Source organism: Mesorhizobium sp. P2_D5 (assembly GCF_056404355.1).
Genome location: NZ_JBFUEE010000001.1, coordinates 222,761 through 277,539, shown reverse-complemented (window position 1 = coordinate 277,539; position 54,779 = coordinate 222,761). Strand labels below are relative to the sequence as shown.

The following is a 54,779-nucleotide window of genomic DNA, read 5'->3' as shown; positions in this document are numbered from 1 at the left end:
CCGATCGTTCCCGTTCATCACCTGGTTCCGTTCGCGGCTGCTGGCTCGCTGGCATGACCGCCATGTGCAGCGCCTCGACCTTGCCGAGATCGACGATCATTTGCTGCGCGACCTCGGCCTGACGCCGGAAGACGTGAGCCGTGAATGCGCGAAATCCTTCTGGCAGGCATGACCCGCAAGGGAATTGCCTAGCACATCGACCCTGGGGATGCTTCGACCCCGCTCGAAATGTCGCCGCAAGAAGACTTCAACCCGCCAAGGAGACCACCATGACCATCACCTGCTTCATCCGCTATGAGATCGACCCGTTCGGCAAGGCGGCCTTCGAGGAATATGCCCGCAACTGGGGCCAGGTCATTCCGCGCTGCGGCGCAGACCTGATCGGCTATTTCGCGCCGCATGAGGGCTCGGCCACGACGGCCTACGCCGCCTACAACATCGACAGCCTGGCGGCCTACGAGGCCTACCGCGCCCGGCTTGCCGCCGACCCTGCCGGCAAGGCAAACTATGAGTTCGCCCGCCGTGAAAAGTTCATCCAGAGGGAGGATCGCATGTTCCTGAAACTGGCTTCCGGCCCACACGCGAAACTGGTGCTGCCGTGATCGCCGTCATCTTCGAGGTCGAACCGGCGACGGGCAGGCGCGATGCCTATCTCCGCATCGCTGCTGACCTGCGCCCTTTGCTCGACGGCATCGACGGGTTTGTCTCGATCGAGCGCTTCCAGAGTCTCTCCGACCCGAACCGCATCCTGTCCTTATCGTTCTGGCGCGACGAGGAGGCGGTCAAGGCCTGGCGCAACACCGAGGAGCACCGGCAGGCACAGAGGGCCGGCCGTGGCGGTATCTTTGCCGGCTACCGTCTGCGCATCGCTCATGTCGTGCGTGACTACGGGCTGACGGAAAGGGCAGAGGCGCCGGCGGATAGCCGGGCAGTGAATGGATGAGGGGTAGCGGGTAGGTGTCGGCGTTGCCCCTCATCCGCCTGCCGGCACCTTCTCCCCGTAAGGGACGGGGAGAAGGGAAGCGCTCCAACGCTGGAGACCCCCTCTCCCCGTTCTTCACGGGGAGAGGGTAAGGGTGAGGGGCGGCGCCGACCCTGTCGTCAAATTAAGCGTTCCCGATCAGCACGCCGGCCGCAAACACCAGCGCGCCGCCTAGCACCACCTGGAAGGCGGCGCGCAGAAAGGGCGTCTGCATGTAGCGGTTCTGGACGAAGGCGATCGCCCACAATTCGAAGAACACCACCACCGCGGCGACCGCCGTCGCCGTCCAGAATTGCGGGATGAGATAGGGCAGCGCGTGACCGAGCCCGCCGAGCGTCGTCATGATGCCGACGGTGAGGCCGCGCTTGATCGGGGAGCCGCGGCCCGACAGCTTGCCGTCGTCGGACGCAACCTCGGTGAAGCCCATCGAAATGCCGGCGCCAATCGAGGCGGCGAGGCCGACAAGGAGCGTCTGCCAGGTATCATGCGTGGCGAAAGCCGCGGCGAAGATCGGCGCCAGCGTCGACACCGACCCGTCCATCAGCCCGGCCAGCCCCGGCTGCACATAGGTGAGGATGAACTGGCGCTGTTCGGCAACGGCCTCTTCGTCCTTGACTTCGCCCGGCACGTGCTTCTGTTCCAGACGCTGCGCCAGCGTTTCGTGGCCCTGCTCGGCCACCGCCAAATCGTCGAGCAGTTTCCGGGTGGAAGCATCGGTGGTGCGCTTGGCCGCCTCGACGTAGAACAGATAGGCGCGCCGCTCCATCGCCTCGGCCTGGCTGCGCACATGCTCGATGCCGAGCGGTCTCACCAGCCAGTCAGGCTTGCGTTCGAAGTAGCCTTTTACATGTTCGCGCCGGATCAGCGGAATGCGATCGCCGAAACGCTTGCGGAAAAGCTCGATCAGCGAGTCGCGATGGCCATCCTCTTCCTCGGCCATCTCCTCGAACACCTTTGCCGATTGCGGAAAGCTTTCCGCCAGTCCGTCGGCGTAGGCCCGGTAGATGCGCCCGTCATCTTCTTCGGACGAAATGGCCAGTGCCAGGATCTCCTGTTCGGAGAGCGATTCGAAGGGACGGCGGCCGAAACCGAAAACACGGGAAAGCATGAGGAATTCACCCTAGTTTAGAATGGTTCTAAACTAGGGTTTGATGTGCCCCAGGTCAATGCGCGCCTGGGTCGCGGTCAACAATTGTTGAAGGCCGCGCGCGCCGCACCCCTTCATTATCAGCGAATGTTCACCTATATTCTGGTAAGCCAAGGAAAAGGATTCCGCAGATGACGGTAAAGCAGCCCCCACAACACTATGACCCCAGGCCCGTTCTCGATCTCATCGCCAGCATCGAGGCCGATCTGCAGCGCCTGAAAGGCTTGGTCGAGCAGCAGGTCGAGAAATTCGACCCCGCCAACCCGCACAACAAGGCCCCGGACGGCAAGTTGACCGAAGAGGGCGTGGAGTGCTGCTACCGCATGTTCGACGAAGGCAAGTCGCGCTATTCGGTTGCCCAGCAGATGAAAATCTCCTTCGCCGCCGCCACCCACCGCTTCAACAGCTGGCGCAAGCTGGGAGGCACCAGGCGGCAGCGGGCGTTGCTGGGATAAGTGGCGGTTGGACGCAAGGCACAAACGCCGGCAAGACTCCCCAACCTTGTAACCGTCACATTTTTTCGTTGGTGTCGCGCGGCCGTTTCCGTGCACCATGGCCGGACCATTTTTTTGTAGGATCCGCCATGACCACCCCTCCCGGCATAGAAGACATCCACCGCGCTGCAGCCCGGCTTTCCGGCCTGATCGTGGAAACGCCGTTGATCGAATCGCAAGAGTTGAACAAGCGCTTCGGTGCCCGTATCCTGTTCAAGCCGGAGACGCTGCAGCGCACCGGCTCGTTCAAGTTCCGCGGCGCCTACAACAAGCTCTCCTCACTCAGCGAAGAGGAGCGCAGCCGTGGCGTCGTCGCCTTCTCGTCGGGCAACCACGCACAGGGCGTCGCTGCGGCGTCGGCGATGTTCGGCGTCAAGGCGGTCATCGCCATGCCGGCCGACGCGCCGGTAATGAAGGTCGGCAATGTCCGCAAGATGGGGGCCGAGGTGGTGCCGTTCGACCGCTTTCGCGACGACCGCATGACCGTGGTGCGCCCCTACATCGAGAAAGGCATGGTGCTGGTGCCGCCCTTCGACGACCCGGCCATCATCGCCGGCCAGGGCACGATCGGCCTCGAATTGATGCGCCAGGCGAAAGCGCTTGGCATCAGTCTCGATGCGGTGGTCATTCCTTGCGGCGGCGGCGGCCTGTCGAGCGGCATTTCCGTCGCCGTCAAGGACGCCTCGCCCAGCACTTCGGTCTGGGCGGTGGAGCCCGAGCATTTCGACGACACCCGCCGTTCACTGGCCGCCGGCGCCAGGGTTTCGAACGAGCCGGGCCACAATTCGATCTGCGATGCGATCCTGACCGCCGAGCCCGGCGTGATCACCTTCGAGATCAACCGCAGGAACCTCGCCGGGGCCATCGCCGTCTCCGACAAGGCGACGGCACAGGCGATGCGCGATGCCATGGCCTATCTCAAGCTGGTGGTCGAACCCGGCGGCTGCGTGGCGCTGGCGGCACTGTCATCGGGCGAGATCGCGCTCTCCGGCAAATGCGTTGCCGTGGTGCTGTCCGGCGGTAATGTCGATTTCGGCACCTATGCGGAGATCATGGCGGCGGCGTAGGCGAAGAAACTTAGCACGCAGGGTGACAGCCGCAGCGATCCTTCCCACCCCCCTCTGCCCTACCGGGCATCTCCCCCGCAAGGGGGGAGATTGGGCGTTATCTCTGCTTTCGCCAATCGCCGCAATCGCAGGAGCAAGCGCAGCGCTGAAACTGCCGATGTCCCCCCTTGCGGGGGGAGATGTCCGGCAGGTTGGAGGGGGGTGCTGTCCCACCGACCTCAAAAGTCTCCGGGCAGTAGCGGCCTGACCCTAATCCAGCGTCCGCCTGAACCGGACCAGCGCGACGCCGGCAAACAGTGCCACGAACACCACCAGCCAGCCGATCTCCGTCGCCACGGCCGGCAGCTCTGCACCCTTCAGCATCACCGCACGGATGATGCGCAGAAAGTGCGTCAGCGGCAGGATCTCGCCGAACGCCTGCGCCCAGGTCGGCATGCCGCGATAGGGGAACATGAAGCCGGACAGCATGATCGACGGCAGGAAGAAGAAGAAGGTGAGCTGCAGCGCCTGCATCTGCGTGCGCGCGATGGTCGAGATCGTGTAGCCGAGCAGCACCAGCGCCAGCACGAAGATCAGCACGGCGGTCAAAAGCAGCGACATCGACCCGGTGAAGGGGATGGCGAACAAGAGCTTGGCCGCCGCCAGCACCACCACCACCTGCACGCCGCCGACTGCCAGATAGGGCAGCACCTTGCCCATCATGATCTCGAGGGGGCTGGACGGCATCGCCAGCAGGTTTTCCATGGTGCCGCGCTCGGTCTCGCGGGTCAGCGCGATCGAGGTCATCATCACCATCGTCATCTGCAGGATGACGCCGAGCAGACCGGGCACGATGTTGTATTGCGAAATGCCTTCCGGGTTGTAGCGCCGGTGCACCACCACTTCGAGCTGGCCAAGGGCTGCCTCGGCGGCCGCCTCCTGCATGCCGCGCGCCCTGAGCAGCGCCTGGCTGGCGACGGTGCCCAGCGTCGAGATGGCGCCGCTAGCGACAGCCGGGTCGGTGGCGTCGGCCTCGATCAGGATCTGCGGGCTGTCGCCGCGCTCGACCCGCCGGGCAAAATCGGCGGGGATGGTGACGACGAAGGCGACATCGCCGCGCGACATCAGGAACTCCGCGTCGGCCGCACTTTGCGAGACATGATCGAAACGGTAGTAGCCTGTCGTCTGCAGCGCCGAGACCATGGCGCGCGTGTAGGGGTCGCTGCTCGTCGCAACCAGCGCGGCCGGCAGGCTCTTCGGGTCGTTGTTGATGGCATAGCCGAACAACACGAGCTGCATCAGTGGCACGCCGAGCATCATGGCGAAGGTGATGCGGTCGCGCCGCATCTGGATGAACTCCTTGATCAGCAGCGCGCCAAGGCGGGCGAAGGAAAAGACACTGTTCATGCCATGTTGTCCTTCGAGCCGGACATGAACTGGATAAAGACGTCCTCGAGGCTGGTTTCGCCCGGCGCCACCTTCACGCCCTTGTGCTCTTTCTCGACATCGGCGAGCGCGGCTTCCAGCTTCTTCCGGTCGGAACCGACGACATGCAGCGTGGCACCGAACGGGGCCACCTGGTCGACGCTGGGCCGGCCCTGAAGCGCTTCCGCCACCTGGTCGAGCCGCGGGCCCTGCAGGACGAAAGTGGTCAGCCCGGCATTTTTCACCACCTCGGCGACGGTGCCGGTGGCCAGCATCTTCCCGTAGGAAATGTAGCTGATGCGATGGCAGCGCTCGGCCTCGTCCATATAGTGGGTGGAGACCAGCACGGTCAGCCCGCCGCTGGCGAGGCGATGGATCTCGTCCCAGAACTCGCGTCGCGCCTTTGGATCGACGCCGGCCGTCGGCTCGTCGAGCAACAGCAGCTTCGGCTTGTGCATGATACAGGCGGCCAGCGCCAGCCGCTGCTTCCAGCCGCCCGACAAGGTGCCGGCCAACTGGTTGCGGCGCGTCGTCAGGCCGAGCTCCTCCAGCGTACGCGCCACATGCTCCTCGACCGGCTTCAACCGGTAAAGCCGCGCGACGAATTCGAGATTCTCGCCAATCGTCAGATCCTCGTAGAACGAGAATTTTTGCGTCATGTAGCCGACTTCGCGCTTGATGCGCAGGCTGTCGGTGCGGATGTCGAAGCCGAGCACCGTGCCTTCGCCCTCGTCGGGCGTCAGCAGGCCGCACATGATGCGGATGGTGGTGGTCTTGCCCGAACCGTTGGGGCCAAGAAAGCCGACGATCTCGCCTTCGGCGACTGTCATCGTCACATGGTCGACGACGGTCTTGTCGCCAAACCGCTTGACCAGGCCATGGACGTCGATGGCGTTCATTTTCCGCCATCCGCGAGATCGACATCGACGATCTGGCCCGGCTGCAGCGGGCCGGCGTCGCCCTCTGGCCGCGCCTCGACCAGATAGACCAGCTTCTGCCGGTTCTCCAAGGAATAGATCACCGGCGGGGTGAATTCGGGATCCGGCGAGACGTAGCTGACCCGCGCCTTCACGTCCGGGCCGCAGCCGTCGCAATGGACGCCGAGCAAGGTGCCGACCTTGACCGAGGAAAAGGCGGCTTCCGGGATGTAGACGCTGAGTTTTACGGCGCCGTCGGGCAGGATCGAGATGACCGGTGAGGTCGGGCCGGCGGTGTCGCCCGGATTGCGGATGACATCGTTGACGCGGCCCGGCGATGGCGACGCCAGCACCCGCTTCGACAGCCGCCACCGCGCCTGCTCCAGGGTCGCCTGCGCCTGCTTGACCTGGTTGTCGGCGGCCTTGATCGTCTCGGGGCGCGCCGGCAGGCCGCCGACAGCGAGATTGGCATTGGCCTGGCCGACCTGCGCGTTGGCTGTCTCCAGTGTCGCCGAGGCGGTGTCGAAATCGGCCTGCGTGCCGGCGCCGCGCTTGAACAGATCGGCGGCGCGGTCGTATTTGCGCTTGGCGTCGGCGGCCTGCGCGCTGGCCATGTCGACCTCGGCCCTGAGCACCGCGATCTCTTCCGGGCGCTTGCCGATCTGCAGGTCGGCCAATTGCGCCTGGGCCTGGGCTAGGCCGGCCTCGGCCTGCGCGACCGCGATCTTGGCATCGGCGCTTTCCAGCGTCACCACGGTCGTGCCGGGTGTGACACGGTCGCCGCGCTTGACGGTGACGGTCTCGACCTGCGCCACCTCGATCGGCGCCAGCAGCACATAGTCGCCCTCGACATAGCCGACTGCGAGCGGCGCTGCCGGCGCGCAGGCGCTGAAAAGCTGCGCGGCGAGTGGCAGCGAACACAGAAAGCTCATGGTCTTTGCCCCTTCATCCCTGGCCCTTGCGGGCAGCCAATATGGCCTTGAGATTGCCCGCTGTGACCGCCACCACCTTGGCTGCCTCGGCGGCGCCAATGTCGTTCCAGCCCATGCGGCGCATCACCGCCTCGCGGCCGATGCGGAAATAGATGACCTGGCCGATCAGCGTGAACACGGTGAGCCTCGTGGCCTCGCTTTCGGCCGGCTCTCCCGTCGCGTGCTCCCAGAGCTGGCACAGCCGGCGGTGCGTCGGCTCGAACACCCCGTCATATATGCGGTCGAGCGCTGCCGTCGGATGCGAAAGCTCGCGCAGCACGAACTGCACGATCTCACCGGCCTGCGGGCTGGCAACGACGAAGCCGACCATCCGCTCCAGCGCCGCGAAGAGCAGCGCTTGCGCCGCCTCCGGATTGGCCGGTCCTGCCGCTGTCGCCGGCAAATTTCCGAGCGCCGGGCCGGCAACCGTCTGGATGGTCTCGACGATAAAGTCGGCGGCGGCGGCGCGAAGGCCCTCCTTGCCGCCGAAATGATAGGCGATCGAGCCGATATTGGCCTCCGCCTCGGCCGCGATCTGGCGCGTCGAGGTGCCGTCGAATCCCTGCCGTCCGAACAGTTTCAGCGCCGCCTGGACGAGGGCCGCGCGCGTCATCTCGGCGGGTGACGTCTCGCGACGGGGACTTCCGGTGTCGGGTAACTTGATCATGAGGCGCACTTTAATCAATCGATTGATTAAAGTCAATGGATGACTCAAACTTGCGTACGCAACCATCTTGCCACGGCCGGCTGTTAACGCTTTAGTGCGCGGCCATGGGCAAGGAAGTCGAACGCAAATTCCTGGTCTCCGGCACAGCATGGCGGGATCTGGTCGAGGCGGATATCCGCATTCGCCAGTTCTATCTTGCCGCGACCCCCGGTCGAACCCTGCGCATCCGCATCAGCGACGACGCTTCCGCCAAGTTGACACTCAAATTCGGCAGCAGGGCGCGCGTGCGCGACGAATTCGAATATACGATCCCGCTGGCGGACGCCAAGGAGATGCTGGCCTTCGCGCTTGGGCGTGTCATCGAGAAGACACGCCACCATGTTAGGCATCGCGGCCATCTCTATGAGGTGGATGTCTTTGGCGGTCCGCTTGCGGGACTTGTGGTCGCCGAACTTGAGACGCCGGAGGACGTGCCTGACGAAATGCTGCCTGACTGGCTCGGCCGCGAGGTCACTGGTGAGTCTGAATTTTACAACGCGTCGCTCGCCCTCGGGGGGATTCCGGAGATCGCCGCATGAGTTTTCGCATCGATCCGCGCCTGCCGCTGACCGGCGAGGTCAGGCGTATCCTTGCCGAGGAAATCGGCAAGGCAATGGCCCATCTTGACGCCGCGCGCAGCCGGCCGGAACAGGGGCTGCACAAATGCCGCAAGCGGCTGAAGAGCGCGCGCGCGTTGCTGAGGCTTGTTCGTTCCGGTGACGGAACATTCTGCGAGACCGAGAACCAATGCTACCGCAACGTGGCGGGTCTGCTTGCCGGGCCGCGCGAGGCGACGGCGCTGATCGAGACCGTCGACCGGCTGGCGGCAAGCTTTCCCAAGGAGAGCGCCGACGACGGGCTGGCTGCGGTGCGCGACAGGCTGATTGCCCGGCAGCATGAATTGCACGAAGGCGCCGGGCTCGACGCGGCAATCGCTGCCGCGACCGCCGCTTGCGAGGAAGGACTGCACCGGATCGAAACCCTCGCTCTGCCCGATCAGCCGGAACAGGCCGCCGACGTGCTTGCCGAAGGTGCCCGCGCCACCTTGCGCCGGGCCAGGAAAGCGCTCGACAGGGCTGGATCGCGCGGCGCGGCCAATGATTTCCACGATCTGCGCAAGGCGGCCAAGACCCACGGCATGCATCTGTCGCTGCTCGGCAGGCTGTGGCCGACGCCGATCAAGGCCAGGCGCAAGGCGGTCGACGCACTGGGTGAGCGGCTGGGCGACCTGCATGATCTGTTCGTCATGCGCGACCTGCTCGAGGCCGATGACCGTCCGCTCGGACCGCCCGAAGACACCAGGCTCCTGGGCAAGCTTCTGAAGCGGTCGGAAAAGCAGCTGAAGAAGGCCTGCCTGGCCGAGGCGGCCGAGCTGTTCGGCGACAGTCCCAAACGCTCGACACGCAAACTGGCCCGCAAGGCGCGCGGCGATCTGGCCGAGGCAGCCCAGGACGAGCTGATCGCAACCGCCGGCTGACGGGAGCTGTCCTCTCCCTTCTCCCCCTGTGTGGAGGGGAGCCAACGTCGGCGCAACCACCCTCCCGCTGGCACCCAGCGCCTACCCGTGCTAATCGGCATTTGGCATGACCGAGCTCAGAGACACGCTTCTGGATCGACTTGGCCGCCGGCTCGCCGGCGCGCTGCAGGAGGAGTCTTCCGGCTACGAACCTTATACCCCGTCCGATGCCGAGACGCTGCGCCGTGCGCTGGAGCCCGGCGACATCCTGTTGATCGAGGGCAACCAGAAGATCTCGGCGGTGATCAAGTACCTGACCCAGTCGACCTGGTCGCATGCGGCCCTTTATGTCGGCGATGCGTTGCCCGAGCCGCAAGACGGAACGGAGCGGCCGCGGCTGATCGAGGTCTCGATGGGCGAAGGCTGCGTTGCCGTGCCGCTGTCGCGCTATCGCACCTACAACACCCGCATCTGCCGGGCGAGCGGCCTGGCGCCGGAGGACCGCGACAGGGTCGTCGCCTTCATGATCGGTAAGCTCGGCCTGAAATACGATCTCAAGAACATCCTCGACATGCTGCGTTATTTCCTGCCGGCGCCGCCGGTGCCGGTGCGCTGGCGCCGCCGCATGCTGGCATTCGGCTCCGGCGACCCGACACGGGCCATCTGTTCCTCGCTGATCGCCGAGGCCTATGGCCGGATCCGCTATCCGATCCTGCCCGAAATCACCCGCGCGCCCGGCCGCGCTTCGGCGCAGTCCAACTATTCACGCAGGGAAATCCTGCATATCCGACACCACTCGCTCTACACGCCGCGTGATTTCGACCTGTCGCCCTATTTCCGCATCGTCAAGCCGACGCTGGAATATGGTTTCGACTACCGGGCGGTGACCTGGGACGACAAGGCAAGCTCAGACGCCGCAGCCGCAAAGGCTGGGGCAATCGCCTCAGACACGTGATGGACATGCCCCCTATGGCGCGGCCTACCGCCATCCAGCCGGGGTGCAGGCGTTTCACATGGCGGCCTACATCACGCCGAAACCGCACCCTGGTTTTCGGCTCTGTGTTCGATCCAGACATGGACCGGTTCGTCCCGGCCCCGGATGCTCACCGGTCCATGATCGCGCGCATTCAACTGTGTCGTGGGCGATTCCGCCTTCGCGGCGTCAATCAGTCGTGACCCAAAGCAAATATTCGCCTGGAGCTCCCGGCATAGTGATTGCAAACGGCTGGCGACGTTGACGGTGTCGCCAACCACCGCGAAGGACAGATTGCGCTCGCTGCCGACCGCGCCGATGACAACTGCGCCATATTGTGCACCGATCCGAACGTCCAGCGGCGGGTATCCCCTGGACACCCGCTGTACATTCCAGTCTTCGAGAGCGGCGACCATCGCTTCAGCGCACTGGATGGCCCGAGTCGCGTCGTCATGGCTGGCTTGCGGAACACCGAATGTCGCCATGATGCAATCGCCGATATAGTTATCGACGGTGCCATGGTGGTCGAAAACGACCTGTTCCATGCGACGGTGGAACTGACGCAGAAGTTCGAAGACTGCTTCGGCCGGATGATCCTCGGAATAGTGTGTGAAGCCGACGATGTCGGCGAACAGCACCGCGATATCCTGCCGGCGGACCGGGCCGAAGGGCTCGTCATCGGTGGCGAGCTGGTCGACGACATTGGGCGAAAAATGCCGGGCGAGATTGGCGCGGGCGCGCTCTGCCTTCACATAGTCTTCCGACAGATGTCGGGAACGAAAGACGACCAGCGCCATGATCGCGCCGATAATCAGCACAACCAACACGTTGGTCGCCTGCGCAAATGTATCGACGAAATTGGGGTTGAGATAAAGGTTCAGTCGCTCTGTCATCGGCAGCGAATAGAGGTTCGTCGCCGGAATGACGGTTCCCGGATGATAAATCACCCATTCCACCCCGATCGCCCATGTCAAGGCCGCGAGCGCGCCAAGATAGAGCGCCAATCGTGTCGAAAGGGTCAGCGCGCCAAGGCATACGAAAATCAGCAGGAATTTGAAGCTGCCCTCGCGCAGTTGCATCGCGGCCGGCGCGACCTCCAGGGAAAACGGATTAGGCGTTACCAGCAGAACGGTCAACAGAATGATGTCCAGCGTACCGACGAGGTAACCGATCCACCATCGCGCCGTGCGACGGCGCGCAAAGAGAAACTGGATCAGGCCGATGAGCTGGAACAGCACGAGGCCCGTCAGCACGAAGAGCAGCGAAGCATCCCAGTGGCTGATCAATGAAAAGAAGCAGGCGATCACAGCGAGCGATGCCGTACGCGCCCAGAACTGCAATGCAGCACCCTGGCGTTCTGCGCGCGCCCGCAAATTTTTCAGGCGCGAATAGCGGCGAAGTTCAAGTGTTGGCGCGGTCGGCATAGGATCACTTCGATTTCACGGGGGACGTGCCACGCATTCGGCAAACCCGCCCTCTACAGTCTGACAAATCAGTGCGCGAACTCTATCATGAATGTGATTTCATTCTGAAACGCGGCTGCAGAGAGCAATAATATCCGGAAAAAAGATCATGGTGAAAACCGAAGCAGGACAGGCGGAACCTCCCTGTTCAGGTCACCAAAAAACCGCAGCGCCCGGCGTTATTCTCTGCATGGATGCGTTCGGCCGGCGCTGAGCGGCATGGCGGAACGCTTGGCTGCAGGGGGCTATACCGTGTCGGTGCCGGATCTGTTCTATCCCAACGCGCCCTATCCTGCTCGGGATGATTGGCCGTGTCAGGCCGGTAACGGGCGGCGTCCCTTTGCAGGGGCGGCGGGCCGATCGAACGCTCCGGCATCGCGCGGATGCGGCCCAATCGGCATGATCGCCGGAAACGGTGTTGCACCAAACGCGAACGTCCATTTGTAGCCGACCAATCCATCCTCCGGCGTGGTGTGCTGGTCGTGGTGGGCAAGCAATTTGACACGCCCGGCGAGCTCCTCCGCCTCGCGTCGTACCATCTCCGCCGTTTCCGGCCGCATCCGCCTGCTGAAACTGACGAAGGTCGCTTCCCGCTCGATATGGGTGATGGCCCAGCCGATGAAATTCTTGTTGGTCATCTCGAACAGCGGCCTCAGCGGCCCTTCGAAATTCCATTGGATCGGCGTCTCGACCAGCAATCTTGCCGTGAGACCCCGGCCGAGTGCGATCAGGCCGAGCTCCTCGAGATCGCGCAGATAGAGGAACATCGAGGCCTCGCTCAGGCCTTGCGAGCGCATGATGCCTTCGGGGGTGAATTTTTCCGACAGCATGACGAAGATGAACAGCAGCGCCGGCCGGCCGGCGAGCTTGCGTTCGATGTCCGGCGCGATGTGGTTGACCGGTCCCGGCCCGCGGTTCATCGAGCCGAGTACGTTTTCCAGTTCGACCCCGGCTGCCGTGCAGATCTCCATCAGCCGGTCGAGCTTGCAGTTGCGCTCGTGGAAGATGCGCTTCACCGTCGGCTCGGAAACGCCCATGCGTTCGGCAAGCTGGCGATAGGTGACGCCTTTGGCCTTCAGCGTCCGCTTCAGCGCCTCGAAGATCAAACCGTTCATCGGATGCACCTCTTGCCGGCAGTTTCGTATCGATTTACGATACTAGCGGTAATCCGCCTTTTCGGAAAGTATCGAAAACCGTAGCTCTTCCCCGTCATCACAGGAGAGCACTCATGAACCGCTTCATCCCCCTTTTCGCAGTCATCGGCATTGTGGCGGCGCCTGCCGCCCAGGCTGGCGAGCTCTGGCGCGCGACGGGCCTTGAACAGCCGGAATCGGCACTGTTCGACGCCGCCAACAACCGCATCATCGTCTCCAACATCGTCGGCAATCCCGGCGATGCCGACGGCAACGGCTATCTCTCGGTGCTGTCCAGCGACGGCAAGACGATCACCCAGCACTGGACCGACGGCATGGACGGCCCCAAGGGCATGGCGATATCGGGCGGCAAGCTCTATGTCGCCGACATCACGAAGGTCCGCGTCGTCGATCTCGCCAGCGGCAAACTTGTTTCGAGCATAGCGGTGCCGAATGCGGTTTTCCTCAACGACATGACAGCGGACCGATCCGGCAAGGTCTATGTGACCGACATGCTGGCCGACGCCATCTACCGCATCGACGGCGACCGGCCGGAGCTATTCGTCAGGGATGCGGCGCTGGCTTCGCCTAACGGCGTCTTCGCCGACGGCAACCGGCTGATCGTCGCCTCCTGGGGCAAGGGCATCAAGCCCGATTTCAGCACGGCGGAGCCGGGCGGGCTGCTGTCGGTCGATCTCGCCAGCAAGGCGGTTTCGCCCTTGCCCGGCGCGCAGAAATTCGCCGATCTCGACGGCGTCATCGCCATCGGCGACACCATCTACGCCACCGCCTACATGACCGGCACGCTCTACCGCTACAGTGCCGGCGCCGCGCCGGAAGTGGTGGCGCATTTCAAGCCCGGCAGCGCCGACATCGGCACCGACGGCAAGTCGACCATTTTCGTGCCGCTGATGAACGAGGGCGAAGTGGCCGCGCTGACACTCGACTGAGGGCTGTCTTCCAGCATTGTTAGCCGGCTCGTCCCGACTTCCAGGCTGGCGTATGGTACGCTGGCCCGGAATAGGCGGCGAAGGAGGTTGATATGGAAGACGGGGAGATTCGCGCGGCTCTGGATCGCCATTGGGCCGCCTCCGATGCGAGCGATTTCGAGGCCGAGCACGAGATTTATCGGGAGGATGCGGTGCTCGTATCGGGCGAGCGCATCCGCGGGCGGCAGAACATTCAATCGTCCCGCGCCGCGCAGCCGAACCGGAAGCGCTTCACGGTGCGGCGGATCACCGGTGCGGGCGACCTCTGGGTCACTGAGTATGTCCTGGCCTATGACGGGCGGCCGTCCTACACAGTGAGCATCATGGAGTTCCTCGATGGCAAGGTGGCCCGCGAGACGCAGTATTTCGGCGATCCGTTCGAGCCGGGGCCTTCGCGCGCGCAATGGGTCGAGCGGATTCCCTGAACCCTGGCCGCCGTAAGGATGGTCATCCGCCGCCCACTCGCACGCCCGGAGCTGCCGAACGATACGGCAGCTCTCGCCCGCTATCTCATTGGCAAGGTGGTGGTGCGGGAGTTGCCGGAAGGCATCGCCAGCGGCCGCATTGTCGAGACCGAGGCCTATGTCGTCGGCGATGGCGCCGGGCATGGCTATCGGGGGATGACCCCGCGCAACCGTTCGCTGTTTCTCGAGCCCGGCCACGCCTATGTCTATGTTGCCTACGGCATCTCATACATGCTGAACGTCTCGAGCGAGATGCAAGGGATCGGGACCGGCGTCCTGATCCGGGCGCTCGAGCCGCTCGAAGGCATCGCCATCATGCGGCTCAATCGCGGCATCGAGCGCTTGCGCGACCTGGCGCGAGGACCGGGAAGGCTTGCCACGGCGTTGCGGATCGATCGTTCGCTCGACGGACTCGATCTCTGCCGGCAAGGCCCGCTGTGGCTCGGACATGGTGAGGACGACGAGCCCGGCGAAATCGGGCAGAGCACCAGGATCGGCATTTCGCGGGACGCGAGCCGCCTGCTGCGATTTTATGTCAGGGGGAGCCCGTTCGTCAGCGGGCCGAGATCGCTCAACGAATAAGGGGACAGCCCCCTGTCTCGACGGACACAAAGCCGGTCGGGATTGGACCGCCATATCGACGGGGCTGCCATCTGGTGCTGCCGTTCGCTCCGAGATATCCGGCTGCACATGAGTGAAGCCGTCAAGACATCCAGCCTGACCGGCGCCGTTTCCCCGATGACCCCGGTGCTGGTATGCGCGTTCGCGATCTTCCTGCTGTCGGGGATGGATGCGGCGATGAAGACGCTGGTTATCGCCGTCGGCGTCTACAACACGGTGCTGTGGCGCAGCATGGTCGCGACTGTTGTCGCCGGTGCAGCTTGGTCCGCAGGGGCGCGCTCAAAGCCAACCGTTGCGGTGCTGCGGCTGCATGCGCTGCGTGCTGCGGTCGTCGGAATCGTCCTGATATGCTTCTTTTGGGGTCTGGCCAGGCTGCCGCTGGCGGAGGCGATCGGGCTCAGCTTCATTGCGCCCCTGTTCGCCCTCTTCCTCGCCGCATTGTTGCTGGGCGAGCGAATCCGGCGCCAGGCGATATGGGCATCGCTAGCCGGCATCGCCGGCGTCGCGATCATAATGGCCGGCCAGTTCGGGCGGGAAAGCTATTCGCACGATGCCATGCTGGGCACGGCGGCGGTGCTCGTATCGACGGTGTTCTACGGCTACAATCTGATCCTGGCGCGGCAACAGGCGCAGTTGGCCAAGCCGATCGAGATCATGTTGTTCCAGAATCTGTGCGTCGCCATTCTCCTCGGCCTCGCCGCGCCGTGGCTCGCGGTGGCACTGCCGACCAACCTTTGGCTTCCCCTGGCCGGGGTGACGGTGCTGTCGCTTGCCGGGCAATTCCTGATGAGCTGGTCCTACGCCCGCGCCGAGGCGCAATATCTGATCCCGACGGAATACTCGGCCTTCATCTGGGCGATCGCGCTTGGCTGGTTCTTCTTCGACGAGGCGGCGACCTGGACCACGCTGACAGGAGCATGCCTGATCGTCGCCGGCTGCCTGATCGCGGCGCGCGCAAACCCGAAGCTGGCCGAGCCGATCGAGGCGACAGTCTGACGGTGCCTGTCGTCAGCCGCGCCGCGCGGCCTCGATCGCGGCGACGTCGATTTTCTTCATGTCCATCATCGCATCAAAGGCGCGCTTTGCTTCATCGCCGCCGGCAGCCATCGCCTCGGTCAGCACGCGCGGCGTGATCTGCCAGGAGACACCCCATTTGTCCTTGCACCAGCCGCACGCGCTTTCCTGGCCGCCATTGCCGACGATGGCGTTCCAGTAGCGGTCGGTTTCATGCTGATCGTCGGTGGCGATCTGGAACGAGAAGGCTTCGTTGTGCTTGAACACCGGCCCGCCATTGAGGCCGAGGCAGGGGATGCCGGCGACCGTGAATTCGACCGTCAACACATCGCCCGCCTTGCCGGACGGATAGTCGCTGGGAGCACGATGGACGGCACTCACCGCGCTGTCGGGAAAAGTCTCGGCGTAGAAGCGGGCTGCAGCCTCCGCATCCTTATCGTACCACAGGCAGATCGTGTTCTTGGCAACTGCCATTGCTTGTCCCTTCCCTTTTGAAACCATTGCGGGCCGGTTTCCCACGCACCCCACGGCGATTCACAGTCAGCCTCGACGGTGCGAACACAGAATGCGCTCATGCCACCGGATGTTCCGCCCACGAAACGATGTCCCTGTGGACGGGTTTTCTGCATTCGGGTCGACCTTGCGTTAGCCAAGGAGGTTGCGCAGCGTCCGCATGAACACCTTCGACCCGATCGGGATCAGGTCGTCCGGAAAATCATAGTCGGGATTGTGCAGCGCCGGGTGCCGTTCGCCGGCGCCAAGGAAGAACATCGCCGATGCCGCCTTGTGGCCGAACACGCCGAAATCTTCCGAGGCGTGCATCGGCAGGTTTTCCTCTCCGTGCGGGACGCCCTCCTCATCGAGCGCTCGCAACAGATGCTCAACCGCCTCCGGCGCGTTGACGCTGGCCACGAACACCTCATGATAGTCCCACCGGGGCGACAGATGATGCTCGGCGGCAATCCGCGTGACCAGGGCTTCCGTGGCGGCGCATAAATTGGCCATGCGGTCGTCGCGCCGGGTGCGTAGCGTCGCCCAAATCTCGGCCTGGCCGGGCGCAATGCCGAACACGGCTTCGCCCATCTCGGCATGGGTGACGGTGACCATGCTGAAGTCGTCGTCGGCAAAGGTTCCGATGCCCAGCGCAGGCAGGGCCGGCATCAATTGGCTGATTGCCACCATGGGCGAGATGCCGGTCTCCGGCATCGACGAATGCGCGGTCTTCCCTTCCAGCACGATGCGCATGCCGCGCGATGCACAGTTCACCACGCCGGTCTTGAGCCGGACCTCGCCGAGCGGCACGCCCGGCAGATTGTGCAATGAGAACGCGAAATCCGGCGCAATCGCGCCGAAGCGCGGATCGGCGACGACGCCGGCCGCGCCATTGCCGGTTTCTTCCGCCGGCTGGAACATCAGCACGACACGGCCGCGAGCCGGCCTCTCGCGCCCCAGCTGACGGCCAAGCGCCGCCAGGATCGCGGTGTGTCCGTCATGGCCACACATATGCGACTTGCCCGGCACGAGCGATGCATGAGGCGCGCCCGAAAGTTCGTGGATCGGCAGCGCATCGAGTTCCGAGCGGAACAACAGCGTCGGTCCCGCCTCGCCGCTTTCGTAGACCGCCGCCACGCCGTGCCCGCCCAAGCCGGTCGGCACCTGGTCCGGTCCCGTATCGGCGAGGAAGTCGACGACCTCTTTGGCCGTCCTCTCCTCCTCATTCGAGATTTCGGGGCGCTGGTGCAGCTGGCGCCGCCATGCCGTGAGCTCGACGATGTCTCGATTGGTCAGGGTCACGTTGTCGGCCTCCGCTTGCGTTCTGCATAACACACGCAACGAAACTTCCGCCAAGGGACAAAGGCGGTCAATCCGGAGCGGGTTGTGCCAGAGCGAGTTCCGGAATGGCGCGCGCCCCGACTACCAGAGTTCAGATGTCGGGATCATCGAGAATGCGAGAGAGCGTGCTGCGCCCAAGCGCACTCATGGCGGGGTTGGTGCGATGGTAATACCAGACGAGACCCATCGCCTGCTGGAATGCCCAAGCCGCACCACGCTGCCACCAAAGGTCCTCAACTTGAAGGCCGCACCGAAAGGTCGCCCTTCGCTCGCGGTCTAGAAGATGCCACGCGACGACCAAATCCAGCGACGGGTCGGCTGGTCCGAAACTGCCACCATCAAGCACTCCGACAAGACGCTCGCCCTGCACGAGAAGGTTTGCTGGGATAAGGTCCTTATGACTCATCACGACAGACCCAGCGGATGGCAACTCGCGGAAGCGAGCCCACAAGTCGCGCAGGCGAGCCACGTCGAGGAAGCCCTCACTGTTTTCAAAGCAAACATTCATCCAATCGTCATGATCGGAGAGATGTCCCCCACGTCCTTGCCCGTCGAAGCGTCGGCCCCGTGTGTCCGCTTGGCGCAACGATGCCACGAGGCGCGCAAGGTCGAGGGCGAACGTCGTCGATCCACTGAGCCCGTGCGGCGTGGCAACCTCGCCTTCGATCCACGTTTGCAATGCCCATGGCATTGGATAGTGAGGACCTGGCTCGCCGAGACCAATCGGTTGAGGCGTCGGAAACAGGCAATGTTCTCCAAGCTCGACCATGGCAGCGGCCTCCGACCGAAGCATATCGACGCATTCGGCCGGACTCATCGCCCGCAGTGGGAACCGCGCAGTGCTCTTGGAGCCAATGCGGAAGATGGCATTGACGGTTCCCGACGATCTGACTGAGGTGATGTCCTCAAGACGATACTGGGGAAACTGATCGCGGATCATCTGGCGGGCGACATCGATGTCGATATCCACCTGATCGTCATGCATCATGAATTCTCGTCCTGCCGAGCTCGGCATGAAGGGCAATAGTTTGGTGGTTTTAGCGAATGCACGGACCAATGTCCGCTTCCAAGTCTTCGCAGTAGATCCCAAAATGTCTGAAACGAGGCACTTTTCAGACAGGCAGCCCAGGGTCGGGAACTTGCGGCTTCCGCTCCAGTCGCCCGACCCGAAACAGGAAGCCGACCCCGCCGCCGCCCAGTCACCATGAGCCAGGACCATCATGAAGTCCGCGCGGCGTATCGAGACGCCTGTCATCGCACACCCCCAGTGAACCCGATGCTAGTCCCGCGTGCCCTCAACACCTAGGGGAAAATAATTCCAAGCCCGATGTGCTATCCTGCGAGAAACAGACGACTGGACCGAACTCGAATAAACCCGCACCGGTTTGCAGACAAGGCGTCCGTGCTTCGGGTACAGTTATGCCGGAAGCGACAATCATCGAAGGAGGCCATCGAGGTGAACGAAGACGCCGCCAGTCCAAGGCCGCTAGCGGAGATTGCCAGCTATCATGCCCATATCTACTACGACGGGCAAAGCGAGCGACAACATGCCGAATGGCTGCGGCTTCGCATCGGAGAGCGGTTCCGCGTGCGCCTGGGCAATTGGCATGAGCAGAAGGTTGGGCCGCATGATCAGGCAATGTACCAGGTCTCATTTGCGAGCGAGATTTTCGCCTCACTCGTCCCGTGGCTGATGCTGAACCATAGGGGGCTCAGCATACTCATCCACCCGAACACGACCAACCCAAGGCGCGACCATCTGGTCGATCCGGTCTGGATAGGCCGGCCGCTGGCCGTGAACGGCGATAGTCTTCCGGACGATCATGAGGCGGAAGAAGCGCTGCCGCCCAACACCAACCCGTCCCTCTCGGCCTAGCAATTCTCGGCGCAAGCGTCCGCGCGGGCGAGGAGAAAGGCGGCTTCCCGCATGTTGCGGGTAAGCGTGGCCGCGGTCTCGAATTCGGAGCGGGCCTCGGCCAGCCGGCCGGCCCGAAACAGGAAGTCGCCCCTCGCCGCCGGCAGTGGCGCATAGTTGCGCAGCGCGGCGGCGTCGGCAATCTCGTCCACCAGCCGCAGGCCGGCTTCGGGCCCGAAGGCCATGCTGTGGGCGATCGCTCGATTGAGATCGACCACCGGTGAGGGCATCACGGCCCGCAGCCGGTCGTAGAGCGCTGCAATGCGGGGCCAGTCGGTATCGGCCGGGCTGCGTGCGCGCGCATGGCAGGCCGCGAGTGCGGCTTGCAGTGCATAAGGGCCATCGCCCCCGAGCGTCTCGGCGCGGGCCAGCGCGTCAAGGCCCCGGCGGATCAGCAGTTGGTCCCAGCGTGCGCGGTCCTGCTCGGTCAGCGGCACCAGGGCACCGTCCGGGCCGATGCGTGCCGGCAGGCGCGATGCCTGGATTTCCATCAGGGCCAGCAGGCCGAACACTTCGGCATCCTCGGGTATCAGCCCCGCCAGCATGGGGCCCAGCCGTTGCGCTTCCCGGCACAGGCCCGGCCGGACAAGATCGTCGCCCACTGTGGCGGCATAACCTTCATTGAAGATGAGGTAGACGACCTCCAGCACCGAGGAGAGCCGCGCCGTGCGTTCGGCGCCGCGCGGCAACTCGAAACTCAATCCGGCCTTGCCGATCGTCCTCTTGGCGCGGACGATGCGCTGGGCGATCGTCGCCTCAGTCGAGAGGAAGGCACGGGCGATCTCGTCCGTCGTCAGACCGCCGATGACACGCAGCGTGAGCGCGGCGCGGGCGTCGGCCGAAAGCACGGGATGGCAGGCCGTGAAAATGAGGCCAAGCAGCTCGTCGCCTAGATCGTCGTTCATGGCCGCTTCGATCATCCCGGGCGTGTCGTCGACCTCGCCGTCCAGCTCGCGCGCGATCTCCTCATGCTTGCGCGCGCATCTTGTCGCGACGGGTCGCGTCGATGGCGCGGCGCTTGGCCACCGTCATCAGCCAGGCACCGGGATTGGCCGGAACGCCGGTACCGGGCCATTGCGACAGGGCAATGACCAGGGCGTCCTGCGCCAGTTCCTCAGCACGGTCGACATTGCGCACGACGCGGGCCAGACCCGCGATGAGCCGGGCCCGTTCAATGCGAAAAATCGCTTCGATCGCCTGGTGCGTCTCGCCTGCTGTCATGTCGCCGCATTGTCGGCCAAAGTCACAAGGCAGGCAAGCAGGCTACGGCCGACAGTCGCTAGGGCCGCTGAGCTTCGCGCGGGTCCGGTCATGAATTTCCATGACCTCCGGCGTCAGCTACTCCTGCCAATCAGCCATCTCGTACAACGGCCGGATTTCGATCTCGCTCGGTCCCGGCATGGGATTGGGGCAGCGCTTCACCCAGGCGACCGCCTCGTCCATATCCTTGACTTCCCACAGCCAGAAGCCCGCGACCAGCTCGCGGGTCTCGGCGAAAGGCCCGTCGATGACCCTGCGGCCGGGACCATCGAATGCAATACGCTTGCCTTCCGAGGAGGGTTTGAGGCCATCGGCGGTAAGCAGGATGCCGGCATTGCGCAGCTCGTCATTGTACCTGCCCATCGCCTCCATCATCGCTGTCGTCTCGGGCGTGGGGACAAAGCCCTTTTCGCTGTCTTCGGTCGCCTTCACAAACACCATCACGCGCATCGTCTGTCTCCTGTTTTGAGCCTGCCTCATCGGCCTCGCATCGAAACGACGAATGGGGTTTACGGAAATCGACATCGTCCCGCAAATTTCTTCGACGGTTGAGGCGCAAGGCGCGCAGGCCGCTTCCGGGCCAGGGATCGAAGTCGGCAATGGTCAAAAGCCGGAAGCGGACACCCGAAGAGAAATGGCTGCGAGCCGCTAGCCCCCCAGGCCTGGCTCGGCAGGTCGCGATACATACTCGGGAAACTCCGCCGCGCCTAGGCTCAGGGCCTTCACCATGAGAAGGCCGTCATCAAAGAAGCCGTTTCGAACATAAAACTGGTGCGTGGGTTCCTTGCCAAGCACCATGGCGATACGAAAGACAGCGCATCCAGTCCGCTCGCCCTCCGCCTCGATCCACGCCATCAGCCTGCTGCCCGTGCCAAGGCGGCGCAGCGTCGTGTCGACCACCACATGGTCGGCTTCGATGTACTTCCCGCACCAGAGCTGAATGCCCGTCCAGAAGCCGGAAACACCCACCATCCGATCGCCGACATAGGCCGCGATACAGCGGTAGTTGCCCTGCGCGAGCATTGCCGAGAGCCGTTTCCGAAACGCTGCTTCGTCCAGGTGCGAGTGGCTCAGCCGGTACACCGGATAGATCGAGAGCATCTCATCGAGCCCATTGAGTTCACGAATAACCACCTCGTCGGCCACGACAGCTCTCCTCCCCTGTCGTTCCACTTTGCGGTCGATCCCGGCTGCGGTCCAGTGGGATCATCCAAATCGGGGGATTGAGCCAGTGGCCGCTTCGGGACAAAAGCGGGGCCTGGCGATCGGCGCTGACGGCGGACAAGTTTCAACTGACCAAGTGGCTCCCGGCCGGCAAGTCCCGACCACTACTGCGTCTCTCGTTTCCCGTTCAGCTGCGCCCGCGCATCCCGGATCGAGGCGGCATAGGTCACCAGCGGCCGCTTGACGCCGTGGTTGATCAGCATGCGCCGTGTCTGCGGCGAGGCGCCCGATATGATGAAGCGGACACCGGCGCGCCTGGCCTTGTGGGCGGCGCCCTCGATGACATTGGCCGCGGTCGAATCGAGGAACGGCACGGCCGAGCAGTCGAGGATGAAATTCCTGCGCTGGTCGGCGATGCGGTCGAGCACGGTGCCGACAGTCGATGCGGCGCCGAAGAAGAAGGCGCCGGAGATGCGGTAGACGACGGTGTCGACGTCGCTTGCCTCGCTGGCATCATAGGCGCTGCCGCTGCTGTCTGCGACATCCTCCTGGACCAGCGGCAAGTCGGCCTCGACCGCGATCGACTTGGCCATGCGGTCGATGAACAGGATCGACCCCAGCACGAAGCCGACGACGATGCCTTCGGTCAAGTCGCGGAAGACGACGAGCAGGAAGGTCACCATCAGCACCAACGCGTCGCCGCGCGACGCGCGCAGCAGCGTGGCGAAAGCCTGCTTCTCGAACATGTTCCAGCACACCACCGCCAGAACGCCGGCAAGGGCGGCAAGCGGGATGTAGCTGGCGAGCGGCGCGGCCACCAGCATCAGCGCAAGCAGGATGGCGGAGTGGATCATGCCAGAAATCGGTCCATGCGCGCCGGCCCGCACATTGGTCGCCGTGCGGGCAATGGTGCCGGTGGCGCAGATGCCGCCAAACAGGGCCGAGGCGATGTTGGCGAAGCCTTGCGCCACCAGCTCACAGTTGGAACGGTGCCGCCGCCCGGTCATGCCGTCGGCGACGACCGCCGACAGCAGCGATTCGATCGCGCCGAGCAAGGCAAAGGCTATGGCATCCGGCAGCACGTCAATCATCCTGCCCAGGCTGACCGGCGGCAAGGCAGGCATTTGCAGGCTGCGTGGGATGCCGCCGAAGCGGGTGCCTATCGTCTCCGCCGGCAGCGCAAACAGCGCCACGACCAGCGACGCCAGGCCGATGGCGATGAGCATGGCGGGCCATGTCGGCCGCCAGCGCTTCAGGCCGGCGATAGTGACGATGGTCAACACCGCCACGAAGGTCGCGGCGAGGTTGATGGTGCCGGCCGCCTCACCGATCGCCATCAGCTTCGGCACCAGCGGTCCAGGCTCCTTGCCGGCAAGTTTCAGTCCGAACAGTTCGACGATCTGTCCTGAAAAGATGATGACGGCGATGCCGGCGGTGAAGCCGACCGTCACTGGATAGGGGATGAACTTGATGTAGGTGCCGAGGCGGAGATAGCCGATGGCGAGCAAGAAAACGCCGGCCATCATGGTCGCCAGCAACAGCCCGTCGACGCCGACCCGGGCCACCGTTGCTGCCACCAGCACGATGAAGGCGCCGGCGGGCCCACCGATCTGGAAGCGGCTGCCGCCGAGCGCCGAAATGATGAAACCGCCGATGATCGAGGTGTAGAGGCCACGCTCCGGCGTCACGCCCGAGGCAATCGCGATCGCCATCGACAGCGGCAACGCGACGATGGCGACGGTCAGGCCGGACATGAAGTCGGCCTTGAACTGCGGCAGATGGTAGCCCTCGCGCCAGACCGTCACCAGCTTTGGCGTGAACAATTCGGAAAATGTCGGCTTCACCGACCTCTGGGCCGACTTCTGGGCCGATTGATGCACTGCCCGCTGCGCCTGATCCATGGACTGGTTTCCGCTCCAGAAGGCGGCGGGATCGTCGGCAGGACTGTCGGCGGTCGCCGTCGCGACTTTATGCCGGCTCAGCTTTTGAATCCGGCGGCACGACAGGCTTGAGGCGCACGCCCCTGCCGCCGCGCTCGCTGGTCTGGTTCTCGCCGATCAGCTCCACCCCGGCCTCATCGAGAGCCTGGATGACCTTCATCAGCGTATCGACCACGCCCCTGACCACTCCGTCGCTCGCCTCCATCCGCTGGATGGTCGGAAGCGAAACCCCGGCGCGTTCGGCGAGCGACTTCTGATCGATGCCGGCCAGCGCCCTTGCGGCGCGCATCTGCGCGGCAGTGATCATCGGCCGAAATCCCCGTCTGAGTCTGCGGCCATAGCGTATAATACCATCATTGTGATGTTTCAAGCATCAACATGAATGTCTGAGACGTAAGCGCCTGTTTGTCCATTTTGTCAGATACTTCCTGGGGACTTCGAGCTAGGGTGTTCCATCTGGGGCAGGGGGTAGCGCGGTTGAATGTTCTCAGGAGCTTCATGACATCGGCATGCGTGCTGTCGGTGGTTCTTTTGCTGGCAGGCTGCGGGCATGGGCTGATCAACCGACTGATTTGATTTCTGCTCGGGGCCGTCAATCTCCAATTTCGCTTTCGTCGTTCAGGCGCCGTCCGCGTCCTTGCTGCAACGCGCGGGCCGCCAACCAGCACAGCATTGCCCAGGCGAAGCCGGCGCACCAGCCGGCCAGCACATCCGACGGCCAGTGGACGCCGAGATAGATGCGGCTGACGCCGACCAGCAGCGTCACCAGCACGGCGAGCGACAACACATAGATCTTCGTCACCCTTCCCGGCAGGAAACTCGCCGCCAGAGAGCCGAGCGTCAGATAGGTCACCGCCGATAGCATGGCGTGACCGCTCGGAAAGGACAGCGAGGTTTCGTTGACCAGATGCGAAACGAGTTCGGGCCGCGGCCGGTCGACACCGAGTTTGAGCAGGCTCGACAGCACCTGGCCACCCGCCACCGCGACGAAGATAAGCAGCGCCGTTGCCGGCCGGCGGATCAACAACAAATAGACGATCGTCGCCGCCGTGATCAGCACCAGCACGGCCGAGCTGCCGAGGCTGGTGATGTCGCGCATGGCGCCCTCCAGCCAAAGCGGACCGATCGGCACACCCGGCTGGCCCGGCTGGCGGAAGGCGAGCAGGATTTCGGTGTCGAAGGCGTGCGGCGTGGTGGCCCGCGCCACCTCCATCAACTCCTCGAACCCCCACAGGCAGCCGGCGATGACCAAGCCGGCCAGCAGCACCGGGAATTCGACCCGGTTCAGCAGTGCATTGGCGGCGTTCTTCATCGGCAACTGGCCCGTTACAACCGCCCTTGCAGATAGGGTCCGAGCGTGATCAGCGCCACGGCGGCGATCGCCAGCGCGATGCCGGTCGCCTGCAGCGTGTTGACGCGCTCGCCGAAGAACATCAGGGCGACGACATTCACCGAGACCAGCTGGATGACGGCCGAGAGACTGAACGACACCGACATGCCGAATTCGCGGATCAACCGCAGCATGATCAGATTGCCCAGCGAATAGAGCGCCAGCGTCAGCAGGATCTTGCCAAGGCTCGGCGCCATGCCCCACTGCTTGGCCGCCATCGCCGCCAGCAGGAAGATCACCGTCGAAAAGCCAAGCTGCAGCAACCCCGAAAAACTCAACGTCCTGTCCCCTCTCGAAGCGGATCGCGCCGCGTGTATCGCGGACTTGTTTCCGAAGCGCGCCGGGACGTCAAGCGACGTTGATCAAACGAAGGCCTTGGCAACCGCAAGATCGAAGCTCAAAGTGCCGGTATCGCCCAGGCTGTCGATTGAAGGGCGGTCGGGGGCCATGATTCGCATTCTGCAAAACTTGTTGCGACGCTGGAGCGAGCTTTCTCTCGCGTTGCAATTCCTCGTTGCCGGCGGCTTTGGCCTTCTGGCCGTCATGCTGGTGGTGGGCGCCTGGGTGACGACACAGATCCGGGACGGCGTCATCCGCAATTCGGCTGCCACGACGGCGCTCTATGTCGACAGCGTGATTGCGCCGCTGCTGCCCGACCTGCGCAAGAGCCAGGAACTCAGCGATAGCGTCAAACAAGCGCTCGATGAGACGCTCGGCCAGGGCGCACTCGGCAAGCGCATCGTATCGTTCAGGCTCTGGCGCCGTGACGGCATGGTTCTCTATGCGAAGGAGGCGGGTTTGATCGGTCACCGCTTCGATCTGAGCCCCGGGCTGCGTTCCGCCTTCCAGGGCAATGTCGTCGCCCAATTCGATACGTTCGACGAGAACGAAAGCCAGGCGGAGGCGATCGGCTTGCCGTTGCTCGAGATCTACAATCCCGTGCGCGAGCCGTGGTCCGGCGAAGTGGTGGCCGTCACAGAATTCTATGAGGTCGCCGACGACTTCAAGACCACCCTGGCTTCCGCTCTGTTGTCAAGCTGGCTGATCGTGGCCGGCGCGACCCTGGCGGCATTTGTGCTCCTGTCCGGCATCGTCCTGCGTGGCAGCCGCACCATCGACGACCAGCGCGGGGCGCTGCGCCGCCAGGTGTCGGAGCTGCAGGGCCTGGTTGCGCAAAACAACGCCTTGCGGGTTCGCGTGCAGCGGGCGTCCCGCCGCGCCACCGCGCTCAATGAAAGATACCTGCGCCGCATCGGCGCCGACCTGCATGACGGTCCGGCCCAACTCGTCGCGCTGGCGGCGCTGCGCATGGACAGTCCGGTATTTTCCGGCGATGGCCATTCGAGCGAAAGCCGCTCGACCGAGGTTGCGATGATCCGCAAGACGCTGGAGGATGCGATGCGCGAAATACGCGGCATCTGCACAGGCCTCGTCCTGCCGCAGATCGAGACCGCTGCCACAACGGACATCCTGCGGCTGGCCGTCAACGAACACGAGATGAGGACAGGGACGTCGGTGACACTCACGCTGGCCGGACACTTGCCAGAGCCCGGTGCCTCCGAGAAGATCAGCATCTATCGTTTCGTGCAGGAAGGGTTGAACAATGCCTATCGCCACGGGCGAGGCAAGGATCAGGCGGTGAGTGCGGGGATGAAAGGCAGCAGGCTTTTCGTTGAAGTCTCGGACGGCGGGCCGGGCTTCGATCCGGCACGCGTCGAGGGTCTCGGGCTCGCCGGGCTCAGAGAGCGGGTCGAAAGCATTGGCGGCCAGTTTGAAACCTTGACCGGGCCGCACGGCACGCGATTGGTGATCCGCCTATCGGTCGAGGAGCAAGCATGATCGGCGCCATTCGCATTGCCATTATCGACGACCATCCCCTCTTTCGCGAGGGCGTGACGCGCAGCCTGACGGAAATCGGCGGCTTCGAGATGGTTGGCGAGGGCGCCACGGCGCAGGATGCCGAGCGCATCGTCTCGACCGTACGGCCGGACATTCTGCTGCTCGATATCTCCATGCCGGGCGGCGGTCTGACCGCGGTTGCAGGCATCCTCGCCAGCCATCCCGCCCAGAAGATCGTCATGTTGACCGTTTCGGAGGCCAATGCCGACGTGACCAGGGCCCTGAACGCCGGGGTGCGTGGCTATGTCCTCAAGGGCGTCGGGTCGCGCGCGCTCGCAGACATCCTGCACAGTGTGGCGGCCGGGGAAAGCTATCTTTCGCCTACGCTGTCGGCCCGCCTGCTTTCGGATCTCCAGTCCCTGCAGCCGACCGACGGCATAGTGGACCGGCTGCGGCAACTCACTGAGCGACAAGCAGAAATTCTGCGACTGGTGGCGGAGGGCCTAAGCAACAAGGAAGTTGCCTTGCGGCTGGAGCTGCAGGAGAAGACCGTCAAGCATCACATGACCGGCGTGCTGTCGAAGCTCAATGTGCGAAACCGCACCGAAGCAGCCTTGATGATGCGTGAGTCGCGCGACCGGGACCGGAACCATTCGTAGAGGCCTCGGCCATCCCGAGCGCGGCTCACCGTTTCACGGAAACGCCGAACAGCTCTATCAGGCGCGCTTTAAGTCTTTGTCGTTGCCTCTGCTTCTGGGCGACACGCATCAGGCGGAAACCGGGTGACAAAAGAGAGGTCACCTCCGCCGGGGGCGGCGGAGGTGACGTGTGAAGCCGGCCGTTGCCTGTTGGCCAACCTCACAACGCTTTAAGGCGGCTGAAATCCGCCGGCGTGGCTCCGCGATCGATGATCGTGCGCCCGAGCGAATCCTCCATCCTGAAACGGCCATTCTCGATCTTTTCCATTATGCCGTCGGGATGCTGGACCGTGATCGTCTTGCCCTCCACGTCGACCTCGTCACCGGTCTTGGCGTTGACATGACGACCGTTGCCATTTTCGTTCTGCCCCTGGTCGGATTTGGAGTTGCCGCTGGCGGTTCCGCTATTTCCTTTGCCGTTTCCGTCGCCGGCGCCGTTGTTTCCGTTACCGCTGCTATTGCCGCTGTTTCCGTTACCGTTACCGCCGCTATTGCCACTGTTGCCGTTTCCATTGCCGCCGCTGTTGCCGCCGTTGCCGTTGCCGCCGCTGTTGCCACCGTTTCCGCCGCCGCCTCCACCATTACCACCGCCACCGCCATTGCCGCCGCCACCCTTGCCGGCCTGTGCGCTAGCGGCGTGGATTCCAGGAGCGGAGCCGTGGAGGTCAATCTGATAGGGAGCGATGGTCAGCGCCAGCGCGGCCGCCGATCTGAGCGCCAGCCGGCAACATCGGGTCGTGATCGATCTATGCATGGTGATCTCCGTCGATTGAGCTGGCGTGCCACCGTCGACGTTGGAGTTGCACCAGCATCGCCGAAAGAAAAGATACCCGAAAGCCGTATCCGACCGTTGCGCTTGTCACCCAGGACCTTTGCAAGCGCAAGATTGGACTAAAGTCCCAAGCTTGTGCTAATATATACCTTGTATGGACGGCGGCGACCGCCATCGCCGACTGGAAGCTGGCTTACCTGATGCCGCCGAACATCAAGTCACCTCCGCCGGGGGCGGCGGAGGTGACTTGTCAAACTGATCGTTCCCCGGTTGACCTGCTTCACAGGGCCTTCTGCTTCACAAGGCCCGAAGACGACTGATGTCGTTTGCAGTCGCCGGACGTTCGACAATCGTGCGGCCGAGCGCATCCTTCATCTGGAAACGGCCGTTCTCGATCTCTTCCGTGATGCCGTCGGGATGCTCGACCTCGATTGTGTTGCCGTCTACTTCGACCCTGTCGCCGGTTTTCGCATTGACGTGATCTCCATCATCGTCGTGACCTTTGCCGACCCCGGAATTGCCGGCTGCGCCGTGATCGTCGCCGGCGCCATTGTCTCCGCCAGCGTTTCCGGAGTTACCGTTTCCGTTGCTGCTGTTGCCACTGCCGCCGCTCCCGCCGCTGCCGTTTCCACCGCCGCCACCGCCACTGCCATGTCCGCCATCCTTGGCATGCGCGCTTGCGGCGACGATGCCTGGACCAGAGCCGTGGAAAGCGAGTTGATAGGGGGCGATGGCCAGCGCCAGTGCCGAGGTCGCCCTCAGCGCCAGCCAGCAACAGCGGGTCGCGATCGATCTGCGCATCCTGGTCTCCTCTTCGATCAGGCAGGCGGATTTCAGGCAGGCGGATTTCACCGCCGGCGTTTTCGCAAGGGACCCACCATCGCCGACATGGCGGCCTCGCGTAACCGGCCCACGACCGATGCGGTGCCGCCAAGGGACCTTTGCCGGACCTGACAAGGGACCTTTGTCCCAGTGTTACGTGCTGCTCGCAGAGTGCATAGCCGACGTCTCAGAATGCTGTCGCGGCAGAAAGGCTTTTGATGTCACGAAAATGTGATCAGGTGACTATAAGGGGGGCTGAAGAGGCAACACGCTCCAGCCACCCGCAAAGCCAGAGGCAAGCCAGATGACCGAACATCGCTCCCCCGACGCCAAATTCCGCACCAGCCTGCTCGAAGAAAACGCCGGGCCGGCCACCAATCCCACCGACAACCGCACTATGGGCGAGATCATCGCCGCGCGGTTCTCGCGCCGTGGTTTCCTGAAAGGCTCGCTGGCCGTCTCGGCGATCGCCGCCACCGTCAGCCCGCTGGCGCTGGTCAGCGCCGACCAGGCCCGGGCCGCCGAAGGCTCCGCCTTCGCGTTCGACGAGCTGGAGGCCGGCATCGACGACAAGCACCATGTCGCGCCGGGCTACGATGCCGATGTGCTGTTGCGCTGGGGCGATCCGTTGTTTGCCGATTCGCCGGAGTTCGACCCGACCAAGCAATCGGCGCAGGCGCAGGCAAAACAGTTCGGCTACAACAACGACTATGTCGGCTACATCGCGATCGACGGTTCGGCCGAACACGGCCTGCTGGTCGTCAACCACGAATACACCAACCCGCATCTGATGTTCCCGGGCATCGTCAAGATCGTCGAGAAGGACGGCAAGAAGTCGGCCGACGTCGCACCGCTCAGCAAGGAACAGGTCGATGTCGAGATGGCGGCGCATGGCGGCACCATCGTCGAGATCCGCAAGGACGGCGGCAAATGGCAGGTGGTGCGCGACGGCAAGCTCAACCGCCGCGTTACTTCCAACACCGAAATGGCGCTGTCCGGCCCGGTTGCCGGCCATGACCGCGTCAAGACCAATGCCGACCCGTCCGGCACGAAGGTTTTGGGCACCTTCAACAATTGCGCCGGCGGCGTCACGCCGTGGGGCACCTATGTGATGGCGGAGGAGAACATCCACGGCTATTTCTCCGGTGAATTGCCCGAGGGCCACAAGGAAGCCGCCAACTACAAGCGCCTCGGCATTCCCGAAGGCGCCTATGAATGGGCGGCGCACTATGACCGCTTCGACCTGGCCAAGGAGCCGAACGAGGCCAACCGCTTCGGCTGGATCGTCGAGGTCGATGTCAACGATCCGACCTCGACGCCGAGGAAGCGCACCGCTATGGGCCGCTTCAAGCACGAGGGCGCCGAATCGATCGTCGCCAAGGATGGCCGCGTCGTCTTCTATCTCGGCGACGACGAGCGCTTCGACTATGCCTACAAGTTCGTCACCAGCGGTAAGTTCAATCCCAATGACCTCGCGGCGAACAAGGATCTGCTCGACGACGGCACGCTGCATGTCGCCAAGTTCGTCGAAGACGGCTCCGTCGAATGGCTGCCGATCGTCTTCGGCCAGGGACCGTTGACCGCCGAAAACGGCTTTGCAAGCCAGGCCGACGTGCTGATCGAGACACGACGCGCCGCCGACCTGCTCGGCGCCACCAAGATGGACCGCCCAGAGGACATCCAGCCCAATGCCGTCAACGGCAAGGTCTATGTCATGCTGACCAACAATTCGAAGCGCAAGGCAGACCAGGTCGATGCCGCCAACCCGCGCGCCGAAAACGCTTTCGGCCACATCATCGAGATCGCCGAGGACGGCGGCGATTTCACTGCCACCAAGGGCAAGTGGGAAGTGCTTTTGAAATGCGGCGATCCGGCGGTGGCCGATGTCGGCGCCACCTTCTCGACGGCGACGACGGCCAATGGCTGGTTCGGCATGCCCGACAATTGCGCGGTCGATTCAGCCGGACGCCTGTGGGTCGCCACCGACGGCCAGAGCCCAAAGACCACCGGCCGCACCGATGGACTGTGGGCGGTCGACACCGAAGGCTCGGCGCGGGCAACCTCGAAACTGTTCTTCCGCGTGCCGATCGGCGCCGAAATGTGTGGTCCGCTGTTCGCCCCTGACGATCAGACCGCCTTTGTCGCCGTCCAGCATCCGGGTGACGGCGGCGAGGACTGGGAAGCGTTCGGCCGCCCATCCTACTATGAGGACCTGTCGACGCGCTGGCCCGACTTCAAGCCCGACATGCCGGTGCGGCCGGCGGTCGTCGCCATCACCAGACAGGGCGGCGGCAAGATCGCGGTATAATATCAAGCACCGCAATCTCAGGGAGGGGTTTCAGCGAGCCGAAGCCCCTCCTTTTTTGCGTCAATCATTCAAGCCACGGGAAAGATTGGCAATTTACACATGGCGCCCTAGGTCTTTACCAGGAGATTGCCATGCCGAAGTCCGTTTATGACCGTGGCCTGCTCAAACCTGCCGAAGTCGCCACCTTGCAACGTGTGTTCGACGAAGCCTGCCGGCGCCGTGAAGCGCATCCCGAATCGGCCGAGGCGCGCGAACTGGCTCTCACCCTGCTGGCGCTGCACAATGCCGGCATGGTGGAAGAGGACATGCTGATGAAGGCTGTCGGCTTCCGTAGGCTTGAGCCCAAGTCAGCGTGAAGCGCCGGATGGGTCGGAAGTGCCAGCGGAACTGGCAATCCGTTTGGTGATCGCCTTGGCCATGATGCCGGCATTGGCGAAGCAGCCGCGAATGCTCGGCCGCATGCCGGTGAACCACAGGCCGGGCAATTTTGGATCGGCTTGCCCGCCGTTGAAGAGCGGAACGCCCTTTTTGTCGAGGACGCCGAGCTTGCCGACCATGGGCTCCAGGCCGGTGCGGTAGCCTGTCGCGGCAATGACGATGTCGGGATGGATCAGGTTGCCATTGGCAAGGATCACGCCGTCGCGAGCGAATTCCCGTATCGCCGGCACCACAACGATCTTGCCGGCCTTGATGGCGCTGACGGCGCCGTCATCGGCGGCGATCGCGGTATAGTCCGAGGTCAGGCGGCTGGCGCCACCCGAAGGCGCGGGCGGCATGCCGAATTTGGTCAAGTCGCCGAAAACCAGGCGCTGCGCCGCCGCCATCACCGCATCGGCGACCCGCAAGGGCAAGCGCGCCATGAACGGCGAAAGCCGATGCACGGCGATCTTGCCGATCCGCTTGGGCAGCAGCACGGGGCCGTTGCGGGCCGACAGCCAGATGGCGGCCGTGTTTATGCCGGCCAGATGATTGAGCGTATCGAAGCCCGAATTGCCGGCGCCGACGACCAGCACTTTCTTGCCGGCATAGTCCCGTGCGTCGCCGAAATCCGCCGCGTGGATGATGCGGCCGGCGAAACCCGTCATGCCTTTCCATTCGGGAATGAAGGGCTGCCTGTCGCGGCCGGTGGCGATGACGACATGGCGGGCCAGGCGCAGTCCGGCGCTGGTCAGCAGCGCCCAGTGATCGCCCTTGAAGACGATTTCTTCGACAGCAACGCCAAACTGCACCGGGAGCCGGTTCTCCTCCCTGAAATCATTCATATGGCGGATGACGACAGTCTTATGCGGAAAGGCAGGCGTGCCCTGGGGATAGGCAAGACCGGGCAAAGAAGACAGATCGCGATGGGTGTTGAGATGCAATTGCCGATGCCGCCGGTGCCAGGGCTCGGCCAGGCGGCCTTCCTTTTCCAGGATCGCCGTGGGCACGCCGGCGTTCATCAAGGCATGTGCGACGGCCAGCCCGGCGGCACCGGCGCCGACGACGATCGCCGGCTCGACCGGTTCGTTCGTCACCGGTCTGATGGTCGTTTCAGCCATTCCTTCTTTGATCTCCATTCGACCCTTCCGACGCCACGCTTCCCGTGGTCGCCAAGGGAGGCCGCGGCGGCTCGATCCTGCGGTTGATTCATATATCGCGAATCGAACCCGAATTTCGAGCATGCGCCGTCCGCGATTGCGCACTATATGGCATATGCGCGATATCAGCGGTAATCAGGTCGCGGCAATGTGATTGATTCGAGGCCCTGGGGCTGGCGGGTCTCTGCTATTCCCCCACGTGCATGCCCGAAATCGAGTCGATTTCCGGGGTCATGCGCAGAATCAAAGTGTTACAGCACCTTTGCGCGTCCTGGGCGCGGCGCTGTAGGCGGCTCGCGGAATTTCGACCATGCCCTCCTTGCGGATCTATTTGGACAAAATCCTTGAGGACGTCGCGCCAAAGGTGGCGCGGCAGAGGCTGACCCATGTCGAGCGCCTGGCGCTTGTTCGCCGCCATGGTGACTTCTCGCTTGCCTATTCGACCGCCGTGCAAGGCAAGCTTTCCTATTTCGGCGACGCCGACGGCTACATCGCCTTCGGCACCAAGATGGGGCGCCATTTCGCGCTCGGCGATCCCGTGGTGGCTCCAATGTTGCGGCCCGATTACATCAGACGCTTCGTCGAAACCGCCGGCAGCCCGTGGTTCGTGCAGATCGGCGAGGAGACGGCGCGGGTGCTGGCCGGGCTCGGCTACAAGATCAATCGCCTCGGCATCGACACCCGCCTCAACCTGCCCGACCATGATTTTTCCGGAAAGCGCAACGAGACCGTACGCTATTCCGAGCGCTGGCTGTTGAAGAAGGGATTTTGGTTCGACGAGGACAAGCGGACTGTCCACCTCGACGAAATCGCCCGGCTTTCCGAAAACTGGCGCGGCGACCGCATCGTCAAACGCTGGGAGATGGGCTTTCTCAACCGCCACTTCGCCGACCATCTCGGCACCGACATGCGCCGTTTCGTCCTGCACGGCCCCGATGGCGGACTGGTCGCACTGCTCGACTTCGACCCGCTGTTTCGCGACGGCAAGGTGATCGGCTACACCACGGCGTTCAAGCGCAAGCATATCGACGCCTCGCCGCACGCCGAGATCGGCCTGACCAAATTCGCCGTCGACCGTTTCCGCGAGCAAGGCATCTCGGTAGTCACGCTCGGCCTGTCGCCGATGCTCGATGTGGTCCCGAGCGGGTTTGCCGAAAGCGATTTCTGGCGCAATGCCTTCCAGCGCGCCTACTCTTCGCCATGGGTCAACCGCCGCAGGTTCAACCTGCAAGGCCAGGCGGCGTTCAAGCGCCGCTTCCACGGTGTCGAGGAGCCGGTCTACATCGCCTTTCGCAAGGGGACTTATGTGGAGATGCTGGGGCTGCTGCGGCTGGTCAAGGCGATCTAATCGGTCAGTTCCTTAGCCGGTAACCGGTCCTGAAGATCCAGGCGACGATCGCTATGCAGACCAGCAGAAAGACGATCGTCATGCCGAGGCTGACGCCGACCGAGACATCGGACTTGCCGAAAAAGCTCCAGCGGAACCCGCTGATCAAATAGACGACCGGGTTGAACAGCGTCACAGTGCGCCAGATGCCGGGCAGCATGTCGATCGAATAGAAGCTGCCGCCGAGGAAGGTGAGCGGCGTGATGATCAGCAGCGGCACCAGCTGCAATTGCTCGAAGCTCTTCGCCCAGATGCCGATGATGAAACCGAACAGGCTGAAGGTCACCGCCGTCAGCACCAGGAAGGCAACCATCCAGAACGGGTGCTGGATGGTCAGTGGGACGAACAGCGAGGCGGTGGCCAGGATGATCAGGCCAAGCAGGATCGACTTGGTCGCCGCACCGCCGACATAGGCGATGACGATCTCCAGATAGGAGACCGGCGCCGACAGGAGCTCGTAGATCGAGCCGACGAATTTCGGGAAGTAGATGGCGAAGGAGGCGTTGGAGATCGACTGCGTCAGCAGCGACAGCATGATCAGCCCCGGTACGATGAAGGCGCCGTAGCTGATGCCGTCGATCTCGGTGATGCGCGAGCCTATGGCTGAGCCGAAGACGACGAAATAGAGCGATGTCGAGATGACCGGCGAGACGATGCTCTGCAGCACGGTGCGGAAGGCACGCGCCATTTCCATCCGGTAGATCGCCCATACCGCACGCAGGTTCATGGCTCTCTCCTCACCAGATTGACGAAGATCTCCTCGAGCGAACTGTTTTGCGTGTCGATGTCGCGGAATTGGATGCCGCCGGCCTCGAGATCGCGGATCAGCGAGGCGACGCCCGGCCGCTCGGCCTGATTGTCATAGGTGTAGGTCAGCTGCCCGCCATCCGGCGACAGCTCCAGCGCATAGCGCGAGAAGGTTTCGGGAATGGCCATCAGCGGGCTGCGCAGCTCCATCACCAGCCGCTTGCGGCCGAGCTTGTGCATCAGTTCGGCCTTGTTCTCGACCAGGATGATCTCGCCACGGTTGATGACGCCGACGCGGTCGGCCATCGCCTCGGCTTCCTCGATATAGTGGGTGGTGAGGATGATGGTGACGCCGTCCTCGCGCAGCCGACGCACCATCGCCCACATGTCCTGGCGCAGTTCGACATCGACGCCGGCGGTCGGCTCGTCGAGGAACAAGACGCGCGGCTCATGCGACAGCGCCTTGGCGATCATTAGCCGGCGCTTCATCCCGCCCGAGAGCGTAATCGCCTTGGCGTCCCTCTTTTCCCATAGCGACAGATCGCGCAGCACCTTCTCGACGAAGGCCGGGTTGGCCGGCTTGCCGAACAGGCCACGGCTGTAATTGACAGTCGCCCAGACGCTCTCGAAGGCGTCGATGGTCAGTTCCTGCGGCACCAGGCCGATCAGGCTGCGCGCGGCGCGGTAGTCCCTGTTGATGTCGTGACCGTCGACGGTGACGGTGCCCGACGAACGATTGACGATGCCGCATACGATCGAGATCAACGTCGTCTTGCCGGCGCCGTTGGGGCCGAGCAGCGCGAAGATCTCGCCGCGCTCGATATCGAGGTTGACTTCCTTGAGCGCGGTGAAGCCGGTGGCGTAGGTCTTGGAGACCCCGGAAATGGACAGGATGGAGGGCATGGCTGAAAACGGCTGCTTGAGGGAGGTCCCCTGATATAGGCTGAATGTCGGTGCGTGCAACCGCAAGTCGACGCCGCTGCTGACAGTTCTCGACAGTGCAGGCCGGCCAGTGCGAGCCGGCGGAAGTTCCGACACGGCAGCAGCACGCGCATGCGTCATCTTGCCCGGACGCTGCGGCGTTCCGCCTCGCGGCGGGACGCCGCTTTGACCGACAGGCGCGACGGGCTTACTCTTGCCACATTAGAAGCAGCCGGAGCCCACCATGGACCCGCTCATCCTGTCGCGCATGCAATTTGGCGCGAATATTTCGTTCCACATCCTGTTTCCGACGATCACCATTGCGCTTGGCTGGGTGCTGCTGTTCTTCAAGCTCCGCTACAACGCGACAAACGATTCCGCCTGGATGCGCGCCTATTTCACCTGGGTGAAGGTGTTCGCATTGTCCTTCGCCATGGGCGTGGTGTCAGGCGTCACCATGAGCTTCCAGTTCGGCACCAACTGGCCGGGCTACATGGAAAAGGTCGGCAACATTGCCGGGCCGCTGCTGGCCTACGAGATCCTCACCGCCTTCTTCCTCGAAGCGGCCTTCCTCGGCATCATGCTGTTCGGCTTCCGCCGCGTCTCCAACCGCATCCACACGCTGGCGACGGTGCTGGTGGCAGGCGGCACGACCCTCTCGGCGTTCTGGATCATCGCGCTCAATTCCTGGATGCAGACGCCGGCCGGCTTCGAGATACGCGATGGCGTCGCGCACGCCGTCGACTGGTGGGCGATCGTCTTCAACCCGTCGATGCCCTACCGGCTGGTCCATATGCTGCTCGCCTCCGGCCTGACGGTGTCGTTCCTGATCGCCGGCCTGTCGGCGCTGCGCTATCTCTATGGCGACCGCTCGGAATCGATGTGGAAGGCGCTGCGCACCGGCGTCTTCACCGCGGCGATCCTGATCCCGATCCAGATCTTCGCCGGCGACCAGCACGGGCTGAACACGCTGGAGCACCAGCCGCAGAAGATCGCCGCCATGGAGGCCAACTGGAACACCGGCCCCAACGTGCCGCTGGTGCTCTTCGCCCTGCCCGACGAGGCGGCGAAGGAAAACAGGTTCGAGATCGCCATTCCCGACGGCGCCAGCCTGGTGCTGCGGCACCGCACCAGCGGCGTGGTGCCGGGGCTGAACGACTATCCAGGCAACCATCCTCCGGTCTTTCCGATCTTCTGGAGCTTCCGCATCATGGTCGGCACGGGACTGCTGATGCTTGCGGTTTCCTGGTCGGCCGCCTTCTTCCTCAAGCGCCGGCACAGCCTGCCGAGGCCGCTCGCCATGCTGATGGTGCCGATGGCGCTGTCGGGCTGGCTGGCGACGCTGGCCGGCTGGTACACCACCGAGATCGGCCGCCAGCCCTGGCTGGTGACGGGCGTGCTGAAGACCGCCGACGCGGTCGGGCCGGTGGCGGGCAGCCATGTCGCGCTGACGCTGGCCATCTACCTCATCCTCTATGTGCTTTTGCTGATCGCCTATCTCGGCGTGCTGGTGCACCTGGCGCTGAAGGCGGCGAAGGACGGCGATTCATCGCCGCTGCCGGGCGTGATGAACGCTGCCCTGTCGCAGCCGGCGGCCGGCGAGTGAGGAGAAGACAATGACCTTCGACTGGCCAACCCTGCTGCCCCTGATCTTCGCCGGCCTGATGGGCCTCGCCATCCTGATCTACGTCATACTCGACGGCTTCGATCTCGGCATCGGCATCTTGTTCGCCGCCGCCGAAGACACCGAGCGGGACACGATGGTCGCGGCCATCGGTCCGTTCTGGGACGCCAACGAGACCTGGCTGGTGCTGGCCGTCGGCCTGTTGCTGGTCGCCTTCCCGCTGGCGCATGGGGTCATCCTGACCGCGCTCTACATCCCGGTTTTCGTGTTGCTGATCGGGCTGATCCTGCGCGGCGTCGCCTTCGATTTTCGCGCCAAGGTGCCGAGCGGCAAGAAGCATCGCTGGAACCGTATTTTCTTCATGGGTTCGGTCATCGCCTCGCTGGCGCAGGGCTATATGCTGGGCGTCTATGTGCTCGGCCTCGATGTCGGCCCGGGCGGCGTGGCGTTCGGCGCGCTGGTGGCGCTCTGCCTTGCGGCGGCTTACGCGGCGATGGGTGCCGCCTGGGTGATCTACAAGACCGAGGGCGATCTGCAGAAGAAGGCCGTGCGCTGGTTGCGCACCGCCCTTGTGCTGACCGCGCTCGGCATGGCCGCGGTGTCGCTGGCAACGCCGTTCGCCAGCCCGCGCATCTTCGACAAATGGTTCGTCTTTCCCGCGATGCTCTATCTGTCGCCGCTGCCGATCCTGTCGGCACTGTTGTTCCTGTGGCTGTGGCGGCAGACCTTTCATCTGCCCAGGCCCGACGACCGCCATTCGCTGACGCCGTTCCTGACGCTGGCCGCCATCTTCGCGCTCGGCTTTGCCGGTCTTGCCTGGTCGTTCTATCCGTTCGTGGTGCCCGACAGGCTGACCATCTGGCAGGCGGCCTCTGCGCCGGAAAGCCTGGCCATCATCCTGGCCGGCACTGTGGTCGTGCTGCCTGTCATCATCTTCTATTCGTTCTATGCCTACCGGGTGTTCGGCGGCAAGGCTACGGATTTGACCTACGACTGACGCCTTACCGGTCGCCAGTGGCCATCCTGCAGATCAAGCAGGTGCGGTGCTTCAGATCAGCCCTGAGTCGCGTGCCGCAGCCGTCGCTTCGCCACGGGAGATGGCGTCCAGTTTTCCCAGAACCGCCGAGACGTGGTGGTCGACGGTCTTCGGCGAAATGGCGAGGTGGTCGGCAATCCGCTTGTTGGAGAAGCCGCGCTCGATCAGTTGCAGCACTTCCATCTGGCGCAGGGTCAGCCCGGCGCTGTTTGCGCGCGTGGTGCGGCGCGGTCCCCGTGCGATGTGATTGACACCGTTTCGCCGCATGAGGTCGCGCACGTGCTGGGCGACCGGCCTGGCGCCGAGGTTTTCGAATATCCCGAGCGCCGAGCGCTGCCCCGCCTCATCGCCCTGAACCAGGGCAAGCCCACGTTCGAAGGGAGCGTCCATCGCGGCCCACAAATCCGCCGCCCCTTGCCAGTCGCCTTCCAGAAGCATCCGGTAGGGCGCGGCCATGCCCGACGTGTCGCCTGGGCCAATCGCCGGCACCAGCAAACGCCGCCAGCTGGCCAGTTCGGCAAAGACCGCAGGCTTCGGTGAAAGGCTCTCGGCAAGGTCTATCAGCCGCAGCGCCTCGTCCTCTTCCGCCTCGCCCAGCCATGCCTGTTCGGCGACGACCGCCGCATAGGGCAGCAGCCTCTGCAGCTCAGCACCCTTTTCGAGAAACCGCTTCATTTCCGCCAGAAGCGGCTCGGCTGAAGGATCGCCGCGGCGCAGGCGCAATTTCGCCAGAGCCACCAGTGCGGGATAGCGCACCAACGCGGCTGCATGGTCGTTGGTGACGACTTCCAGCGCTTCGGCAGCCGCCTCGTCCCATCGTCCGTAACGCAGCAGCAACTGCGCCCGCACGCCGCGCATGTAGTCACGCCAGGTCGCCAGGTCGTTCTCGACACAATAGTCGATGCCGCGATCGAGAAAGGACTGAGCCTGGTTGTAGTCCAACTGGTTCATTTCACTGCAGGCGCAATTGGTGAAGGCACGCGCCACGTGTTCCTGGAAATTCTGATCGAGCGCGATTTCGAGACTGCGGGCAAGGTGCAGCCGCGCGCTGGGCAGGTCCAGCCATTGTTCGGCAGCGCCGACATTGTTGAGCGCATGGCAGACGATGTCCGGCCGGTCAACCTGTTCGGCGAGCCTGATCGCCTTGTCGCCTAACGACAATGTCTCGTCGAGCCTTTCGGCCAGCATCGCCAGCTGCGAGAGATTGGAGTAGGCCATGGCCAGTTCCGGCCCCGCCAGTGTGGTCTCCAGCAACGCGACCGCCTGGGCGCCGAACAGATCGGCGGCCTCACGGTCGCCCATCAGATAGGCGAAACGCGACAGGCATCTGAGGCTGTCGCCTTCCTTCAGCGTATTGCCCAGGGCGCGCTGCAGCGCGCGCGCCTGCTGCTGAGCCTCGATGGCCTCGACGATCCGGCCGATCAGGTGGCATTCGAAGGCATAGTTCTCGTAGAGGCCGGCGCGCTCTTCCATGGGCAGGCCGTCAGCCTGTCGCAAGGCGACTTCGTAGTAGCCGGCGGCATCGCGATGCGCCCCGATGCGGGAAGCCTCCCGGGCAGCGACCGGCGCCAGTTCGCGCACCGCCTCCAGATTGTGCGCCTCGACCGCGTGGTGCACCAGGCGCGCGGTGGCAATGTCGCCTTTTTCGAGCATCGCTGTCAGGGCGCGCTGGTTGAACTCTCTTCTGTGGCTTGTCGTCAGCATCGTCTCGATGGCGCGGCGGGCGATGTCGTGCCGGAAGGCATAGCCGTCGCCCAGATCGTCCAGCAGGCCATTCGAGACGCATTCCGCAAGCTGGCCGGCACTGGCCACGCCGCAGAGGCCCTGCAGGGCCCAGGCGTCGGCCCGTCTTGGGAACACCGACACCGCGTCGAGCATCGAGCGGGCGCCAACCGACAGGCGTTCGGCGCGCGCGAGCACCGCATCGCGCACGCTGGCGGGCAGCGCTGTTTCATTTTCGGCGCTCAACAGTTCGGTGACGAAAAAGGCGTTGCCGGCCGTGGCCCGGTAGATGGCATCGCCGTCGCGGCCGGCCGCATCGGCGAGCGACAGCACCGCTGCCTCGCTCAAAAGCGGCACGTCGATGCGCGCGACGCTGCCCGACGGGATTTCGCCGAGCGCGCGTCGCACGCGCATCTGCCCCTCGCTGCGATCGGTACGCGCCGTCACCAGCAGCAGGACATGGGTGTTGGCAATGCGACGGCCGAGAAAGCGGACGAAGTCGAGCGTCGCGTCATCGGCCCAGTGCAGGTCCTCGATCACCAGCAGTGTTGCGCCCGTCCTCGCCTCGAAGACATCCAGCGCGTCGGAGAACAGCGGCAGCCGCTGTCCCTGCCGGGCGTCGACCGCCTGCGGCATCGCCCATTGCGCCTCGCGCGCAAGATCGTAGAGCGGGCCGAGCGGATCGGGGATCGACAGGTCCTCGCAAGCACTGCGGAAGATGCGCGCCTCCTGGCCGGCACCGCTGACGAAGGCATCGACAAGCACCGACTTGCCGGCACCCGCCTCACCCGACAAAGCCGCCACGTGACCACGGCCGCGCGCGGCTTCCGCGAGAAGGCTGTCCAGTTGCGCCAGCTGTGGCTGCCGTTCCAGAAGCATCGTCATTCGCTCATGGTGATCCCGGTTGCCGCCACCCACCCCAGCTCGACCGCCAGGATAGTCCGGCTCGGTATCTGCTTTGTGGCTCCAGCACTGAACGTCGTTAACATGGGGAATCGTCCCGCCAAACATAGGGAAAGGCTCCGATGCGCGTCCTTTGCGAGCGTGATCTTTGTCCAACCGCGCTCAACATCGAGCGTGAAGCAATGGAAAGGGAAGCCTCCCATGCCCCGTTACCTGATTGAACGTACATTTCCGGATGGCCTCAACGTCCCGATGAACGAAGCCGGCGCCGATGCGCTGGGCGGCGTCATCATGCGCAACGCGGAGAAAGGCGTGACCTGGGTGCAGTCGTTCGTGTCGCCCGACAAGAAGCACACCTTCTGCGTCTACGACGCGCCCTCGCCGGAGGCGATCCGCAGCACCGCCCAGATGAACTCGCTGCCGGTCGACAAGATCACGGAGGTGAGGGTTCTTGAACCCTACTTTTATCGCTGATGAAGATACGATCGCTCGAGGCGGCAATGGCGACATGCCGGCCGGTGTCGCGGCCATGGCAAACAGCGGCCGCGCGCCCTCCTTGCCCGGCCGTCTATGGCGGATCGCGGTGGAGCTGCCCGCGCAACTGCTGGGCAAGCGCCGCTTGCCACCGGAAAGCGACCATCTGAGGCACGATATCGGCTTGCCGGCGCGGCAGATGCGGCGGGACTGGCGAGACTACGACCGGTGGGATCGCTGAAGACCCCGCCGCCCGCAGTCGACGCTGTGAGGTGGCCGGGACGGCGGAACTGCCAATCTCCCCCTCAAAGGGGGAGATGCCCGGCAGGGCAGAGGGGGCGCTGTCGCGCCGACGCCTCTTCGTCAAAGCTGCCTCAGTTGCTGGCCGACAGCACCAGCACCGGCTTCTCGCTGTACAGCGCCGGGAACAGCTGCTTGAGGTTCGCCACCTTGGGCAGGTCGTTGTAGACGATGTAGGGATAGGTCGGGTTCAGGGTCAAAAAGTCCTGGTGGTAGTTCTCGGCCGGATAGAAGGTCTTGCCGGTTTCCAGCGTGGTGACGATCGGCTTGGGGAACACCTTGGCCTGGTCGAGCTGGGCGATGTAGCTCTGCGCAATCTTCTTTTGCGCATCGTTTTCGGCAAAGATCGTCGAGCGGTACTGCGTGCCTGAATCGGGACCCTGGAAATTCAGCTGGGTCGGGTTGTGGGCGACCGAGAAATAGACCTGCAGCAGCTGACCGTAGGTGACGACAGACGGATCATAGGTGATCTCGACGGATTCGGCATGTCCGGTGCTGCCTGAGCCGACGGTCTCGTAGACGGCGGTGTCCTTGCTGCCGCCGGTGTAGCCGGAGACCGCCTTGCTGACGCCCTTGACGTGCTGGAAGACGCCTTGCACGCCCCAGAAGCAGCCGCCGGCGAAGATCGCCTTCTCACTGCCGCCGGCTGCCTTCTCGTCGATCGACGGCGGCGGGATGACCACCGCGTCCTCGGCGGAAACCGCCGGCGTCAGCCAGAAGGCGGCGCCCACGGCGGCAAGCGCCAACGCGGCGAGCGCGCTCCTGGCAAAATTCGACTGTCGTCTGGCGACTGGTTTTCGAATGTCGGTCATGGCTGAGCTCCTGTGACGTCCATCATGTGGAGTCTATTGGATAAGAGAGGATCATGCGACGGGTGAGTTGCGGCCGAAGCCTCACTTTCACGTGCGTCCAGATCCGGTCCTGGTGTCAGGACCGAAGCCGGAAGCAGCGTCAACCCTAGTTGGCCGGGGCCATGGCATCCGTTGCCGGCTTCATCGCATCGGCGGCTGGCTTCATGGCGTTGTCCGCGGGCTTCATGGCGTTCGTGCTCATCGCGTCGGGTGCCATGGCGTCGGCCGGTTTCATCGCGTCGGTCGCCGGCTTCATGGCGTTGACGGCGGGCTTCATGGCATTGGTCGCGTCGTCGGCGCGGGCGATGCCGCCGGCAAACAGCGCCGTCGAGCACAAAGCGAGAGCCAGTGCCGGCAGCGTCAAGCGGGCCGACGATGTCATCCGGGAAAAGGTCGTCATGATGGTCTCCTTGGGGTTGGGGATGATGGCGCACCTCTTTGGGTGGGCCGGGTTGTCGCGGCGCCGCTGCTGCGGCGTTGCGCGGGTCGTTGTCTGCGCATGATCTTTTCCGGGACGATGCGCAGGGAATTTTAGTTGGTCGCGGCGGCCAGGATCGGTCCGCCGCCGGGCGACTGGACGAGCACGGCGGTGCTGAGCCCGCCTGAAGCGGCCGGCACATCGAGTGCGGTGGCATCGCCAGTCCAGCTGCCGAGCTTCTCCAGCGAATGCACGACATTGGCGTGCGGCAAGGTGCGGCCGGTGTTTTCGCCGCGCGCCACCGGCACCTCGACGACACCCTTGGCATAGTGCACCAGCCAGACATCGGCCCGGCCGCCCGGCGCCGAGCCGGCGCCGATGCTGACCTTGCCGCCGTCGAGCGACAGAGATGGGCCGCTGGCGCGGTCGGTGCTCGAGATCAGCTGCTGGATTTCGCCCGGTGCCGCGCCGACGACATCGGCGCGGCCATTGACCACCACTTGCGGGGTGAACGGGCCGTCATGGCCGAGGGAGGGCTCGTAGGTGACCTGGCGCTGGGTGAATTCCTGGCGGCCGAATGTGTCCTTCCAGCCGAGATAGTCCCAGTAGGTGACGTTGAAGGACAGCGCCAGCACGTCCGGCTGGTCCTTGACCTTGATCAGATTGGCGTTGGCCGGCGGGCAGGACGAGCAGCCCTGGCTGGTGAACAGCTCGACCACGGTGAGCGGCTGGGCTTGCGCCGCACCCAGCGAGGTGGCGAGCGCGAGCGCGCCGAGGCTGGACACGACGAGTGACTTGCAGGAACGCGACATCGGCTGGCTCCGTGGGTGACGGCGCCCCGATGCGCCGCTCATGTCCCCACTTCGCCGCCGGCCGAGGCTTTGTTACAGCGCTCACCGGTTTGTGATCGTTGTCGATAGCGCCTTTGCGACGCTGGAGATCGGCAAAACCGGTCGCGGCAGCCGATCTCCACCCTCGTGGGGGAGATGTCCGGCAGGACAGAGGGGGGCGCCATAGAGCACCAACAGAGGCGCGATCGACGGTGGCGCCGCGCGACAGTGTGCAATGATGGTCAGATCGGTCTGAGAAAAGTGAGGGCGGACATCGCCGACAATGGCAAGGTCGGCGGGACAGCGCCCCCCTCTGGCCTGCCGGCCATCTCCCCCACGATGGGGGAGATTGGCAGCTTCACTGCGTCAGCAGCGTCTCGGAGGGCCGCTTGTTGAAGTCGCACTTGCCGGTGACGGTGTAGAAGAAGTCGGCATTGGAGGCTGGTGCCGGCACCGCATTGCCGCCGTCCTCCCAGGCCTGATAGCCCGGAATGCCGCAGGGCACGATGCTGAAGATGTCGACGTTCTGCCCGGTCGCGATCTCCGTCAGGCCGTTCGCGCTCACCCCATTGTAGAGCCGGTTGGAGGTGTTCGGATCGTTCGACATCAGCTTTGTCGGGTTGCCCGATGGCACGTCCATCTGCAGGTAGAGACCGCTCATCTGGCTGACATCGATCACCGCGCCGGAGCCAGTGGACGGATACATCGTATCGACACAGTAATATTTCGTACCACTCGCATCGGTCTTGACCGACACCCCGTTCGGCGGATTGTTGCCGACGGAGCAGACCTGCTTCTGGACCATCGTGGTGACGTCCTGGCCGCCCGAATTGGTGATTGTGTTGACAGTGGTGGTGCCGTAGCCCTTGGGATCCTTGGTGTTGCCATAGGTATAGTTGATCGTCATCAGCGGTTTGGCCACCGTGGCACCGAATTGCGTGCCGTAGAGCGTCATCGTCTTGTTCCAGTAACCTGACACCCCGGTTACCTTGAAGGTGGTCTGCACCAGCGCCGGCGACTTGCTCACCGCCGACGCGACGGCGACCGGCACAGTGTTGATCCTGGCGATCTGCATGAAAACGGTCGGCATGGAATAATTTGCCGTGGCCTGCGCGGTGGCAGTGCCGTCAGTGCCGACCACGAAACTGTTCAGCGTCGCGGTGGCCCCCGTCGGTGCACCATTGGCGGCGAAGGAATCCTGCAGCACCACCTGGCGCTGCGCCAGCGTCGAGGTCGTCGCCATCGTGGTGATCGACAGGATGCCGGCATCGAGCGCCGACTGCATGTCCGACCTGGTCTGGACCGCCGAGGTGTAGTCGACCGAGAAGCCGATGGCGGCAATAATCGGCATCATGGCGAAGATGAGGATCGGCGTGAACGAGCCGCTCCTCGACCTGACAAACCTGCCTGCTAACCCCCGCATGTCGTGATCCTTACAAACGAATATCTCCACGGGCTAACATGGCAGTCACGAATATTGCTCTAACGCACTTGGTTAAAATTTATCGACTTTCCGCGACATCCCCCGATAAAGCCGACAAGTTCCCGCGCCCCGGCATCAGCACTGCCGCTTGCCCGCCAGCGGTACGGCGCTTGCCCTGCAGCGGTACAGCGCTTGCCGCAGCAACAAGCCCCTGCTAAAGCGCCCGCCATGAGCACGCCCCTCGACCACATCCGAAATTTCTCCATCGTCGCCCATATCGACCATGGCAAATCCACGCTTGCCGACCGGCTGATCCAGCTGACCGGCGGGCTGGAGCTGCGCGACATGAAGGAACAGGTGCTGGACTCGATGGACATCGAGCGTGAGCGCGGCATCACCATCAAGGCGCAGACCGTGCGGCTGAAATACCGCGCCAACAATGGCGAGGACTATATCCTCAACCTGATCGACACGCCCGGCCATGTCGACTTCGCTTATGAAGTGTCGCGCTCGCTCGCCGCCTGCGAGGGCTCGCTGCTGGTGGTCGACGCCTCGCAGGGCGTCGAGGCGCAGACGCTGGCCAATGTCTACCAGGCGATCGACAACAACCACGAGATCGTCGTGGTGCTGAACAAGGTCGACCTGCCGGCCGCCGAGCCTGAGCGCATCCGCGAGCAGGTCGAGGAGGTGATCGGCATCGACGCTTCCAACGCCGTGCTGATCTCGGCCAAGACCGGCTTAGGCATTCCCGACGTGCTGGAGGCCATCGTCCACCAATTGCCGCCGCCGCGCGAGGGCGACGCCACGGCCCCGTTGAAGGCGATGCTGGTCGACAGCTGGTACGACGCCTATCTCGGCGTCATCGTGCTGGTGCGCATCATCGACGGCGTCTTGAAGAAGGGCCAGACCATCCGCATGATGGGCACCGGCGCCAAATATTTGGTCGAGCGCACCGGCGTGTTCACGCCCGCCCGCATCAATGTCGACGAGCTCGGCCCCGGCGAGTTCGGCTTCTTCACCGGCTCGATCAAGGAAGTGGCCGACACCCGCGTCGGCGACACCATCACCGAAGACAAGCGCGCCACCGCCAAGGCGCTGCCCGGCTTCAAGCCGGCGCAGCCGGTGGTGTTCTGCGGCCTGTTCCCGGTCGACGCCGCCGATTTCGAGGATCTGCGCGCCGCGGTCGGCAAACTGCGCCTCAACGACGCCAGCTTCTCCTATGAAATGGAAACGAGTGCGGCGCTCGGCTTCGGCTATCGCTGCGGCTTCCTTGGCCTGCTGCATCTGGAAATCATCCAGGAGCGTCTGGAGCGCGAGTTCAACCTCGACCTGATCGCCACCGCGCCGAGCGTCGTCTACCGGCTGCTGCTGACCGACGGCTCGATGAAGGAACTGCACAACCCGGCCGACATGCCCGACGTGGTCAAGATCTCGGCGATCGAGGAACCATGGATCCGCGCCACCATCCTGACGCCCGACGACTATCTCGGCGGCATCCTGAAACTCTGCCAGGACCGGCGCGGCATTCAGGCCGACCTGTCCTATGTCGGCAAGCGCGCCATGCTGACCTACGATCTGCCGCTCAACGAAGTCGTCTTCGATTTCTACGACCGGCTGAAGTCGATCTCCAAGGGCTACGCCTCGTTCGACTATCATCTGACCGACTATAAAGAAGGCGACCTGGTGAAGATGTCGATCCTGGTCAATGAGGAGCCGGTCGACGCGCTGTCGATGCTGGTGCACCGCACGGCGGCGGAAAAGCGCGGAAGGCAGATGTGCGAGAAGCTGAAGGAGCTGATCCCGCACCACCTGTTCAAGATCCCGATCCAGGCCGCCATCGGCGGCAAGGTCATCGCCCGCGAAACCATCTCGGCGCTGCGCAAGGATGTCACCGCCAAATGCTACGGCGGCGACGTCTCGCGCAAGCGCAAGCTGCTGGACAAGCAGAAAGAGGGCAAGAAGCGGATGCGCCAGTTCGGCAAAGTGGATATCCCGCAGGAGGCGTTTATCCAGGCACTGAAGATGGGGGATTAGACCTGTTGTAAGTCTGGAGCTGCAATCCGGAAGCGTTGCCGATCCGGAACCGCCAAATCGTCGTGATATTGGATCGCGGCAGGCAGAATTGCAGAAAAGGCGGTCAGGAACTCAGGATAGAAATTCTCTACAACAAAATGCATGAATTCCGCCACTCCCAATCTCGATGAGACCGGAATTCGGCAATTGGGCACGTTCACATGCACGTGCGACGCCGGATGGAGGTCCGCAGCCTCCTCGGGGGCGTATTCAAAGCGCAACGACGCCTTACGAGGTGTCAAAATGTATTTTTCCGGTGGAGGTAAATCTCCAGGACCCTCGCCAGCGCCAACGTCAAGCTTAACCACAGCAGGCATGTACCCAAATCGATGCCACGCGATCTGAGACCCCGCGTGTACGAATTGATATTTCAGAAATATCAGCCCACCATCAAGCATAAGTAATGAGTATTTGCCCTCATTAAACAAATCGACGTAGTGCTGCAGTGAGTTTTCATACTCCGGCACATGGCTTTCAGTCTGCCCGGTATCACCAACCTCGATCGCCAGGCGACCATTGCCGATAGGGCTGGTTCTCAACCCGTGAGATTGGGACACGAGCCCGATCTCAAATAAACTCCCTATGAAACTATTGAGAGTCGCCGGCTTCATCGACCAAAAACCTCAATGCTCCGGCAACTTCCTCTGGAAGGTCAGCGAGCGATATCCGTCCGCTCTGAATTAGAGGTAGCAAACGACTCAAACTCTCAAGATCTGCCTCGATGGTCTTCGCCTCTATGTCGGATACATCTCGATAGCGAGTCTTTATGCGACCTAATTCCTTTTTCGTCGGATAACGAAAATCTAGAGAATATTCATCAGCGCGAATTTCGCTAAACTCTTGAATCAGCCGATCCATCTGGGTGCCGCAACCGCTAATTCTGACCCAGGCTTTGGAGCGAGTGATCGCCGTAAAAAGCACATTTCTTAGAGTGCCAATGTTAAAGCCATCAAAGCAGTAGTCAGCTCCAATCACATAGATCATGGGGGCCTCATTTCCCTTCGCGCGGTGTATGTGAGTTATAGCAACCGACGACTTTGAAAACACCTCGTCCGTAGATTGTGTAACACCTACTATGTGCGATGGAATCTTAGCTTCCGCTAATGCGCGCATAACTGCGCCGCCTTTAGTGCGTATCTTTTGGATTTCACTAACTATGATTAGGATGTCGTCAGGCTCAAGCTCGTCCTCTTCCAGATTTTTCCTGATAGAAGCTACAAGAGCCTCATATTCTTGAGCCTCCGTTGGGTGTGAAGAGAACGTAACCGCATCTTTCTCATTCAAAATCTCCGCAAAGAAAGATGGTGTTGCCGAAGCCGACCGTCTGAGACTGACAGGTTGCCCCAGTTGGAGTTGCCCTGTCACCAACTCGTAGCCGATTTCTTCCCACGTCGATGGCCTTTCGAACATCTGCACTAGGCCCTTGCCGCGCTTAACACCAAAGCCAAGCCCATGCGCGGTGGTAAGCGCCCATTGAGTGTTACGGTAACAGACGGGAAGAACGATATCTTGTTTAGGCCGATCTTCTAGATTAGCAAGTGTCACGCGCGGGCGGTTGTTGGATCTCTTTCCGAATAGTTCTTGAGGCGACGGCATCTCCGTCTCATTGAGGGTTTGAAGCTCATCGTAAGCATAGACAATACGGTGGGGAGGTTTTGTGAACATGTAGATTAATTCAAAGAATTTTTGCGGTAAATCTTGGGCCTCGTCTATCAACACGGCGTCGTATATAGGTGATATTCTGTTCGTATTTTTCATAACGAATTCATATAACTCGTTGACTACACCTTCGAATTCATGGCCATAGATGTATTTATCTCTGGCGTATTGGTAATTGCGGACCGGTGCGCCGACGCGCTCTGCTATTTCAGCATAAATTCCTTTAGTGTAAGAACTACCCCACGCATGTAGTATGGTGAGTTTATTCCAGTCCGGTTCGTCCTTTACAAACTCGAATGAGAACCTTCTCGTCAACCCAGTAAGCTGCTGATAAAGTGATCGCGTATAAAAAGTTAGTGCAATACGCCATGATGGATTTTTCAGATGCAGGTACGAGGATTTCATCGCGAGGACGATGGTCTTCCCGCTACCTGCTAGACCACGAATGCGTTGCGGGCCGTCGGGAAACTCGATGGCTGCGCGTTTCTGAGCTGCATCCAGATTGGCAATTTTCCCTTCAATTAGCTTTATCTGGCTACCTTTGGAATTCGCTTTGGATAGGTCGCTTCTTTGCTTTCTTGGTCGCAGCGTTGTCGTTCTTTCGATGACTGAATTTAATATCTGGAAATCGTTGTTATTGAGAGATTGAAAACTTTCGATGAGTTCCAAAATTTTATCAGTTGTTGATACGAAAGATCCCGCAGATTCTCCGTTAAAATCTTCGGAGATGGTTACGATATTTATCGGAACTCTCACTTGACGACGAGTAACAAGCCTACCATCTTCGGTTAATTTGGAGGTTATGGCTGAAAATATTTGGTCCTGTTGATCAAGTACGTTTGAGGGCACTCCATCTGGGTAAGTTGCGTTCAAATTTGACAGATCGAATGCGACGATCCCCTTTTGGATCGTGGTTAGGAGAGCATCGATTTGGAATGCGCCGCTCGCGGATGTCAGAATAGGATAGCCGATAAACAAGGTGCCGTCGTAGTCGGCCTTCTTGATCTCTTTGGTAAGCTCCCTTTGAGTCTCGCTCAGGGTCTCATTGCCGTAGACAACATCAATCATCGGAGAGCCTTACCCGTCTTCAAACCTAATTGCTATGATGTGATGGTTGGCGGTAGTTTTGCAATCCTAGCGGGCGGTGGGACCGCTCGCACGCCTTAGATTCACTCTGTTCACCTCGCCAATCGAGACCGTCGGCGCGCAGCGCCGAGACGGATGAGGGGTGCTGGACGGAGCGAGGCGGGGTGGTTTTACCGTGTTGTAGCAGTCACCGGTGACGTTTCGCCAAGCTGTAACACCTCTCATCCGTCTTGCCGCTTTGCGGCGATCCACCGCCCTGGGCGAGTTACGGGCCTCGCCCGCCCTATGGGTCCCACAGGGGGAGAAGGGAAGCGAATCCGGGTTAACGGGTCCTTCGAAGCCTTCGCCGACGCGTTCTTTGACGAAGCATCAAACGTAAAAACCCGCCTCGGCAACGGGTCATTGGCGCAAATCAGCACCATAAGGAAATATGTAGCATGGCTGTCCTCACCCTGTCAAGAATAAATTCCTATCGACGTGAAAACCCGCCGGCACAAAAGCCGGCCTTTTGTTGAGCTGGGTTCGCAACCATGGGAAGATCGCGCTCCCCTTTGACAACCCGTCACCCTGCCGTATCCTCCCGCAGCTTGGGGGAGACATCACATGCGTTCCACTTCGGACACCGTTGCCGCTGTCGGGCTGGCCATCGGCGGCGCCTTCGGACTTGCCGGCACCTTCGTGGGCAGCGACGCGCTGCGCGAGACGCTGTGGGCGATCGATGGTGTGGCGCTTGTGGTGGCGACCGCGCTGCTGACGATGAAGTATCAGCGGCTGGGCAATGACTGCGTCGCGGCCGGGTTCCTGACCTTCCTCGCCGGCGAGAGCCTGCTGCTGGCCGGCAATGCGGCGGGCCTGCAGGCCAGCGTCCCCTCCTATGCCGGCGGCATCTCGCTTTGGGCGGCCGGGCTGGTCTCGGTCAGCGCGCCGAACACTTTTGCCTTGTGGATGCGGCTCACCGCTGTCGTGGCTGCCGTACTGTTTGTCGCCTCGGTGGGCATGATCCTGTGGGGCACGCCCTTGCTGCCGACCTCGTCGCCGCTGCCCGCCGCCGGCTATCCGTTCCTGGTACTGACCTTCGTTGGCTGGATCTGGACTTTGGTGAGGCCCGGGCGGTGATGAGGTGGGGGCCGCGCTCCTTGCCTTCTCCCCCTGGGGGAGAAGGAAGGTGAACGTTGGCGCCGCCCCTCATCTGGCTGCGGCTCTCTCAGGCTTGGGTTCCTCGCCCCACGAAGTGGGGAGAGGTGGCCCGGCAAAGCCGGGACGGAGAGGGGCCTGCGCCGATTCTGGGAGGTTTGCTTCAAGGGTTCCGTATAGGCTTCCTGTCGTGCCAGTCAGCCCTCTGTCCTCGACGCGACTTTGACTTCGCGGATGTCGCCCCCCTCTCCGTCCCGGCTTCGCCGGGCCACCTCTCCCCCGTTTCACGGGGGCGAGGAACCAAGGACGGTTACCGCTCAGCTTTCGATCCACACCTTCTCGAAATGCTGCTCGAGCGCCTGGTGCTGTTCGCAGCCTTCGATGCCTTTGCGGTAGGTGCGGTAGACCGAGCGCCAGTAGGGTTGGATGATGATGCCGGACTCGCGCAAATTCTGCTCGATCTTGGCCATGATCTCCTTGCGTGCTTTGGCGTCGGGCATCGCCAGCGCCTTGTCGAGCAGCATATCGAATTCCGGATTGGCGTAGGCGCTCTCGTTCCAGGCGGCGCCGGATTTATAGGCCAGCGCCAGCACCTGGACGCCGAGCGGGCGGCCGAGCCATTCGGTGCAGGAGAAGGGGTATTTGCTCCAGTCGTTCCAGAAGGTGGCGGCGGGCAGCACGGTGCGCTTGATCTTCAAGCCGGCCTCGCGCATCTGCGCGGCGATGGCGTCGCCGGTGCTCTTTTGCCATTCGACGTCGACGGAGATGAGGTCGAACTCGTGATCGGCCTTGCCGGCCTCGGCGAGCAGTTTCTTCGACCCCTCCGCGTCACGCTTGGCCGGGCCGATGTCGGCATATTCGGGGTGCATGGGGCCGACATGGTGGTTGTCGGCGGGCTTGCCGCGGCCGCCGAGACCGAGCGTCAGCACGGCCGAATTGTCGACGGCGAGTTGCGCGGCGCGGCGCACCTTGGCGTCGTCATAGGGCGCGTTGCCGACATTGAAGCGGGCGACGATGGTGGAGCCGGTGGCGATCTCGGAATTCTTCAGCCCCATCTTGTCGGTCTGCGAGACGGCATCGGAAGCGGTTTCGTGGTCGGTGTCGATCTCGCCGGATTCGAAGGCCGACAGCATGGCATTGGGGTCGGAGCCGTAGTCGACCCATTTGATGCCGTCGAGCCAGAATTCGCCCTTCCACCACGGCTTATCCCTGCGCTTCACCTCGGCGCCGGTCTCGGCATTCCAGCTGACCAGCTCGCAGGGGCCGGTGGTGATGGAAAGCGCCTTCATGGGATCACCGCCGCCCTCATAGGAGCGGTGCATGATCAGCGCTGGGTAGTCGGCCATGCCGGCGATCAGCGAGATGTCGGGTTTTGGCAAATTGAGTTTTACGGTGAAGTCGTCGACCTTCTGGATGCCGCCATCGACCAGCTTCTTGGTGTCGGCATTGACCAGCGCGCCCATGCGCGCGGCGACCGAATTGCCGGCTACCGAGGCGTCGCACCAGCGGGTGAGGTTGTGGATGACATCGTCGGCGTTGAAGGCATCGCCGTTCGACCAGGTGATGCCCTTGCGCACATGCAGGGTGAGCGTCCTGGCGTCGTCGCTCGCCTCCCAGCTTTCGAGCAGCCAGGGCTCGAAGGAGAAGTCGGTGTTCCAGCGCACCAGATATTCGTTGCAGTGGCGGGCGACGTTGGACATTTCGACGCCGTCGAAGGTGCGCGGGTCCTTGAACCCCTTGACGTTCATGGCGACGCGCAAGGTGCCGCCGCGCTTGGGTTCTGCCGCCCGAGCAGGGATGGGGACGAGGCCGCCGAGCGCCAGCGCTCCGGCGGCGCTGACGCCGAGGCCGGCCATCAGCGCGAGATATTCGCGGCGGGTGATGCCGCCCATCCTGAAATCGTCGGCGACGGGCTTTGCCCGGGGGTGCAGTTTCCTGTCGGTCAGCATGAATTTCATCGTCGTTCCCTCTTGTTGGGCGCCCCGGCCGGTCGACAGGCGCGGGGGGCGGACGCGACCGCCGGGGCGCCATTGCCTGAGAGGTGAATGATAAAGCGGGGTGACGTAGCGGAGTGTTCGGTTTTCCGCAGTGATTGTGCGGTGCTCCGCAGAAGGGACAGCCGATCTCCCCCACGAGGGGGAGATTGGCGCGTCACGGTCTGAGCTTCAATACGGCCACTCACCCCGGCCCAGTGCGCCAACCGCCGCGATGATCCGCGCAAACGCTTCGGCCGCCGCCGGCACTGTCGTGCGGGCGCGCAGGAAGCTGTGCACGAGGCGGGGCTCCTCGTGCCAGAACGCCTTGCCGCCGGCGGCCAGAATGCGGTTGCGGTAGGCCTCGCCATCCGACGACAGCGGGTCGCATTCGGCTGACACGATCACCGTTGGCGGCAGGCCGGAGCAATCGCGGCCGCGCAGCGGCGAGAAGGTCGGATCGTCAGCCGATTGCGCCTTGGTCGAGCGGACGTCGCGGTAGAAGGCGATGTCGTGCACCGACAGCAGCGGCGCGTCGGCGTGCTCGACATAGGAGCCCGCACCTTCGTCGCCGCCGAGTTCGGGATAGATCAGCACCTGGCCGATCGCGGCGTGGCGGCGAGTCGCCCGCGCCACTGCCGCGGCGAGGTTGCCGCCGGCGCTTTCGCCGCACAGCACGAGCGGCAGGCCGGTGGCCGCTGCCGCCCATTCGAAGGCGGTCATGGCATCGTCGAAGGCGGCGGGGTGGACATGCTCCGGTGCCAGCCGGTAGTCGACCGACAGCACGTCGAAACCGGTGCCGGCGCAGAGCTCGGCGCAGATGTCGTCATGGCTCTCGAGCCCACCGAGGATGAAGCCGCCGCCATGATAGTAGACCACAATCGCCGCTGCCGCCTTGC

The 54,779-nt window shown here is 63.3% G+C and carries 56 protein-coding genes (2 of these 56 running past the window's edge); 24 read left to right on the top strand and 32 right to left on the bottom strand.

The features are described 5' to 3' along the window. The 3 genes from AC1DYW_RS01330 to AC1DYW_RS01320 form a co-directional block, all read left to right on the top strand. Positions 1-172: the 3' portion of a DUF1127 domain-containing protein gene (locus tag AC1DYW_RS01330; RefSeq protein ID WP_477224851.1), read on the top strand. 38 nt of this gene lie to the left of the window's left edge; 172 of the gene's 210 nt are visible here — the last part of the coding sequence; its start codon lies beyond the left edge, outside the window; the stop codon is at positions 170-172. Between the two features lie 97 nt (positions 173-269). Further along, positions 270-602, top strand: a complete 333-nt coding sequence (locus AC1DYW_RS01325; protein WP_095083814.1) for an NIPSNAP family protein — start codon at positions 270-272, stop codon at positions 600-602. Next, positions 599-943, top strand: coding sequence for an antibiotic biosynthesis monooxygenase family protein (locus AC1DYW_RS01320; protein ID WP_477224850.1), 345 nt, complete (start codon positions 599-601; stop codon positions 941-943). Before AC1DYW_RS01325 ends, AC1DYW_RS01320 begins: the two co-directional genes overlap by 4 nt. Positions 944-1,106: 163 nt before the next feature. On the opposite strand, the gene mbfA is transcribed toward AC1DYW_RS01320, so the two are convergent. Continuing rightward, on the bottom strand, positions 1,107-2,090 hold the full coding sequence (mbfA, locus tag AC1DYW_RS01315; protein ID WP_457151749.1) for an iron exporter MbfA: 984 nt from the start codon (positions 2,088-2,090) through the stop codon (positions 1,107-1,109). A gap of 170 nt (positions 2,091-2,260) precedes the next feature. Here mbfA and AC1DYW_RS01310 point away from each other — a divergent pair, with 170 nt between their 5' ends. Together AC1DYW_RS01310 and AC1DYW_RS01305 are read left to right on the top strand one after the other, a co-directional pair. Beyond that, positions 2,261-2,584, top strand: coding sequence for a hypothetical protein (locus tag AC1DYW_RS01310; protein WP_477224849.1), 324 nt, complete (start codon positions 2,261-2,263; stop codon positions 2,582-2,584). A gap of 128 nt (positions 2,585-2,712) precedes the next feature. Further along, positions 2,713-3,690, top strand: coding sequence for a threonine/serine dehydratase (locus AC1DYW_RS01305; RefSeq protein ID WP_477224848.1), 978 nt, complete (start codon positions 2,713-2,715; stop codon positions 3,688-3,690). 249 nt (positions 3,691-3,939) lie between these two features. On the opposite strand, the gene AC1DYW_RS01300 is transcribed toward AC1DYW_RS01305, so the two are convergent. The 4 genes from AC1DYW_RS01300 to AC1DYW_RS01285 are packed head-to-tail and all read right to left on the bottom strand — an operon-like array spanning position 3,940 to position 7,649. Further along, positions 3,940-5,076, bottom strand: a complete 1,137-nt coding sequence (locus AC1DYW_RS01300) for an ABC transporter permease (protein ID WP_095083823.1) — start codon at positions 5,074-5,076, stop codon at positions 3,940-3,942. After that, positions 5,073-5,993: an ABC transporter ATP-binding protein gene (locus AC1DYW_RS01295; RefSeq protein ID WP_477224847.1), complete on the bottom strand. Its 921-nt coding sequence runs from the start codon at positions 5,991-5,993 to the stop codon at positions 5,073-5,075. The genes AC1DYW_RS01300 and AC1DYW_RS01295 overlap by 4 nt, the downstream gene beginning before the upstream one ends. Next, positions 5,990-6,943, bottom strand: coding sequence for an HlyD family secretion protein (locus AC1DYW_RS01290; protein WP_457151753.1), 954 nt, complete (start codon positions 6,941-6,943; stop codon positions 5,990-5,992). Before AC1DYW_RS01290 ends, AC1DYW_RS01295 begins: the two co-directional genes overlap by 4 nt. 13 nt (positions 6,944-6,956) lie before the next feature. After that, entirely contained in the window at positions 6,957-7,649 is a 693-nt protein-coding gene (locus AC1DYW_RS01285) for a CerR family C-terminal domain-containing protein (protein ID WP_477224846.1), read from the bottom strand. Between the two features lie 104 nt (positions 7,650-7,753). On the opposite strand from AC1DYW_RS01285, the gene AC1DYW_RS01280 reads away from it, so the two are divergent. The 3 genes from AC1DYW_RS01280 to AC1DYW_RS01270 all read left to right on the top strand — a co-directional run bounded on the left by AC1DYW_RS01280 (position 7,754) and on the right by AC1DYW_RS01270 (position 10,099). Further along, complete coding sequence (locus tag AC1DYW_RS01280) at positions 7,754-8,227, top strand: CYTH domain-containing protein (RefSeq protein ID WP_477224845.1); 474 nt, start codon at positions 7,754-7,756, stop codon at positions 8,225-8,227. After that, positions 8,224-9,165 (top strand): CHAD domain-containing protein, encoded by a 942-nt coding sequence (locus AC1DYW_RS01275; RefSeq protein WP_477224844.1) that lies wholly within the window; start codon positions 8,224-8,226, stop codon positions 9,163-9,165. Before AC1DYW_RS01280 ends, AC1DYW_RS01275 begins: the two co-directional genes overlap by 4 nt. A gap of 106 nt (positions 9,166-9,271) precedes the next feature. Beyond that, on the top strand, positions 9,272-10,099 hold the full coding sequence (locus AC1DYW_RS01270; RefSeq protein ID WP_477224843.1) for a C40 family peptidase: 828 nt from the start codon (positions 9,272-9,274) through the stop codon (positions 10,097-10,099). Positions 10,100-10,170: 71 nt separating this feature from the next. Here AC1DYW_RS01270 and AC1DYW_RS01265 read toward each other — a convergent pair whose 3' ends face one another. Further along, complete coding sequence (locus tag AC1DYW_RS01265; protein WP_477224842.1) at positions 10,171-11,541, bottom strand: adenylate/guanylate cyclase domain-containing protein; 1,371 nt, start codon at positions 11,539-11,541, stop codon at positions 10,171-10,173. Positions 11,542-11,894: 353 nt separating this feature from the next. Continuing rightward, the gene (locus AC1DYW_RS01260) at positions 11,895-12,695 is read right to left on the bottom strand and encodes a helix-turn-helix domain-containing protein (RefSeq protein ID WP_477224841.1); all 801 of its coding nucleotides are present in this window, start codon (positions 12,693-12,695) and stop codon (positions 11,895-11,897) included. Positions 12,696-12,808: 113 nt separating this feature from the next. Here AC1DYW_RS01260 and AC1DYW_RS01255 point away from each other — a divergent pair, with 113 nt between their 5' ends. The 4 genes from AC1DYW_RS01255 (at position 12,809) to AC1DYW_RS01240 (ending at position 15,783) form a co-directional block, all read left to right on the top strand. Further along, positions 12,809-13,663: an SMP-30/gluconolactonase/LRE family protein gene (locus AC1DYW_RS01255; RefSeq protein ID WP_477224840.1), complete on the top strand. Its 855-nt coding sequence runs from the start codon at positions 12,809-12,811 to the stop codon at positions 13,661-13,663. Positions 13,664-13,755: 92 nt separating this feature from the next. Further along, positions 13,756-14,127, top strand: a complete 372-nt coding sequence (locus AC1DYW_RS01250; RefSeq protein WP_477224839.1) for a nuclear transport factor 2-like protein — start codon at positions 13,756-13,758, stop codon at positions 14,125-14,127. An 18-nt stretch (positions 14,128-14,145) separates the two neighbouring features. Then, positions 14,146-14,748: a DNA-3-methyladenine glycosylase gene (locus tag AC1DYW_RS01245; RefSeq protein WP_477224838.1), complete on the top strand. Its 603-nt coding sequence runs from the start codon at positions 14,146-14,148 to the stop codon at positions 14,746-14,748. Positions 14,749-14,856: 108 nt separating this feature from the next. Beyond that, positions 14,857-15,783 carry a DMT family transporter gene (locus AC1DYW_RS01240; RefSeq protein WP_477224837.1) on the top strand — a complete coding sequence of 309 codons (927 nt, stop codon included), beginning with the start codon at positions 14,857-14,859 and terminating at the stop codon, positions 15,781-15,783. 12 nt (positions 15,784-15,795) lie between these two features. Here the strand turns inward: AC1DYW_RS01240 and AC1DYW_RS01235 are convergent, their stop codons facing one another. The 3 genes from AC1DYW_RS01235 to AC1DYW_RS01225 form a co-directional block, all read right to left on the bottom strand. Next, positions 15,796-16,275, bottom strand: a complete 480-nt coding sequence (locus tag AC1DYW_RS01235; RefSeq protein WP_477224836.1) for a VOC family protein — start codon at positions 16,273-16,275, stop codon at positions 15,796-15,798. Between the two features lie 171 nt (positions 16,276-16,446). Beyond that, on the bottom strand, positions 16,447-17,595 hold the full coding sequence (locus AC1DYW_RS01230) for an amidohydrolase (protein WP_477224835.1): 1,149 nt from the start codon (positions 17,593-17,595) through the stop codon (positions 16,447-16,449). A gap of 130 nt (positions 17,596-17,725) precedes the next feature. Then, the gene (locus AC1DYW_RS01225; protein WP_477224834.1) at positions 17,726-18,889 is read right to left on the bottom strand and encodes an aminoglycoside phosphotransferase family protein; all 1,164 of its coding nucleotides are present in this window, start codon (positions 18,887-18,889) and stop codon (positions 17,726-17,728) included. Between the two features lie 201 nt (positions 18,890-19,090). On the opposite strand from AC1DYW_RS01225, the gene AC1DYW_RS01220 reads away from it, so the two are divergent. After that, positions 19,091-19,510, top strand: coding sequence for a DOPA 4,5-dioxygenase family protein (locus AC1DYW_RS01220; protein ID WP_477224833.1), 420 nt, complete (start codon positions 19,091-19,093; stop codon positions 19,508-19,510). Here the strand turns inward: AC1DYW_RS01220 and AC1DYW_RS01215 are convergent. The 8 genes from AC1DYW_RS01215 to AC1DYW_RS01180 all read right to left on the bottom strand — a co-directional run bounded on the left by AC1DYW_RS01215 (position 19,507) and on the right by AC1DYW_RS01180 (position 25,581). Continuing rightward, positions 19,507-20,454, bottom strand: a complete 948-nt coding sequence (locus AC1DYW_RS01215; RefSeq protein ID WP_477224832.1) for an RNA polymerase sigma factor — start codon at positions 20,452-20,454, stop codon at positions 19,507-19,509. The genes AC1DYW_RS01220 and AC1DYW_RS01215 overlap by 4 nt on opposite strands. A gap of 61 nt (positions 20,455-20,515) precedes the next feature. Continuing rightward, positions 20,516-20,770 carry a sigma factor gene (locus tag AC1DYW_RS01210; RefSeq protein WP_477224831.1) on the bottom strand — a complete coding sequence of 85 codons (255 nt, stop codon included), beginning with the start codon at positions 20,768-20,770 and terminating at the stop codon, positions 20,516-20,518. A gap of 117 nt (positions 20,771-20,887) precedes the next feature. After that, on the bottom strand, positions 20,888-21,259 hold the full coding sequence (locus AC1DYW_RS01205) for a YciI family protein (protein ID WP_477224830.1): 372 nt from the start codon (positions 21,257-21,259) through the stop codon (positions 20,888-20,890). Positions 21,260-21,457: 198 nt separating this feature from the next. Beyond that, positions 21,458-21,955, bottom strand: coding sequence for a GNAT family N-acetyltransferase (locus tag AC1DYW_RS01200; protein WP_477224829.1), 498 nt, complete (start codon positions 21,953-21,955; stop codon positions 21,458-21,460). A gap of 182 nt (positions 21,956-22,137) precedes the next feature. Beyond that, entirely contained in the window at positions 22,138-23,874 is a 1,737-nt protein-coding gene (locus AC1DYW_RS01195; RefSeq protein WP_477224828.1) for a SulP family inorganic anion transporter, read from the bottom strand. A gap of 67 nt (positions 23,875-23,941) precedes the next feature. After that, positions 23,942-24,220 (bottom strand): helix-turn-helix domain-containing protein, encoded by a 279-nt coding sequence (locus AC1DYW_RS01190; RefSeq protein WP_477224827.1) that lies wholly within the window; start codon positions 24,218-24,220, stop codon positions 23,942-23,944. Between the two features lie 285 nt (positions 24,221-24,505). Beyond that, complete coding sequence (locus AC1DYW_RS01185; RefSeq protein ID WP_477224826.1) at positions 24,506-25,225, bottom strand: phosphatase PAP2 family protein; 720 nt, start codon at positions 25,223-25,225, stop codon at positions 24,506-24,508. A 14-nt stretch (positions 25,226-25,239) separates the two neighbouring features. Beyond that, positions 25,240-25,581 carry a hypothetical protein gene (locus AC1DYW_RS01180; protein WP_477224825.1) on the bottom strand — a complete coding sequence of 114 codons (342 nt, stop codon included), beginning with the start codon at positions 25,579-25,581 and terminating at the stop codon, positions 25,240-25,242. 169 nt (positions 25,582-25,750) lie between these two features. Here AC1DYW_RS01180 and AC1DYW_RS01175 point away from each other — a divergent pair, with 169 nt between their 5' ends. Both AC1DYW_RS01175 and AC1DYW_RS01170 read left to right on the top strand, forming a co-directional pair. Continuing rightward, positions 25,751-27,142, top strand: coding sequence for a sensor histidine kinase (locus AC1DYW_RS01175; protein ID WP_095083842.1), 1,392 nt, complete (start codon positions 25,751-25,753; stop codon positions 27,140-27,142). Next, positions 27,139-27,801 (top strand): response regulator, encoded by a 663-nt coding sequence (locus AC1DYW_RS01170; RefSeq protein ID WP_477224824.1) that lies wholly within the window; start codon positions 27,139-27,141, stop codon positions 27,799-27,801. Before AC1DYW_RS01175 ends, AC1DYW_RS01170 begins: the two co-directional genes overlap by 4 nt. 199 nt (positions 27,802-28,000) lie before the next feature. On the opposite strand, the gene AC1DYW_RS01165 is transcribed toward AC1DYW_RS01170, so the two are convergent. Next, a complete protein-coding gene (locus AC1DYW_RS01165) occupies positions 28,001-28,594 on the bottom strand; it encodes a hypothetical protein (protein WP_477224823.1) in 594 nt (197 codons plus the stop codon). Positions 28,595-28,909: 315 nt separating this feature from the next. Beyond that, positions 28,910-29,413: a hypothetical protein gene (locus AC1DYW_RS01160; RefSeq protein WP_095084369.1), complete on the bottom strand. Its 504-nt coding sequence runs from the start codon at positions 29,411-29,413 to the stop codon at positions 28,910-28,912. Positions 29,414-29,738: 325 nt separating this feature from the next. Between AC1DYW_RS01160 and AC1DYW_RS01155 the strand changes: the two genes are divergently transcribed. After that, positions 29,739-31,742, top strand: a complete 2,004-nt coding sequence (locus AC1DYW_RS01155; RefSeq protein WP_477224822.1) for a PhoX family protein — start codon at positions 29,739-29,741, stop codon at positions 31,740-31,742. Positions 31,743-31,873: 131 nt separating this feature from the next. After that, the gene (locus AC1DYW_RS01150; protein ID WP_477224821.1) at positions 31,874-32,098 is read left to right on the top strand and encodes a hypothetical protein; all 225 of its coding nucleotides are present in this window, start codon (positions 31,874-31,876) and stop codon (positions 32,096-32,098) included. On the opposite strand, the gene AC1DYW_RS01145 is transcribed toward AC1DYW_RS01150, so the two are convergent. Further along, positions 32,090-33,280: a flavin-containing monooxygenase gene (locus AC1DYW_RS01145; RefSeq protein WP_477224820.1), complete on the bottom strand. Its 1,191-nt coding sequence runs from the start codon at positions 33,278-33,280 to the stop codon at positions 32,090-32,092. The genes AC1DYW_RS01150 and AC1DYW_RS01145 overlap by 9 nt on opposite strands. A 349-nt stretch (positions 33,281-33,629) precedes the next feature. Between AC1DYW_RS01145 and AC1DYW_RS01140 the strand changes: the two genes are divergently transcribed. Then, positions 33,630-34,667 carry a phosphatidylglycerol lysyltransferase domain-containing protein gene (locus tag AC1DYW_RS01140; RefSeq protein WP_477224819.1) on the top strand — a complete coding sequence of 346 codons (1,038 nt, stop codon included), beginning with the start codon at positions 33,630-33,632 and terminating at the stop codon, positions 34,665-34,667. Between the two features lie 4 nt (positions 34,668-34,671). Here AC1DYW_RS01140 and AC1DYW_RS01135 read toward each other — a convergent pair whose 3' ends face one another. Continuing rightward, complete coding sequence (locus AC1DYW_RS01135; protein ID WP_457151288.1) at positions 34,672-35,433, bottom strand: ABC transporter permease; 762 nt, start codon at positions 35,431-35,433, stop codon at positions 34,672-34,674. Beyond that, positions 35,430-36,356 (bottom strand): ABC transporter ATP-binding protein, encoded by a 927-nt coding sequence (locus AC1DYW_RS01130; RefSeq protein WP_457151289.1) that lies wholly within the window; start codon positions 36,354-36,356, stop codon positions 35,430-35,432. The genes AC1DYW_RS01135 and AC1DYW_RS01130 overlap by 4 nt, the downstream gene beginning before the upstream one ends. A gap of 262 nt (positions 36,357-36,618) precedes the next feature. Between AC1DYW_RS01130 and AC1DYW_RS01125 the strand changes: the two genes are divergently transcribed. Then, complete coding sequence (locus AC1DYW_RS01125) at positions 36,619-37,980, top strand: cytochrome ubiquinol oxidase subunit I (RefSeq protein WP_457151290.1); 1,362 nt, start codon at positions 36,619-36,621, stop codon at positions 37,978-37,980. 10 nt (positions 37,981-37,990) lie between these two features. Next, positions 37,991-38,995, top strand: a complete 1,005-nt coding sequence (locus tag AC1DYW_RS01120) for a cytochrome d ubiquinol oxidase subunit II (RefSeq protein ID WP_457151291.1) — start codon at positions 37,991-37,993, stop codon at positions 38,993-38,995. Between the two features lie 51 nt (positions 38,996-39,046). Here the strand turns inward: AC1DYW_RS01120 and AC1DYW_RS01115 are convergent, their stop codons facing one another. Then, a complete protein-coding gene (locus tag AC1DYW_RS01115; RefSeq protein WP_457151292.1) occupies positions 39,047-41,641 on the bottom strand; it encodes an ATP-binding protein in 2,595 nt (864 codons plus the stop codon). Between the two features lie 219 nt (positions 41,642-41,860). Here AC1DYW_RS01115 and AC1DYW_RS01110 point away from each other — a divergent pair, with 219 nt between their 5' ends. Both AC1DYW_RS01110 and AC1DYW_RS01105 read left to right on the top strand, forming a co-directional pair. Then, complete coding sequence (locus AC1DYW_RS01110) at positions 41,861-42,133, top strand: DUF4242 domain-containing protein (RefSeq protein ID WP_095083851.1); 273 nt, start codon at positions 41,861-41,863, stop codon at positions 42,131-42,133. Beyond that, a complete protein-coding gene (locus tag AC1DYW_RS01105) occupies positions 42,111-42,374 on the top strand; it encodes a hypothetical protein (protein ID WP_143748702.1) in 264 nt (87 codons plus the stop codon). Before AC1DYW_RS01110 ends, AC1DYW_RS01105 begins: the two co-directional genes overlap by 23 nt. Before the next feature lie 133 nt (positions 42,375-42,507). On the opposite strand, the gene msrA is transcribed toward AC1DYW_RS01105, so the two are convergent. The 4 genes from msrA to AC1DYW_RS01085 all read right to left on the bottom strand — a co-directional run bounded on the left by msrA (position 42,508) and on the right by AC1DYW_RS01085 (position 45,955). After that, positions 42,508-43,245 carry a peptide-methionine (S)-S-oxide reductase MsrA gene (msrA, locus tag AC1DYW_RS01100; RefSeq protein ID WP_457151293.1) on the bottom strand — a complete coding sequence of 246 codons (738 nt, stop codon included), beginning with the start codon at positions 43,243-43,245 and terminating at the stop codon, positions 42,508-42,510. A gap of 145 nt (positions 43,246-43,390) precedes the next feature. Beyond that, positions 43,391-43,666 carry a hypothetical protein gene (locus AC1DYW_RS01095; protein ID WP_457151296.1) on the bottom strand — a complete coding sequence of 92 codons (276 nt, stop codon included), beginning with the start codon at positions 43,664-43,666 and terminating at the stop codon, positions 43,391-43,393. A 149-nt stretch (positions 43,667-43,815) separates the two neighbouring features. Beyond that, the gene (locus tag AC1DYW_RS01090; protein ID WP_477224818.1) at positions 43,816-44,514 is read right to left on the bottom strand and encodes a DUF1223 domain-containing protein; all 699 of its coding nucleotides are present in this window, start codon (positions 44,512-44,514) and stop codon (positions 43,816-43,818) included. A 376-nt stretch (positions 44,515-44,890) separates the two neighbouring features. Continuing rightward, positions 44,891-45,955: a TadE/TadG family type IV pilus assembly protein gene (locus AC1DYW_RS01085; protein ID WP_095083855.1), complete on the bottom strand. Its 1,065-nt coding sequence runs from the start codon at positions 45,953-45,955 to the stop codon at positions 44,891-44,893. Positions 45,956-46,183: 228 nt separating this feature from the next. On the opposite strand from AC1DYW_RS01085, the gene lepA reads away from it, so the two are divergent. Next, positions 46,184-47,989, top strand: a complete 1,806-nt coding sequence (gene lepA / locus AC1DYW_RS01080) for a translation elongation factor 4 (protein WP_477224817.1) — start codon at positions 46,184-46,186, stop codon at positions 47,987-47,989. Here the strand turns inward: lepA and AC1DYW_RS01075 are convergent. Together AC1DYW_RS01075 and AC1DYW_RS01070 are read right to left on the bottom strand one after the other, a co-directional pair. Continuing rightward, positions 47,986-48,639: a DUF2290 domain-containing protein gene (locus AC1DYW_RS01075; protein ID WP_477224816.1), complete on the bottom strand. Its 654-nt coding sequence runs from the start codon at positions 48,637-48,639 to the stop codon at positions 47,986-47,988. The genes lepA and AC1DYW_RS01075 overlap by 4 nt on opposite strands. Then, positions 48,617-50,755 carry a DEAD/DEAH box helicase gene (locus AC1DYW_RS01070; RefSeq protein WP_477224815.1) on the bottom strand — a complete coding sequence of 713 codons (2,139 nt, stop codon included), beginning with the start codon at positions 50,753-50,755 and terminating at the stop codon, positions 48,617-48,619. Before AC1DYW_RS01070 ends, AC1DYW_RS01075 begins: the two co-directional genes overlap by 23 nt. 621 nt (positions 50,756-51,376) lie before the next feature. Here AC1DYW_RS01070 and AC1DYW_RS01065 point away from each other — a divergent pair. Then, a complete protein-coding gene (locus AC1DYW_RS01065) occupies positions 51,377-51,889 on the top strand; it encodes a hypothetical protein (protein WP_477224814.1) in 513 nt (170 codons plus the stop codon). Positions 51,890-52,224: 335 nt separating this feature from the next. Here AC1DYW_RS01065 and AC1DYW_RS01060 read toward each other — a convergent pair whose 3' ends face one another. Then, positions 52,225-53,865: an ABC transporter substrate-binding protein gene (locus AC1DYW_RS01060; RefSeq protein WP_477224813.1), complete on the bottom strand. Its 1,641-nt coding sequence runs from the start codon at positions 53,863-53,865 to the stop codon at positions 52,225-52,227. A 207-nt stretch (positions 53,866-54,072) separates the two neighbouring features. Then, on the bottom strand, positions 54,073-54,779 hold the 3' portion of the coding sequence (locus AC1DYW_RS01055) for an alpha/beta hydrolase (RefSeq protein ID WP_477224812.1). It continues 253 nt past the right edge of the window; the window shows 707 of its 960 coding nt (coding positions 254-960); its start codon lies beyond the right edge, outside the window — the gene reads right to left on this strand; its stop codon occupies positions 54,073-54,075.

What these genes read in the sequence shown, in the direction of transcription:
- AC1DYW_RS01325 (WP_095083814.1), top strand. Translation starts at nt 270, where the DNA reads ATGACCATCACCTGCTTCATCCGCTATGAGATCGACCCGTTCGGCAAG.
- mbfA (WP_457151749.1), bottom strand. Translation starts at nt 2,090, where the DNA reads ATGCTTTCCCGTGTTTTCGGTTTCGGCCGCCGTCCCTTCGAATCGCTC.
- AC1DYW_RS01310 (WP_477224849.1), top strand. Translation starts at nt 2,261, where the DNA reads ATGACGGTAAAGCAGCCCCCACAACACTATGACCCCAGGCCCGTTCTC.
- AC1DYW_RS01305 (WP_477224848.1), top strand. Translation starts at nt 2,713, where the DNA reads ATGACCACCCCTCCCGGCATAGAAGACATCCACCGCGCTGCAGCCCGG.
- AC1DYW_RS01300 (WP_095083823.1), bottom strand. Translation starts at nt 5,076, where the DNA reads ATGAACAGTGTCTTTTCCTTCGCCCGCCTTGGCGCGCTGCTGATCAAG.
- AC1DYW_RS01295 (WP_477224847.1), bottom strand. Translation starts at nt 5,993, where the DNA reads ATGAACGCCATCGACGTCCATGGCCTGGTCAAGCGGTTTGGCGACAAG.
- AC1DYW_RS01290 (WP_457151753.1), bottom strand. Translation starts at nt 6,943, where the DNA reads ATGAGCTTTCTGTGTTCGCTGCCACTCGCCGCGCAGCTTTTCAGCGCC.
- AC1DYW_RS01285 (WP_477224846.1), bottom strand. Translation starts at nt 7,649, where the DNA reads ATGATCAAGTTACCCGACACCGGAAGTCCCCGTCGCGAGACGTCACCC.
- AC1DYW_RS01280 (WP_477224845.1), top strand. Translation starts at nt 7,754, where the DNA reads ATGGGCAAGGAAGTCGAACGCAAATTCCTGGTCTCCGGCACAGCATGG.
- AC1DYW_RS01275 (WP_477224844.1), top strand. Translation starts at nt 8,224, where the DNA reads ATGAGTTTTCGCATCGATCCGCGCCTGCCGCTGACCGGCGAGGTCAGG.
- AC1DYW_RS01270 (WP_477224843.1), top strand. Translation starts at nt 9,272, where the DNA reads ATGACCGAGCTCAGAGACACGCTTCTGGATCGACTTGGCCGCCGGCTC.
- AC1DYW_RS01265 (WP_477224842.1), bottom strand. Translation starts at nt 11,541, where the DNA reads ATGCCGACCGCGCCAACACTTGAACTTCGCCGCTATTCGCGCCTGAAA.
- AC1DYW_RS01260 (WP_477224841.1), bottom strand. Translation starts at nt 12,695, where the DNA reads ATGAACGGTTTGATCTTCGAGGCGCTGAAGCGGACGCTGAAGGCCAAA.
- AC1DYW_RS01255 (WP_477224840.1), top strand. Translation starts at nt 12,809, where the DNA reads ATGAACCGCTTCATCCCCCTTTTCGCAGTCATCGGCATTGTGGCGGCG.
- AC1DYW_RS01250 (WP_477224839.1), top strand. Translation starts at nt 13,756, where the DNA reads ATGGAAGACGGGGAGATTCGCGCGGCTCTGGATCGCCATTGGGCCGCC.
- AC1DYW_RS01245 (WP_477224838.1), top strand. Translation starts at nt 14,146, where the DNA reads ATGGTCATCCGCCGCCCACTCGCACGCCCGGAGCTGCCGAACGATACG.
- AC1DYW_RS01240 (WP_477224837.1), top strand. Translation starts at nt 14,857, where the DNA reads ATGAGTGAAGCCGTCAAGACATCCAGCCTGACCGGCGCCGTTTCCCCG.
- AC1DYW_RS01235 (WP_477224836.1), bottom strand. Translation starts at nt 16,275, where the DNA reads ATGGCAGTTGCCAAGAACACGATCTGCCTGTGGTACGATAAGGATGCG.
- AC1DYW_RS01225 (WP_477224834.1), bottom strand. Translation starts at nt 18,889, where the DNA reads ATGACAGGCGTCTCGATACGCCGCGCGGACTTCATGATGGTCCTGGCT.
- AC1DYW_RS01215 (WP_477224832.1), bottom strand. Translation starts at nt 20,454, where the DNA reads ATGAACGACGATCTAGGCGACGAGCTGCTTGGCCTCATTTTCACGGCC.
- AC1DYW_RS01210 (WP_477224831.1), bottom strand. Translation starts at nt 20,770, where the DNA reads ATGACAGCAGGCGAGACGCACCAGGCGATCGAAGCGATTTTTCGCATT.
- AC1DYW_RS01205 (WP_477224830.1), bottom strand. Translation starts at nt 21,259, where the DNA reads ATGCGCGTGATGGTGTTTGTGAAGGCGACCGAAGACAGCGAAAAGGGC.
- AC1DYW_RS01195 (WP_477224828.1), bottom strand. Translation starts at nt 23,874, where the DNA reads ATGGATCAGGCGCAGCGGGCAGTGCATCAATCGGCCCAGAAGTCGGCC.
- AC1DYW_RS01190 (WP_477224827.1), bottom strand. Translation starts at nt 24,220, where the DNA reads ATGATCACTGCCGCGCAGATGCGCGCCGCAAGGGCGCTGGCCGGCATC.
- AC1DYW_RS01185 (WP_477224826.1), bottom strand. Translation starts at nt 25,225, where the DNA reads ATGAAGAACGCCGCCAATGCACTGCTGAACCGGGTCGAATTCCCGGTG.
- AC1DYW_RS01175 (WP_095083842.1), top strand. Translation starts at nt 25,751, where the DNA reads ATGATTCGCATTCTGCAAAACTTGTTGCGACGCTGGAGCGAGCTTTCT.
- AC1DYW_RS01170 (WP_477224824.1), top strand. Translation starts at nt 27,139, where the DNA reads ATGATCGGCGCCATTCGCATTGCCATTATCGACGACCATCCCCTCTTT.
- AC1DYW_RS01165 (WP_477224823.1), bottom strand. Translation starts at nt 28,594, where the DNA reads ATGCATAGATCGATCACGACCCGATGTTGCCGGCTGGCGCTCAGATCG.
- AC1DYW_RS01160 (WP_095084369.1), bottom strand. Translation starts at nt 29,413, where the DNA reads ATGCGCAGATCGATCGCGACCCGCTGTTGCTGGCTGGCGCTGAGGGCG.
- AC1DYW_RS01155 (WP_477224822.1), top strand. Translation starts at nt 29,739, where the DNA reads ATGACCGAACATCGCTCCCCCGACGCCAAATTCCGCACCAGCCTGCTC.
- AC1DYW_RS01150 (WP_477224821.1), top strand. Translation starts at nt 31,874, where the DNA reads ATGCCGAAGTCCGTTTATGACCGTGGCCTGCTCAAACCTGCCGAAGTC.
- AC1DYW_RS01145 (WP_477224820.1), bottom strand. Translation starts at nt 33,280, where the DNA reads ATGGCTGAAACGACCATCAGACCGGTGACGAACGAACCGGTCGAGCCG.
- AC1DYW_RS01140 (WP_477224819.1), top strand. Translation starts at nt 33,630, where the DNA reads ATGCCCTCCTTGCGGATCTATTTGGACAAAATCCTTGAGGACGTCGCG.
- AC1DYW_RS01135 (WP_457151288.1), bottom strand. Translation starts at nt 35,433, where the DNA reads ATGAACCTGCGTGCGGTATGGGCGATCTACCGGATGGAAATGGCGCGT.
- AC1DYW_RS01130 (WP_457151289.1), bottom strand. Translation starts at nt 36,356, where the DNA reads ATGCCCTCCATCCTGTCCATTTCCGGGGTCTCCAAGACCTACGCCACC.
- AC1DYW_RS01125 (WP_457151290.1), top strand. Translation starts at nt 36,619, where the DNA reads ATGGACCCGCTCATCCTGTCGCGCATGCAATTTGGCGCGAATATTTCG.
- AC1DYW_RS01120 (WP_457151291.1), top strand. Translation starts at nt 37,991, where the DNA reads ATGACCTTCGACTGGCCAACCCTGCTGCCCCTGATCTTCGCCGGCCTG.
- AC1DYW_RS01115 (WP_457151292.1), bottom strand. Translation starts at nt 41,641, where the DNA reads ATGACGATGCTTCTGGAACGGCAGCCACAGCTGGCGCAACTGGACAGC.
- AC1DYW_RS01110 (WP_095083851.1), top strand. Translation starts at nt 41,861, where the DNA reads ATGCCCCGTTACCTGATTGAACGTACATTTCCGGATGGCCTCAACGTC.
- msrA (WP_457151293.1), bottom strand. Translation starts at nt 43,245, where the DNA reads ATGACCGACATTCGAAAACCAGTCGCCAGACGACAGTCGAATTTTGCC.
- AC1DYW_RS01095 (WP_457151296.1), bottom strand. Translation starts at nt 43,666, where the DNA reads ATGACATCGTCGGCCCGCTTGACGCTGCCGGCACTGGCTCTCGCTTTG.
- AC1DYW_RS01090 (WP_477224818.1), bottom strand. Translation starts at nt 44,514, where the DNA reads ATGTCGCGTTCCTGCAAGTCACTCGTCGTGTCCAGCCTCGGCGCGCTC.
- AC1DYW_RS01085 (WP_095083855.1), bottom strand. Translation starts at nt 45,955, where the DNA reads ATGCGGGGGTTAGCAGGCAGGTTTGTCAGGTCGAGGAGCGGCTCGTTC.
- lepA (WP_477224817.1), top strand. Translation starts at nt 46,184, where the DNA reads ATGAGCACGCCCCTCGACCACATCCGAAATTTCTCCATCGTCGCCCAT.
- AC1DYW_RS01075 (WP_477224816.1), bottom strand. Translation starts at nt 48,639, where the DNA reads ATGAAGCCGGCGACTCTCAATAGTTTCATAGGGAGTTTATTTGAGATC.
- AC1DYW_RS01070 (WP_477224815.1), bottom strand. Translation starts at nt 50,755, where the DNA reads ATGATTGATGTTGTCTACGGCAATGAGACCCTGAGCGAGACTCAAAGG.
- AC1DYW_RS01065 (WP_477224814.1), top strand. Translation starts at nt 51,377, where the DNA reads ATGCGTTCCACTTCGGACACCGTTGCCGCTGTCGGGCTGGCCATCGGC.
- AC1DYW_RS01060 (WP_477224813.1), bottom strand. Translation starts at nt 53,865, where the DNA reads ATGAAATTCATGCTGACCGACAGGAAACTGCACCCCCGGGCAAAGCCC.